The following is a 57671-nucleotide window of genomic DNA, read 5'->3' as shown; positions in this document are numbered from 1 at the left end:
CACCAGAAAATTCCGGCCGATGATCATCGGCTCGCTTTCGGGGTGATTGATGTTGGCCGGGATGATAGCGCGGCCGGCTGCGACCTCCTGGCGAACGAATTCAGGCGTGACGTGATCGGGAATATGCGCGCCGAAGCTCTCGCCGTCACGGACCAGCGCTTCGGTCTTGGCCTTGCGGCCGAGGTTCTCGCGGATGGCGATGAATTCCATTTCCGGGGTGATGATGCCGGCGCGCGCATAGGCGAGCTGAGTGACGGCCTTGGCATCCTTGGCGCGCAGCGGCTGGCGTTTGGCCGGAAATTCCGGTGTCAGCCGTTCGCCGGTGACGAAACCGTTGTCTTCGGGACGCACATGGCGGCCCTCATAGGCCTCGACATCGCCGCGGGCGAGCACCCAGTCGCGGCGCAACTGCGGAAGGCCCTCTTCGATGCGGATATCTGCACCTTCGACAGTATAGGGGCCGGACGAATCGTAGACGATAACTGGCGGCTCGCCCGATGTCGGATGGACGCTGATTTCGCGCATCGGCACGCGGATATCGGCATGGATATCCCCGGTGATATGGATTTTCCGAGAGGCCGGCAGCGGGCCGGTGGTGACGGTCGGAGTGAGGTTTTTTGCGGCAATGTTCATGGTGTGAGGCTCCAAGTTGCAGTTGGAGACCCAGTCAATCAGCCGGAATGATGAAAAGACGCCGGCATGGAATCCAGGCGGGAATCCGAAGCCTCGAGCGCTTGCACCGTCCCTACGCCAGTATGAACTGGATCAGGTTCAACGGGTCACTGCGCCCACAACCGGCAGAGCCGTATTGTTCAGCAGTATCTCAGCCCCTTGCCGGGACCCCCCTGGTGAATGTCAAAAGGCTATGCCTTACTCTTGTCCTCTGTCAACCCCGCAGCGGCGGTCGCATTTTTCGGGAGATTGACCATTGCCGCGCCCATCGAACTGCAACTTTATCGCGCAGATCATCGTGCGGACTTGTCGCTCCTTAGTAACGTGGTGTGGTATTGCCGACGAAGCGATGGGGGCCGGTATGGGACAGCTTGCTCGCGGTATCGAGCCAGATCTTGCCGCCGAGTGCGCGCCAGCGGTGACAGAAGGCGAAGTCCTCGCTGAGATAGATCCCCGTTCCCTCCTCGACCATGCATTCAAACAGGGCGTATTGGGTGCTGGGCGAGCGTTTGGTGCTGGGATAGGCGTGGATTGCGTTGTAGCGCAGCTCCGGATAGGCCGCGATCATTCTTTCTATGACGTTGCGCTTGATCAAAAGCATGCCCGTACCTGCATAGATGGCGCTGACGAAATCGCCATCACGCTCTGCAACCTGGCCGATAAGTGGTGTACCGACATAGTGAAGTGCGGCCGCCGCAAGTGTTTCGCCGTCTGCTGAATTGATGCGGGCCGCCGTCTGCCAATCATAATCCTTGATCGGATACATGGCGGCGACCACATCCTTATCGGCTTCCAGAAGTCTCATGACCTGATCGGGCTCGAAGCTGATGTCGGCGTCGATGAAGAGCATATGGGTCGCCGTTGTATCGTTCAAGAAGGACGAGACAAGCGTGTTTCGGCTGCGGGTAATCAGGGCGTCATTGCCGAGCAGAGCCAGCGTCAGCTGTATGCCCGCGTGCGCTCCCGTCTGCATCAGTGAGAAAATGGACTGCATGTAGTCCTTGGTAACGAGGCCGCCGAAGCAGGGGGTCGCTATGAAGATCAGCCGGTTCTCATTCATTCGCGATTTTCCCTCTCCGATGGCGCGAGTCGCCGGAATCTAGGAAAATTCAATATTTCTGTGTGTAGCGAATTATTGAATTTCATTGCTGATCTTTGCTCAAACCGACCGGTCATTGTGCCGTGGAATTCCCGATGGCCATATCATGACCAGATCGGGCAGCCACGGTCGTCATCGACCGCCGACATCGCGGTGGCCTTAAATGCGGTGACGGCCCTGACTGGCAGGCGTTCTCGTGAACAGGGACATCTTTGCGATCTCTGCCGGTGCCGCCATGACCTGCGGTCGCCAGTTGCATTTAAGCAACAGAGGCCAAGACTAACGTCCCAGCGCCCTTCATATAATTGACAAACATACGGGCTGTTTGTAAATCCAATACAGGACATAAGTTGTCTTACGGTCGAGCAATCGGCCGGATCGGTAGAGGCATTTCAAAACCTTTTACCGCGGGGGTAATCATGAAGGTTCGAGGGGACTCAAGCCAACATCAGGTGCGTATTTGCCGGGCTGCCCGGTCGTGTTTAGACCAAACCGATCCCCAGGGCAGTGTTCCAGTTCTACGCTCGCGGTAAAATAGAAGTGCATAATACAACCAGGAGTTTAAAATGAACATCAAGAGCCTTCTTCTCGGCTCCGCTGCTGCTCTGGCAGCAGTATCCGGTGCCCACGCAGCAGACGCGATCGTCGCCGCTGAGCCGGAGCCGCTGGAATACGTTCGCATCTGCGACGCATACGGTGCTGGCTACTTCTTCATTCCGGGCACGGAAACCTGCCTCAAGATCGGCGGCCGCGTCCGTACCGAAGGCGAATGGTACGATGCCTACAACCCGAACAGCAAGAACGGTACGCTTTGGCATACCCGCGCCGAGCTGAGCCTCGACACCGCGACCGACACCGAGTACGGCCCGCTGAAGACCAACACGGTCATCCGTTGGGACTGGAACGACGGCAACTCGACCTCAACCAAGCTGCTGTTCGCCAACATCAGCCTCGGCGGTTTCCTGGTCGGTAAGGCCGATTCGCAGTATAACTACTACATCGGCTACGCCGGCGACGTCATCAACGACGACGTGATCTATGACGGTCCGTACGAACTCAACCAGTTGACCTACACCTACGATGCCGGCAACGGCTTCACGGCTGTCGTCTCGGTTGAAGACTCGAACTCCAGCGGCTCCGGCGCCTCCTACGGCTCAAGCTGGTGGTCTGACGACAAGGGCAACCACTACGCTCCTGACGTCGTTGCCGGTGCTGGCTTCAAGTCCGGCGCATGGGGCTTCAAGGTCGTCGGCGGTTATGACTCCATCGTCGAAGAAGGCGCCATCAAGGCTCGTGTCGATGCCGACTTCGGTACCTTCTCGGCCTTCTTGATGGGCGGCTGGAACACGGACGGCGACAAGCTGAACAAGTACGCCGGCACCAACCTCGATCGTTCGGCTTGCCCGGCTAACGATGCATCGAAGTGCGGCTGGGGTGACTGGGCTGTTTGGGGCGGCGTTGGCGTTCCGATCAACGAAAAGCTGAAGTGGAACCTCCAGCTCGCCTACACCGACTCGAAGATCTTCGCCGCGACCACGAACGTCAAGTGGAACCCGGTCAAGAACCTGCTCATCGAGCCGGAAGTCTCCTACACCAACTTCGATTCTGTGAACCAGGATCAGTGGGCTGGTATCCTGCGCTTCGAGCGTAGCTTCTAATATTGAATTACCCGGCTTAGCGCTGGGTATGAGAAGCCTGACGTTCCAATCCGTCAGGCTTCTTCCATCGATCGGTTGACCTCCGATCAAAGCAAAGGATCTGGCTTTCCCTCCGGATCCTTTTTTATTTCCAGCTTTTGGCAACCGATTTAGCGCCCAGCAGAAGCTTAAGGCCGTTATCGTTGGTTCTCTTCACTTCAGAAGGGAAAACCGCTGTCTGCTTTTTCCGATATCGTCACATCGCGGTAATTGCCAGTTCCTGCGTCTGTGCCAGCGGGAACCAGGTCTTCAGCACCATCCTTATGAACATCTGTCCACACGGGACCAGTTCGAAACTGCCCCGGTCGAGCGTCCATTCGGTGATCAGGCCGCCGATGACCGCTGTCAGAGCGGAAGCAGCCGTATCCGGCGTCCACGGAGCCGGAAGCTTCGTCTTTTCATCCATCAGGGTGAAAATGCGTTCGAAATTTTCATGCATGTCATGCCGGAACGAGCTCGCCCGGCTTGTCGTCCCGTCGCAAAATGCCATGTCGAGATGCATCATCACCTTCAACATGCTGCGCTTGCGCGGATCACCGTGAACGTCGTCGAATATCGCAGCTATCGTATCGGCAATGAGGTCGAGTGGATTGGGCGGCAGCTCCTTGGACATTCGCTCCGCCAATTCCTGAAACGGTTGCTGGGCCTCGTCGCGAATCGCGAACATCAACCCCTGCTTGTTCTTGAAATGCCAGTGTACTGCCCCCCGCGTGACCCCAGCGGCTGCGGCTATCTCTTCCAGGCTGACATTCTCGTAGCCTTTGTCGAGGAACAAAGCCTTTGCAGACTGCAAAATCTCGCTCCTCGTTTCCGCCGCCTCCTCCTTAGTTCGCCTCATTCACCTCTCCACAGAAACCGATGTTCAAGCTGTGCCCCTCTTCTTGATATTCTTTATCCATCAATGCCGCTCAGTGCTGGAGCCCATATACCAGCAATGCGCAACAGAGTGGCGGAATTTATATATTCCCTAAAAATCGAGGAAGGAAATCGCAACAGGATGTTTTCGTCAAGCGTCTATAAGCCACGCGCAAGTTTCCTTGTGCAATTTCCCCGCGTTGGGAAGTGAAAATCGAAATGTGCAGATGCCGATATAGCCATGATGGCGACATACATATTGCTGGGGTGATCCCGGGTACGCCTGCTCTGGAAAAGATGCATCGGTCAAGTTGGAGCGCTAGATGCGTTTGATCGGCGGCGTTCGCAAGTCCATCCGCACATATCGATTGTGTTCAAGTCGCGTATGCATAAGCCATCTGAGTTCCTCTCAACGCTCGTATCTGGAGGCCCCCAATGACGAGCATCTACTCGATCTCATCGAGCAATTATTATCAATACCAGACCTCGCGCTCGACAGCGTCGACGGCTGACGATTCTATCGCATCCCTGCTGTCCGACAGCTCCTCCGGTAATTCGTCGGGCAGTTCTTCCGGCACGAATTCCTCTTCGTCTTCGGACGATCAGTCTCAGATCGCTTCGGCAGAACAGCTCGTCGCGCAGCTGATGAACATGATTCTCAATCTGCAGGCCGGCATCGGCAGCGATAGTTCGACATCGGATTCCGACAGCAACTCCACCAGTTCGACGTCAAGTACTCAGCAGACTTCCGCAACCGGCAGCCAGGATGGCAGCCAAAGCGACATGATCAGCGCTATGGACACCAATGGCGACGGCAATATCAGCGAAGCGGAATTCGTGGCCGCACGCCCGTCGGACGTCAGCGAAACCCAGGCGCAACAATTGTTCCAGAGCTTCGACACCGACAATACAGGTTCTCTCACCGAGGCGCAGCTCGCAAAAGCCATGCAGGCAGGCCATCACGGCCGTCCCGCACCGGGCGGCGGGCAGATGAGCGAGGACGATCTCTCCGCCGCATTTTCCTCCATGGACACGGACGGCGACGGCAGCGTCAGCGAATCCGAATTCGTGGCCGCCCGTCCTTCCGATGTAAGCGAAGACCAGGCAACATCGCTGTTCAAGAGCCTCGACACGTCGGGCTCCGAATCCTTGACGCAGAGCCAGCTCGAGCAGGCCATGAAGGCGCAGCAACCGCAGATGCCGGATTTCGGAAGCTTCTACGCGAACAGTGAACAGGATCTGACGACGAGCGACTTATTGACGCTCTGATCGAGCCTGAACTTTCGCATTTCATCATGCGAAGTGCCGGCAAGCCCGGGCAGGGAAGGTTGAAACTCCCGCCTCCGGGTGAGCCGGCTCTTTGTTTTTGCCTGATATTTTACCCGATAGATGCCTTTGGGGCTCGAAAAGAAAATTCGAAAACCTTCGACATGAAAGCGACGGAATTCGGCAAGTGCGGCGTTCAATCCTTGTGAGCCTGTGTTTGATGTCGAAGGATGATACGCTGACCGAGATGCTGCGATCTAAGTGGCGCCGCTTGCCGAAGTTGACGGCGAGGCGGGATTTGCCGGCCGAGAGTCCCGAGGCCCCGGTGTCATGGCGGTATCGCAGGAAACTGGAGCGGTAGCGATTGTCGATGAAGTGGGATCGCGCGCCCAAGAGTGGCGACCCTGATGAGGACCTGCTCGGTCGCATCGCTGCGGGCGATGTTCCGGCGATGCGCATGATGATAACACGGCAGTTGCCGCGCATCGTTGCTGTGGCAACCCGCATGCTTGGTGATGCGACCGAGGCCGAGGATGTGGCGCAGGAAACATTCCTGCGCGTCTGGCGCAATGCCGGCGGCTGGCGCCAGGGCAATGCCCGCTTCAGCACCTGGGTGCACCGCGTAGCGACCAACCTTTGTTATGATCGCCTGCGGCGTCGCAAGGACGTTCTTGCCGAGCATCCACCCGATGTCGAGTATGAAGGGCCGACGCCGGATGCGGGCTTGATGAGCGAGGACGATCCGTCCAGGCGCGTGGAACGGGCCATGCAGATGATCGCGCCCAGGCAGCGCGAAGCGATCATTCTGGTTTACTATCAGGCGCTGTCGAATGCCGAGGCAGCTGAGATCATGGACGTCAGCGTCGACGCACTGGAAAGCCTGCTTGCGCGTGGACGGCGCTCCTTGCAGGCGCTTTTGTTGAAGGATGAGGGCGATGGTTGAGAATATCGCGGGTCCGATGAATGCCGATCGCTTTGAAGCGCTGACCGCGGCCTATGGCGGCGATATCGGCCGATGGCCGCAGGCTGAGCGGGCGGCCGCTCGGGATTTTGCCAAGAGCTCCACCGCCGCCGAAACGCTTGCGCGCGGGGCCGATCTGGATGCGTTGCTCGATACCTACGTCGTCAAGCCTCGCCACGCCGGCCTTGAAGAGCGAATTCTCGCAAAGCTCGTTCGCCGCCTGACGATAAGAAACTGGTTCCGCTTCGGCTCGGCCGGCATCGGCCTCGTGGGTGTCGGCATAGCCGGCGCGCTTGCCGGCAGCATCGCCATCGCCGTCCTGGCCCCGAGCTTGACGTCCGATACCTCAGTCGTCTCCGACGGAACCGCAACCATGTTCGGCGATATAGGGCCGGACGCGGGTGCAGCACAGCAGGACAGCCAATGACGGAACGCAGCTTTCGAATAGTGGTCATTTTTCTTTTGGTGCTGAATACGTTCCTGGTCGGAGCGTTGGCCGGTGGCGGGCTGACATGGATCCGCAAGACGCAGGCGCGGGCCGGAATGATGCCGCTCGCCGGCGAGCAATTGCCTTCGGCGCAGAAGAAGGCTCTGCGGGCTGCGCTCAACGAAGCCCGCAAGGACGAACGTCAGATCATTCTCGAGGCACAGCAGGCCAAGGTCGACGCCGCCTCCATTCTTGGGCAGCCGACGTTGGATAAAGAGGCGCTCTCGGCCGCGTTGGCGAGGGCGCGCGATGCCGATATCGCCTTGAGGGCGAAGCTGGAGCAGCGTGCCGTCGATTTTGCGGCAGGGCTTTCCTACGACGAGCGTCGGGCGCTGGCGGAAAGCCTGGTCCGCCGCAGCATGCCTAAAGCCGCTGCCACAAAATGATCATACTTGCCGAGCGACGGATCGAAACCAGGCCTGCGTTAAAGGAGCATGTTTGATGCAGGAGTTGGCAAGGCCATGGCCCAGCAGTCCAATGATGTTTATGCCGCGCTCGCTCTTTCCCGTTTTGGGTTAGGGGCGGACCACAACGGCACCGCTTCGATCGCATCGGATCCGCGCGGCGCGTTGCTGGAAGAAGTCACCGAGCGCTTCGTCCCGGTTCCGGTCGGGCCGCAGCTGCAATCGACGGCCGATCTTCTCGTTTCTCTCTACGCATTCCAGGAACAGCGCAAGGAGGCCAGACAGCAGGCCGCAGCCGCTGTCGCCGCCGTGCCGCAGGACAAGCAGATACAAGGCCCGCAGCCGCCGCAGAAGCCGCAGCTACAGCCTTCCGGCGCCACGGCAGGGCAGCCGAACAATCAGGTCCAGCCGAGTAACCAGGCCATGGCGGCTGTCATCGGCAAGGCAGTCGAGAAGTTGGAAAAGCCCGCAATGCCCTACCTTCCGCAGCAGGTCCTGCTGGCCGAAGTGGATGCCCGCTTCAACGGCACGATCCGGCAGCCATTGATCGGCTTTGGCGAGCGGCTTGCCATGTTCTGGGCAAACCATTTCGCTGTCGCCGTGTCGAAGAGCGAGGAGGTGCATATGATTGCCGGCGCCTTCGAGCGCGAGGCGATCCGACCGCATGTCTTCGGGCGCTTCGCCGACATGCTGGTCGCTGTCGAGACCCATCCGGCTATGCTCGGTTATCTCGACAACCAGCAATCGATCGGGCCGAATTCCAAGGCCAATGCCAACAAGAAACGTGGTCTCAATGAAAACCTTGCCCGGGAAACGCTGGAGCTCCACACGCTTGGTGTCAACGGCGGCTACACGCAGGCCGACGTGACGACGCTCGCCAAGATCATCACAGGCTGGACGGTGGCGCGCGCCGAGGGCAAGCTCGGGACACCCGGCACCTTCGTCTTCAATGCCGGTGCCCACGAGCCCGGCGATCAGACGCTGCTCGGTCTCACCTATGCCGACAATGGCGTGGGGCAGGGGCGGGAAGCGCTGCGCGATCTCGCCCGCCATCCGGCAACAGCGCAGCATATCGCCACCAAGCTTGTCCGGCATTTCGTCGCCGATACGCCGCCACCAGGACTTGTGCAAACCGTTGCGGCGACCTTCAGCAAGACGGATGGCGATCTTTCCGCCGTCTATCGGGCGCTCGTCGGCTCCGAGGATGCATGGAACCCGACCCTGTCGAAAGTTCGCTCGCCAATCGAATTCATGACCGCGCTCTTGCGGGCAAGCGGCGAGACGCCGAAGCCGAATGTCATCCTCGGCGCCTTGACCGCGATGGGGCAGCCCTTCTGGGCGCCGGCCGGCCCCAACGGTTTTGCCGATACCGTCGATGTCTGGGCCTCCAGCGAGAGCCTCAGCATGCGCATGGATGTCGCCAATATGATCGCGAATGCGGTGCCGCCTCAGGTCGATCCTCGCAGTTTCGTGTCCGACAGCCTGGGGCCGCTTCTTTCGAATGAAACGCTGCAGGCGGTATCGCGCGCGGAAACCCGCAAGCAGGGCCTGATGATCGCTTATCTTTCCCCCGAATTTCAAAGGCGCTGACCATGACCTGCGAACTCATGACCCCCACCCGTCGTGCCGTGCTTGGCGCCTCCGGCGCCTTGTTTGCCTGGGCCTTCATCCCGCGCTTCGCTCACGCCGCCGGCGGACGGGACCCGCGCTTCATCACCATCATCCTGCGCGGTGCGCTTGACGGTCTGACGGCTGTCCCACCCGTTGGCGATCCCGATTATCAGGCCCTGCGGCAGTCGATCGCCATGACGACGAGCGGCCCTGAGGCGGCTCTTCCGCTCGACAGCTTCTTTGCGCTGCATCCGTCGATGCCGAATTTCAATCGGCTCTATCGCGCGGGGCAGGCGGCCGTCGTGCATGCCAGTGCGACGCCCTATCGCGACCGGTCGCATTTCGATGGTCAGGACGTGCTGGAGTCCGGTTACGAAATGCCCGGCCGCGTCGAATCCGGATGGCTGAACCGGATGCTCGAAGGACTGCCGAAGGGTGACAAGGTTTCACCGGGAGTTTCGGAGATCCGAGGTCTCTCGGTCGGAGCCAATGCGCCACTCGTCATTCGCGGCAAGGCGCCAGTACTCGGCTGGTCGCCATCAACCCTCCAGCCGGTGAGCGACGACCTGCCGCCGCGGCTGATGGATCTCTACAACCACACCGACCCGCTCTTTGCGAAAATCCTTGCTGAAGGCATTTCAACCGGCAAGATCGCCGCCGGCCTTGATGTCAAGGCGAAGGGAGGTCCCGGCGATCCTACCGGCATGGAACAGATGGCGAGAGGGGCCGCGCGCCTGCTGGCTCAAGACGATGGCCCGCGCGTTGCAGCACTGGCTTTCGAAGGATGGGATACTCATGCCGGAGAGGTCGATCGGCTGAACAAGCTGCTCGTCGGGCTCGATAATTCGTTTGCCGCCTTCCAGCAGGAGCTTGGTCCGGCCTGGAAAGATACGGCCATTCTTGTCGCAACCGAATTCGGCCGCACTGCGCAGGTCAATGGTACCCAGGGCACCGACCACGGCACCGGAACGGCGGCCTTTCTCGCCGGCGGCGCGATCACGGGCGGCCGCGTGATCGCCGACTGGCCCGGTCTTAAACAGGCGCAACTGCGCGACGGCCGTGACCTTGCCGCAACGACGGATCTGCGTGCTGTGGTCAAGGGGATCGCGGTCGATCTGCTTGGGGCGTCACCGACCCTGTTGACGCGCGATGTCTTTCCGGGCTCCGATCATGTCCTGCCCATGAAAGGGCTGATTGCCTGATTTGCGCGCTGGCGGCCTGGGTTAAGGGCCGCCGTCTTCCAATAGAAATTACGTGAGGGCCGCATTGGGAGGAACGGCGCCGCTGCGCCTTTCGCGCGCTGCGGAGAGGATGGCAACCACGCAGGCCAAGGCAAGCGTGATCGCGCCAAGCACTGGCAAGCTGCGATAGCCATAGCCGCTCTCGAGCAGCGCCGCACCGACACTGGCTGCGATCGCAATGCCGATATTGAACCCTGACGGAATGAGCGAGGAGGCAAGGCCCGGCGCATCGGCGGTCCACATCAGGATGCGAGCCTGGATAGGGGTGCCGATTGCAAAATTGAGCGCGCCCCAAACGAAGATCGCCACGCTCATCGGTATGGGGTAGGGGCTGACCAGGTAGAGAATGACGAGTATCGCGGACTGGATGGCAAGCATCGCGATAAGTGAGGGCATCAGCTTCCAGTCCGACAGCCTGCCACCGATCACAACACCCAATGTCGCTCCGACGCCATTGAGCAGAAGAACCCAGGGAATAAGCATGGCGTCAAGGCCTGTCACCTCCCGCAAAAGCGGCGTTATGTAGGTGAACGGCACCATTTGTCCGATCATCAATGCGAGCATCATGATGAGGGACGTCCAGACCTGCTGGCGGCCGAGCACGCGGACTTCGCCGCTCAAATGACCAGATTGCTGGGATTCCGCCTTCGTCTGCGGGATCAAGACCCATATTGCGACCAATGCGAGGACACCGACCAAGGTCATTGCCCAAAACGTCATTCGCCATCCCCACAATCCACCGATTGCCGCGCCCAGAGGAACGCCGACAATATTGGAGACCGTCAGGCCTGCGAGGATCACGGAGACTGCACGCCCTCGAAACGCTTGCGGAACGAGGCCGACGGCAACCACCATGGCAATGCCGAAATAGGCGCCGTGGGCGACGGCAGTCGCAACACGGAAGAGGAGCATGGCGGCGAAGTCAGGTGCAAGCGCGCAGGCGATCTGACCCAGGCAAAAGGCGATCGTCAGAGCGATCAGAATGGTTCGGCGCGAAATCTGTCGTGTCGCCATGGTCAGGAGCGGCCCGCCGAGTGCAATCCCCAGCGCATAGCCGGAAACCAGATAGCCGGCAAAGGGAATCGAGATATCCAGACCCTGAGCTACGTCCGGAAGGATGCCGGCGATGACAAACTCGGTCGTGCCGAAAGCAAACGCAGCCAGAAACAAGGCGAAGAGGGGTAAGGGCACGTCCAGCTCCGATATAAAGGAATAAGGATTTCTTTATATTGCCATGAAGGAGACATCAAGCACGAGTTATCGTCGGTGACATTCTCCACATAATGCCAGTCCTTTCGGCGGGCTTTCAGCCGGAGAGACATGCACCAATTCGGGGTGCGATCGCTTGACAAGCGAAGAATGTTTGTGAAGTTTGACTGTTATGAGTGAGGTGGCTGATTGGTTATCTTATACAAGTCCGATCAGTCGGAAAAACGCTGCCGAGGCAGTGTTTGAGGATATTCGTTCGGCAATAACATCGGGACGGTTGGCGGTCGGGACACGGCTGCCCGCCGAGTCGCAGCTTGCGACGCGTTATGGTGTCAGCCGTCCGATCATCCGCGAAGCGCTCCGCTCGCTTCAGACGCTCGGCCTCACCCAGACGCGCACCGGAAGTGGTACCTACGTTCTGACCTCCACTCCCGGTCCGGAGCTCCGTTATGGCGGTTATTCCGCTCGCGACCTGATCGAGGCGCGTCCGTTCATCGAGGTCCCGGCCGCAGGCTGGGCGGCGCTACGGCGTACGGAACAGCAGCTGGCGCGCCTGCTTGAACTTTGTGATGAGATGGATCGAGAAGAAGACCCATTGAAGTGGGTAACTCTGGACTCGGAATTCCATTCCATGATTGCCGAATCCTCTGGAAATGCCGTCTTTGCCAAAATCGTTTCCGACGCCCGCGACGCGCTGATGCGCCAATCGGAGCTGGTCAACATGATGGCGCAGCGCCGCGTGGCCTCGAATGTCGAGCACCGCCGCATCGTCGAGGCGATTGCGGCGGCGTCGGAGGAGGAGGCCATCGCGGCGATGGAGGCCCATCTCGGTCAGGTCAAGCGCGTGGTGACCACGATCATTGGCGAGGGGCAACAGCCTCATTAAGAGCAACAGGCAGGTTGGCGAGCCGTTCCGGCCGTAGCGCCTCGAAAAGCTCTTCCGCGGTCAGATATCCATGATCCAGCACGATTTCCGGCACTGTGCGTCCTGTTGCCAGCGCCTCGCGAGCGACTTTGGTCGCCGCCTGGTAGCCGATCAAAGGATTGAGCGCTGTCGCAAGGCCGATCGATTCCTGCAGGCGTTGTGCCATCAGAGCCGGATTGGCCGTGATGCCGTCAACGCAGCGTTCGGCTAGGATATGGCAGGCGGCGGTCAGATGCATGATGCTCTCCGACAGCGAGCGCACGATGATCGGCTCGAAGGCATTGAGCTGCAGTTGGCCTGCTTCCGCCGCCATGGTCACGGTGATGTCGTTGCCGATGACGGAGAACGCCACCTGGTTGACCATTTCCGGGATCACCGGATTGACCTTGCCGGGCATGATGCTCGAACCCGCCTGCATGGCCGGCAGCGTGATCTCGCCGATGCCGGCGCGAGGGCCGGATGATAGAAGGCGCAGGTCGTTGCAGGTCTTGGATAGCTTGACTGCGACGCGCTTGAGTACACCGGAGAGATGGACGAAGGCGCCAGGGTCCTGCGTTGCTTCGATGAGGTCGCTTGCGGTGACCAGCGGGCGGCCCGTCAGTCGGGCGAGGTGGGAACAGGCAAGGGCGGCATAGCCGACTGGCGCATTGAGCCCGGTGCCGATGGCGGTGGCGCCGAGATTGACCTCATGCAGAAGGGCTGCCGATTCGATCAAGCGGGATCGATCTTCCCCAAGCATGACGGCAAAGGTCCTGAATTCCTGGCCGAGCGTCATCGGCACGGCATCCTGTAGCTGCGTGCGGCCGATCTTCAGAATGCCATCGAATTCCTTGGCCTTGCGTTCGAAGGCTTGCTGCAGCGTCTCCATTGCCGCCGCCAGATTGTCGATCGCTTCGATCAGCGCGACATTGACGGCTGTCGGATAAGCATCGTTGGTGGACTGGCTGAGATTGACGTGGTCGTTCGGATGAAGGTGGGCATAGTCACCCTTGGCATGGCCGAGCAGTTCGAGCGCGCGGTTGGCGATGACCTCATTGGCGTTCATATTGGTGGAAGTGCCGGCGCCGCCTTGAATCACATCGACGACGAACTGGTCGTGAAGCTCGCCGGCGCGGATTTCGCGGCAGGCGCGCACGATGGCGTCGAGCCTTTCCTTGCTGAGCAAGCCAAGTTCGTGATTGGCAAGAGCCGCTGCTTCCTTGACGAAGGCTAGGCCTCGAATGAGATGTGCATAGCGGCCGATCGGCGTTCCCGTGACCTGGAAATTCTCGACGGCTCTTGCCGTATGTACCCCCCAATAAACCTCAGCCGGAATATCCTTTTCGCCCAGCAGGTCATACTCGCTTCGCGTCTTGACCACATTATCCTCCTATGGTCGAAATCAAGCTATATCTGTCAAGCTGTATGACAGATTTTGAAATCTGTTATCCGTTCGCTCCTGCCGCGTCAATAAGTGCTGCCCGGCTTGACCTGCGGACTTTTCTATGTCTAAGAGAAAATCTGTCATACAGCATTACAGCATGACCGGCGATCACTAGACTTGATCGGCGACCAGATTAAGGCAGCGGCATCCGGTCGGGTGCGAAATCAGCACCCCGGATCCGCCCATGGACAAACGGCTCGAGGGAGGAGCAATGTCAGTCGAACCTATTCAGAATATTCCGGCGGATCGCCGGCCGCCGGTCAATGAGGATCTTGGCTACCACAAGGCGTTGAAGCCACGGCAGATCCAGATGATCGCGATCGGTGGCGCAATCGGCACCGGTCTCTTCCTCGGTGCGGGCGGACGCCTTGCCACAGCCGGGCCAGCGCTCATCTTCGTCTACGCGCTCTGCGGCTTCTTTGCCTTTTTGGTGCTGCGCGCGCTCGGCGAACTTATTATGCACCGCCCGAGCTCCGGCTCTTTCGTTTCTTATGCCCGCGAGTTCTATGGTGAGAAGATGGCCTTTGCCGTCGGCTGGATGTACTGGCTGAACTGGGCCATGACCTCGGTTGCCGATGTGACGGCTGTCGCCCTCTACATGAATTTCTTCAAGCATTACGTGCCCTGGCTTGCGGGCATCGATCAATGGGTCTTCGCGCTGATCGCGCTGATGGTCGTGCTGGCCATGAACCTCCTGTCGGTGAAGGTCTTCGGCGAACTCGAATTCTGGTTCAGTCTGGTGAAGGTTCTGGCGCTGGTCAGCTTCCTCGTCATCGGCATCTATTTCGTCGTTTCCGGCACGCCGATTGCCGGTCATTCGGCGGGCTTCAGTATCATCAGCGATAGCGGCGGTTTCTTCCCCAATGGCATCTTGCCCGCCTTCGTCATCATACAAGGCGTGGTCTTTGCCTATGCGTCGATCGAGCTGATCGGCACGACTGCGGGTGAAACAGAAGATCCGCGCAAGGTCATGCCTGGCGCGATCCGCACGGTGGTCGCCCGCCTGTTGGTCTTCTATGTCGGCTCGGTCCTGCTTCTGTCGCTGCTTCTGCCCTATACGGCCTACAAGGCAGGCGAGAGCCCGTTCGTCACCTTCTTCGGGACGATCGGTATTCAAGGCGCCGATATCATCATGAACCTCGTCGTGCTGACGGCCGTGCTGTCCTCACTCAATGCCGGCCTCTACTCCACCGGCCGCATCCTGCATTCGATGGCGGTTTCGGGCTCGGCACCGGCCGCGCTGGCCAAGATGAACAAGGCAGGCGTCCCCTATGGCGGCATTGCGGTGACGGCCGTCGTGACCGTCATCGGCGTGGCGCTGAACGCCGTCGTTCCGTCGGCCGCTTTCGAGATTGCCCTCAATATCTCGGCACTCGGCATCATCTCGGCCTGGGGCGTGATTGTATTGTGCCAGCTGAAGCTCTGGAAGTTGTCGCAACGGGGCGAGATGGCCCGGCCGGATTTCCGCATGTTCGGTGCGCCCTATACCGGCATCCTGACGCTCGTCTTCCTGTTTGCGGTGCTGGTGCTGATGGCGCTCGATTATCCGGTGGGCACGTGGACGATCGCCTCACTGATCCTGATCGCGCCGGCTCTTGTGATCGGCTGGTACCTGTTGCGGGATCGAATCTATCGGCTGGCAGCCGAGCGGGGCCAATCGTGACGGCTGGGCAAGTCAATCCGCTGGTGGCAGTCATTGCCACCGGCGGCACCATTGCGAGCGAGCGCACCGATAGCGGCGCCAGCATACCGTCGCGGACGGGAGAGAGCCTGTTGGCACTGCTCCCGGACATGCCTGTCGATCTCAGGCCCGTCGAGCTGATGGCAAAGGATTCGGCGAGCCTGACGCTCGCCGATATGCAGGGGATCAGCGACAAGGTCGGCGAATTGCTTGCCGATGACGCCATCAACGGCATCGTCATCCTGCATGGCACGGACGCTATGGAAGAGACGGCGTTGCTCGTCCATCTGCAGCACTGCCTGAGCAAGCCCGTCGTATTTACCGGCGCGCAATTTACCGCAGATCACCCCATGGCCGACGGGCCGGCCAACCTTGCTGCTGCCGTTGCCGCAGCCGTCGATCCTGCAAACGCGAGGCGTGGCGTGCTCGTCTGTTTCGGCGGCCGCCTGCTGCCGGCTTGGGGCCTCTATAAGCATTCTTCGGATAGTGCTGATGCGTTCCGTCAATCGCGGCCGCTCGAAAATCCGCCAAGTCCGCGGCTTGCGGCGGCGCTCGATAACGTGAGGATTGATGTCGTCGCAATCTACCCTGGCTGTGACTCGGTGCATGTGGATGCAAGCCTGAGGGCAGACGCCCATGGCATCGTTCTGGCTGCCCTCGGTTCCGGCAATGCCAATCCGCGTCTGGTCGAGGCTGTCAGGCGCTGTGCCGATGTCGGCGTACCCGTCGTGGTTTCCAGCCGCGTACCGGAAGGCTTGCTCGTTTCCAGCTATGGCGGTGGCGGTGGCGGCCATGATCTTGCGGCGGCCGGTGCAATACACTCCTCCACACTGCGACCGGGGCAGGCGAGAGTTGTGCTGGCAGCCCTGGTTGCCTCTGGAGCCACTGCGGACGTCGTCAAGCAGGTATTCTCTGATTTCGCAGACGTGAAGTCCTGAGCAAGGGCTTTCGTGGAAAAGTAATCTTGTGTCGTTGGGTCCAGCGGGCTTGAAATCAGGTCTGTTATCTTGCATATACATATGGATATGCAAGGAGGGAGGTTAGCATGCGCCATCTCCGACATAACGAACCTAGTCCGCCACGAGAAGCCAAGCTGTTTCGCAACAACAAGAGCCAGGCTGTACGTATCCCAGCTGACTTCGAACTTCCTGGCGATCGGGTGATGATCCACCGGGAAGGAGACCGGCTTATTATCGAGCCGGTGCGCCGCAAGAGCTTGCTTGACGTTTTGGCAAGTTTGGAGCCACTCGAGCCAGAGGATCAGTTTCCCGATATCGACGATACTTTGCTGCCAGCGAGGGAAATCGAGCTTTGAGCAGGCTCTATATGCTGGATACGAATATCGTATCCGAACTTGCGCGAAACCCACAGGGCGCCGTTGCCAGGCGCATCGCCGATGTCGGGCCGGATGCAATTTGCGTCAGCATCGTTACAGCCGCAGAGTTGCGCTACGGCTGCGCTAAAAAGGGATCGCCGAAATTGCTGGCACAGATCGAGGCCATCCTGGGAAGCATACCGGTGCTCGCGCTCGATGTCCCTGCCGATGCCGAATACGGAGCCATTAGGGCTGAGCTGGAAGTTGCTGGCAAATCCATCGGCCCAAACGACCTGCTGATTGCTGCCCATGCTCGTGCGCTGGAGGCGGTCCTGGTAACAGCTAATATCGGCGAGTTTAAGCGCGTCCGCGATCTCCGTGTCGAAAACTGGCTGGATTGAGCGTCGGGCCGGCCGTTAATGACGGCGCGGCCCGAACATCGTTGTATCTATCTTCGTCAAGCCTGATGCGCAGCCTTGGCGACGACGACGGGGATCAAGAGGTCGCCCCAATTGCCGTTACCGCCATGGTGGCGGGCCGAGCGGACGAGCTCGACGGAAACGCCGGCTTCGACCGCATTCATGACCGCCTGGTTGAGGCGATGCAGCTCATTGGCCAGCATGCGGATGACCGCCTGCTGATCGGCATTCATGGTGAGAGATTGCTCCTCAGCTCTCTCGCGAACGCGTGCTATCGATGCCATGTCATTCTCCTCCTAAGATCCTGATATCACTCTGCTGCCGGTTTGAACTGGGCATGCTCCGTCGATCCGTGCATGGCGGTGGTGGACGACTGGCCGCCGGTGATCGCCAGCGAAACGGCATCGAAATAGCCCGTGCCGACTTCACGCTGATGCTTGGTGGCGGTATAGCCATTGGCCTCGGCTGCAAATTCCGCCTGCTGCAGCTCCGAATAGGCGGCCATCTGGCGAGCCTTGTAGCCGCGGGCGAGCTCGAACATGCCGAAATTCAGCTGGTGGAAGCCGGCAAGCGTGATGAACTGGAACTTGTAGCCCATGGCGCCCAGTTCGCGCTGGAACTTGGCGATCGTCGCGTCATCCAGGTTCTTCTTCCAGTTGAAGGACGGCGAGCAATTGTAAGCGAGCAGCTTGCCGGGATGGGCCTGATGCACGCCCTCGGCAAATCTACGCGCCTGCTCCAGATCCGGCTTCGACGTCTCGCACCAGATGAGATCGCAATGCGGTGCATAGGCGACGGCGCGGGCAATACACGGCTCGATGCCGTTTCTGACCTGATAGAAGCCTTCGACCGTGCGGCCGGCGTCGTAGTCGACGAAAGGCTGGTCGCGCTCATCGATGTCCGAGGTCAGAAGCTTAGCGGCCTCGGCGTCGGTACGCGCAACCACGAGCGTCGGCACGCCCATGACGTCGGCCGCAAGCCGTGCCGCGTTGAGATTGCGGATATGAGCCGCCGTCGGGATGAGGACCTTGCCGCCGAGATGGCCGCATTTCTTCTCAGATGCCAGCTGATCCTCGAAGTGGACGCCCGCAGCCCCCGCCTCGATATAGGCCTTCATGATCTCGAAGGCATTGAGGGGACCGCCGAAGCCCGCTTCGGCATCGGCGACGATCGGAGCAAACCACGTGTCGACGGAAAGCCCTTTGCCTTCCGCGGTCTCGATCTGGTCGGCTCTTTGCAGCGTGCGGTTGATGCGCTTGGCCAATTCCGGACCCGCATTGGCAGGGTAGAGCGATTGGTCGGGGTACATGGCCGAAGCCGTATTGGCGTCAGCGGCAACCTGCCATCCCGAGAGATAGATCGCCTTCAGGCCGGCGCGGACCATCTGCATGGCCTGATTGCCCGAGAGCGCACCGAGCGCATTGACGAAATCCTCCTCGTGGATGAGCTGCCAGAGGCGGTTCGCGCCCATCTCGGCCAGTGAATGGCGGATGCTGACCGATCCGCGCAGCCGCTCCACATCCGCGGCCTTGTAGGGGCGCTCGATGCCATCGAAACGCCCAGTGGGTGCGCTGGGAACCAGTTTGTAAAAATCTGTCATGCTATTCTCCCGGTACTTCCTCTAGATCCTTCGATCGATCTCCGTTGCACGACTATTTTTACAATATCTGCGCTGGGGGCGCGAGAAAAACCGGAATACAGCGTTAGATAAAAGGGTTATGATGTGCTATTGTTAACTTTGGTTTTTGGTAAAATTGTAAATCTTGTAAAATTCTGTGAACCGAAGAATTGTAAAAGGTGTGACACATGGTTGAGCGCAAGATCTTTGCAGGCCCGAAGGTTCGGCGCATCCGCATGGGCCTCGGTCTGACACAGACGACGATGGCACAGGCGCTCGATATCTCGCCGTCTTATCTCAACCTCATCGAGCGCAACCAGCGGCCGCTGACCGTGCAACTGCTGTTGAAGCTGTCGGCGGTCTATAAGGTCGATCTTGATGAGCTTCAGAGCGGTGAGGCAGGTAGTGCAGGGCAATTGCGTGAAGTTTTTGCCGATCCACTGCTGTCAGGCGAGATCCCTGGGGATCAGGAGCTGATCGAGCTCGCCGAGGCCGCGCCGAATGCGGCAAACGGCATGATCCGGCTTTATCGCGCCTATCGCGAGCAGGCGGCAAGGTTGTCCGATCTCGCCGAGCTTCTGGGCCGCGAGGGCCAGGTTGCCGAGGTTGCCGGACCACGCCTGCCGCTCGATGAGGTTCACGATCGCTTGCAGTCGCGTCCGAATTTCTTTGCCCGCATCGAAGATGCTGCGGAGACCTTCCATGAACGCCTGTCGCCCGGGGACGACCTGGCGGGCGCATTGAAGGCATGGCTGAAGGCCGAGCATGGTATCGCGGTACGCCCTTTGCCGGTGCACGCTATGCCCGGCTTGCGTCGGCGTTATGACCGGCATTCGATGCGGCTTTTCCTGTCGGAGCGTCTTTCGCCCTTCGATCAGATCCGGGAGATTGCGACTGAAGTCTCTCTTTTGGCCCTGCGTCAAGAGATCGCCGCCGAACTCGATGCTCTCGCGCTTTCGACGCCTGAGGCCAATCGCATCGCCCGTTTCGAGCTGGCGCGCTACGCTTCTCATGCGCTTCTGATGCCGTATGGCGCCTATCTCTCGGCAGCACAGCGACTGCATTATGATATCGATGGTCTGAGTGCCCGTTTCGGCGTTTCTTACGAGCAGGCCGCCACGCGGCTGACCAGCCTGCAACGCCCCGGCGCATCCGGCATTCCGTTTTTCCTGACGGAGATCGATAATGCCGGCCATCGTCTGCGCAAGGCTGGCGCCCAAGGCTTTCCACAGGCCCGTTTCGGCGGCGCCTGTCCGAAGCTCAATATCCATGCCGCTTTCAGTGAGCCCGGACAGATATTGGTGGACGCTGCCCAAATGCCTGACGGGGCCGGCTTTCTGACCATATCGCGAACGATCGAGGGGCCGCGGGCCGAATTCGGCGAAAGGGTGCGCCGCACCGCACTTCTGATCGGCTGCGATATCTCCCATCGCGACGAGGTGGTCTATGGGAAGGCGCTGGGTAGCAATCAGGTCATGATTGGCCCTGCCTGCCGCCTATGCGAACGGCAGGGCTGTCTGGCGAGAGCCGAACCGCCGGTCACGCGCCCGCTTGGCCTCGATGAAATGGCGGCCGGTCTGAGTGTGTTCGATTTTCAGTAACGGCATTGATTATCGCTGGTTAGAAGAAGGCCGGGCCGCCGAGCCCGGCTCCTGTTTTTTTTGATGTTTCAGCCAAAATCAGGCATAAAGCCCGAACTGTGCATCATATAGCCGCGCATAAGCGCCGCGCCCGGCGAGCAGCTCGTCATGCGATCCCTCTTCGACAATGCCCTTGTCGCCCATAACGATGATGCGGTCGGCATTGCGGATGGTCGACAGTCGATGAGCGACGACCAGTGTCGTGCGTCCCTTCGCAAGCTCGAGCAGTGCCTGCTGGATGGCGTATTCGGTGGCCGTATCGAGCGCCGAGGTGGCCTCGTCAAGGATGAGGATCGGCGGGTCTTTCAAGAAGATGCGGGCGATCGCAAGGCGTTGTTTCTGTCCGCCCGAAAGCTTGACGCCGCGCTCGCCTGTCGGCGTATCGAGGCCGGCGGGCAGGGAGCGGACGAATTCGTCAAGCGAGGCGCGCCGCAGCGCCTTCATGATATCGTCGTCCGTCGCGCCGAGCTTTCCATAGGCGATGTTCTCGCGGATGGTCGAACCGAACAGGAAGACGTCCTGCTGCACGATGCCGATCTGGCTGCGTAGCGAGGTCTGCGTCATATCGCGAATGTCGGTGCCGTCGATGGTAATGCTGCCAGCCGTCACATCGTAGAAGCGCGGCAGCAACGAGCAGATCGTTGTCTTGCCGGTGCCGGAGGCGCCCACGAAGGCCACCGTCTCGCCCGATGCGATAGTCAGGTTCAGATCCTTGAAGATCGTCGCCTGATCGGAATAGCCGAAGGTAACGCCCTGGTAGGCGATATCGCCTTTCAGGTGATCGATCGCGACAGCATTCGGCCGATCGGCAAGATCCGGTTCCGTGTCGATCAATGATAGGAAGCGTTTGAAGCCGGCAATACCTTGGGATAGGTCTCGATGACCGATGTGATCTTGTCGATCGGCCGGAAGAAGACGTTGATGAGCAGCAGGAAGCTGATGAAGCCGCCATAGCTCAGCTCCCCCGATATGACGAACCAGGTACCCGCCATCATCACGATCAGCTGGACGAGGCGCGTGCTGAAATAGCTGAGTGCGATGCTTGCCGTCATATAGGCATAGCCGTCGAGCTTGGACGCCTTGTAATCCTCGTTGTCGCTGGCAAACAGCTGGCTTTCGTATCGTTCATTGGCAAAAGCCTTGACCACACGGATGCCGCCGACTGTTTCCTGCATGCGCGTGTTGAAGTTGCCGACCTTGCCGAACAGGCTGCGCGAATTCAGCGTCATTTTCGAGCCGTAGCGGCTGACGAGCCAGGTCATGAACGGCACGATGATCGTCGTCAGCAGCGCCAGCTTCCAATGGACGCTGAACATCAGCAGGAAGGCCCCGACGAAGGTCATGATCGCGATGAACAGGTCCTCGGGGCCATGGTGGGCGATCTCGCCCACTTCCTCGAGATCCTTGGTGACGTGGGTAATCAGATGGCCGGTGCGGTTGTTGTCGAAATAACGGAAGGAAAGCTTCTGGATATGATCGAAGGCCTGGCGGCGCATGTCGGATTCGATCGAGATACCAAGCGCATGGCCCCAATAGTTGACGATCGCCGAAAGGCCGGTCGCCACCGCGTAGACGACGAGGAGCAGCACCACCGTCGTAAAGATCAGGCTCCAGTCGCGGCTTGGAAGCAGTTCATCAACGAAAAGCTTGACTGCCAGAGGGAAGCCGAGTTCCAGCAGGCCGGCGAGCACGGCGCAGCCGAAATCCAGGAAAAACAGCGTCTTGTAACGCGCGTAATAAGAAACGAAACGACGAAGCATGAATGCCCTCCATGGGCACTGAAGAGGATATGGGAGACAAGAACGGACTGAGCGGCAGCCCGAATTCGGCATCGCCGTTCAGCGTTAATTGGTGCCGAAATTTCTCATCTGGCGATCCTCCTGCTTCGGTCGCGCGTTTGGTATAGCCGACGCATGCAGGCATGTCACCCCCATAAAGGAGGGGTGACGACCGTTGCAGATGGCCTGCCGTACCGATGTAGAAAACGCTCGCTTAGGACGAACAACGGCTGGAGGTAAATGCCTCCAGCGGGTCATGAATTCGCGACAGGTTTCGACGGCATCCTCATGCCGTCAGAGCCTATGAAGCAGCCCGGAACGTTTGATCACATCGACACGCCTCGGCGCACCGGTACGCCCTCCGAAGAATTCGCATTTGATCGCCGCGGCGATAGAGGAGAAGCGGATGGCATCTTCCGCCGCCATGCCCTCGGCAATCGCAAGAGCGAAGGCGCCGTGGAAGATGTCTCCGGCGGCAAGCGTATCGACGGTCTTGATGGATATGGTCGGGCAATGCTCGACCTTGCCGGTATCGTCATTGAACCAGTGACTGCCCGCTGCACCCGCCGTTACGCAGATGAAGGCATGGTCGAACCGTTGTTTCAGACGCCGCGCCATCTCGGGCACATCGCTTGTTCCCGCGATACGCTGTGCGGCTGGCTCCGAAAAGATGATATGGGTCGCTTCCGGCGCCAGCTCCTCGATGACGCCGTCAGGAGCCACGTCGCCGTCTAGAATGGCTGGCCTGCCCATGGCTCTTGCGGTCTTGAGAACTTGCAGCGCCAACGCCGGCCAGCGGACGTCGACGAGTACGGCATCGAAGGCGGCGATCTCGTCGGCCGAGAATGCCTTGACGGTGTGGTGCAGTTCCGGATCGTAGAAGGGAACGATCAGTCTTTCGCCGTCATCGTCCACCAGGATGGTCGAGACGGCAGAGCGTGCGCCCTCTATGCGCGACATGCCTCCGACGTCGATGCCGGCGGCGTCCAGATCGCGGATAATGCGCTCGCCGGTATCGTCGCGGCCAACGGCACCCCACAGGCTTGCCTTGCCGCCGAGCCGGATAATGGCATAGGCTGCGCTGGAGGCCATGCCTTCCGCGATCTGCAGCATGTCGTAAGGCAGAACCTTTCCCTGACCCTGCGGAAGGGTGCGGACGCGAAAAAGCGTATCGAGAACGGCAGCGCCGACACAAAGGACGTGCTTGGCCCTACCGGCCGGTGGATCGAAGATGGACAGAGCGCTCAAAGCCGCCTTCCGCTCGCCTTGTCGAAAAGATGGATGCTGGCCGGGTCGATGCCGATTTCGATCTTGTCGCCGAAGCGGATGTTGAGCCGCTCGCGGAACAGACAGGAGATGTCTTCTCCGCCGCAGTCGAGTTTGGCGTAGATCTCGGAACCTGTGCCTTCGACGATGCCGACCTTGGCCGACAGGCCGCTTGCCACAGCGCGGATGTGTTCGGGCCGGATGCCGTAGACGAGCGGACGTCCACCGTGCTCAACAATAGGAAAGCCTTCCGGTAAGGGCAGGATCAGACCTTTGTCGCTGCGGAAGACGCCCTCCTCAATCCTGCCGTCGATGAAGTTCATTGAGGGCGAGCCGATGAAACCGGCGACGAAGAGGTTGGCCGGACGATCGTAGAGATCGAGCGGCGCGCCAACCTGTTCGATGAGGCCGCCATGCAGCACGACGATCTTGTCGGCCATGGTCATCGCCTCGACCTGGTCATGCGTCACGTAGATCGTCGTCGTGCCAATGCGCTGATGCATGGATTTGATCTCGCCGCGCATCTGGACGCGCAGCTTTGCATCGAGATTGGAGAGCGGTTCGTCGAACAGGAAAACTTGAGGATCGCGGACCAGTGCGCGGCCCATGGCGACGCGCTGGCGCTGGCCGCCGGAAAGCTGACGAGGCAGGCGGTCCAGCAGATTTTCCAGGCCAAGGACGGCAGCCGCCTTCTGCACTTTAGCGGCGATTTCCGAAGCCTCTGCCTTTTTCAGCTTTAGCGCAAAGCCCATGTTTTCGGCGACCGTCATATGCGGATAGAGCGCGTAGTTCTGGAAGACCATCGCAATGTCGCGGTCGCGCGCCGGCAGATGGCTGACTTCGCGCCGACCGATATGGATCTCGCCGTCGCTCACCTCTTCAAGCCCGGCAATCATGCGCAGCAGCGTGGACTTGCCGCAGCCCGAAGGGCCGACGAGGACGACGAATTCGCCGTCGGCGATATCGACGCTGATATCGTGAATGACCTTTACCTGGCCGTAGCGCTTCTGGATGCTCTGTATATTGACGGGTGCCATGAATGTGATCCTGTCCAAAAGATAAAGGCTGCGTCACTTGACGGCGCCGGCTGTTAGACCGGCGATGATCTGTCGTTGTGCGAACATCGTCAGCACGAGCACCGGCAGCGTCACGATCAGGGCGGCAGCAGCAAGCGGTCCCCAGCTCACCTGCTCGAAGGAGAGCATGTTATAGACGGCCACCGGCAGCGTGCGGGTCTCGCGGCTCGCAAGCACAATGCCGAAGACGAAATTGTTCCACGAGAAGATCACCGACAAAATGAAGGCGACGACGATGCCGGGCCGGGCGATGGGCAGAGCGACGAGCCGGAAGACCTGCCACGGTGTGGCGCCGTCGATGCTTGCTGCCTCCTCCAATTCCATCGGGGTCGTCTCGAAATAGCCGATCATGATCCAGACGACGATCGGGACGGTGACGACGAGGTGGATAATGATCTGCGGCCAGAGCGTTCCCAGCAGATTGAGCCATTGGAACAGCAGGAATAGCGGGATGAGGAAGGAAAGACCGGGCGTCATGCGGGCAATCATGATGATGACGGCAGACTTCTCAGCCTTCAGCCGTGCAATGCCATAACCGGCCGGCACGCCGATGATGAGTGCGAGCAGGGTCGCTGCGCCCGTCACGAGAATGGAGTTCCAGAAATAGAGAAAGAAGTTGTTTTCCTGGAAGACATTGACGTAGTTCGTCCAGGCGAAACGATCCGGAATAAGGATCGGCGGATAGGCGCCGTTGTCGATCTCGTATTTCAGCGACAGCGAGATCATCCAGAGGAAAAACAGAATAACGGGCGAGACGATGACCAGGGCCACGAAGAATAGGCCGATACGGTTGAGTGTCGAACGCTTCATCTCAATGTCCCTCCGCGTCGGTCCATTTCGTCCGCTGCCGCATCATCAGGAGGATGAAGGAAAGCGCGACGATGATGATGAAGAACACCACTGCCATGGCCGAGCCATAACCGATGTCGTAATAGGAAAAGGCGGTGTTGTAGAGATAGATGTTGATCGTTTCAGATGCCGTTCCCGGGCCGCCCTGCGTCATCGCATAGATGATGTCGAAGCTCTTGATCGCGTCGATACCGCGGATGATGACGGCGATCATCAGGAAAGGCGAGATCATCGGCAGCGTCAGATAGCGGAACTTCTGCCAGGCATTCGCACCGTCGATTTCGGCGCTTTCATAGGGTTCGCGCGGCACGGAGGCGAGACCGCCGAGCACGATCAGCATGACCAGCGGCGTCCATTGCCACACCTCGACGAGGACAAGCGAGGGGATGACGCTCGCTTGATTGTAGATCCACTCCTGCGGTCCGATACCCACAAGCGAGAGCAGGTAATTGAGCACGCCAAGCTGCGGGTGGAACATCATGGTCCAAACGAGCGCCACCGCGACGGGAGTTGCCATCATCGGCATGACGAAGATGCCGCGCAGGAATCCGCGTAGAGGAAAGTTTGCATCGAAGATCAGTGCCGCCAGCGTTCCGAAGATCAAGGGGCCGACGACGGAGAGCACGGTATAGAGAACCGTGTGCCAAAGGGATTCCCAAAATCGTACGTCGGTCGCCAGCCGGACATAATTGTCCCAGCCGACGAAACTCTGCGATTGACCGAGCGTCCACTTGTTCACGCTCATCCAGAGGGTGAAGACCCAGGGGAAGACGATGACAGCGGCAATGACGATCAATGCAGGAATGACAAAGGGCCAGTAGTTGGTAGCAAGCCGTTGCGGCTTGCTCCTTCCTTTGGTTGCCTTCGCGGCGGTATCTTCAATGCTCACGGAAGCCATCACCCCTCGCTTCGTGCCAGAACAGGCTCGAACTGGGCGGTTGCTGTCTTCAGTTCGGCTGCGGGATCGGCGCCGCCGATCATGTTTGTCAACGCGACACCATAGATGTCGCGGAACTCGGTGACCGGGATAATAACGGGTAGCGCCAGCTGGGAGACCTTCGCGGAGCCGGCGACGGCATCGAGCCAGGCGCCTGGCATCTTCACGCCCTCGCGGACCTTCTGGTCCTCCAGGATGGACTGGCGGAAGGGAACACCGGCGCCGGCCTGCAGAAGACGCGCGCCCATGTCATGCGAGATAGCCCATTGGCAGAAGAGATAGGCGGCTTCCTTTTTCTGGCTGGCAGCAGTCACGCCGAGGCCGTCGCCGGTCGTCGCAGCTGCCTGCGCGTTCGGCCCCTTCGGCATGACGCCGTAGCCGACCTGGCCGACGACGCGGGATTTTTCCGGGTTTTCGATCGGCGGCGCAAAGCCGACGCCATCCACCCACATGCCGATCTTGCCCTGCAGGAAGGCCGATTGCGCTTCCGCCCAGTTGAAGCCGGAAACACCGGGAGGTGCCGATTTCGTCATCAGGCGCTGATAGAGCTTGGCGGCGTCGACGGCGCCCTGCGATTCCGTCTGCAGCTTGCCGTCGGCCGAAAGCGGTGTCGTACCGTAGCCGAGCATGAAGGTCGTCCAAACCGGCGCGTTGGCATTCTTCAGGCCGCGGGCGACAAAGCCGTAAGTGTTGGTCGATTTGTCCGTCAGCGCCTCGGCGGCTTTCGCCATATCTTCGAAGGTTTCGGGATAGGCCAGGCCCTTCTTCTCAAACAGGGCCTTGTTCCAGTAGACGATCCAGTAGTCCACCGAGAAGGGCAGGGAGCGCATGACGCCTGCGGAATCCTTGGCGAACTTCAGCCCGGCCTCGGCGAAATCGCTTTCCGTCAGCGAGGGATCGGTGAGCGACGGGTCCTTCATGAAGCCGCTGATATCGGCGAGCCAGCCACCCTTTTCGAACTGGCGCTTCTGAACGTGGTAACTCAGGTGCACGACGTCGAAGCTCGGCTTGCCGGAACTGAGCTCGATCGTGGTTTTCTGGCGCTGCTGCTGCTCGGGGGTCGCCTCGGCATTGACCTTGATGCCGGTCAGAGCCTCGAATTCGCTTAAGTATTTGAGGATCGTTTCGCTGCGCGGGCTCTTGACCAGATTGACTTCGAGCGTCGTGCCGGCAAAGCGCTTCCAGTCGACGGCTGCCGAAGCGGTGCGGACACCGAGAAGGCTTGCTGCGCCGAGTGCAGCCGTGCCGGCCATGAAGCCGCGACGTGTCGGATTGAAAAGTGACGATGACATCGGTTCCTCCTCCTTTTGGCCGAAAATCTCCTCATTCGCGGCCTGTTATCCAAAGCTATTTACATCTTTAATGCGCGATCCCGGGCTCCGCCGATGTGGGCGACCAGCGCGGTAACCGCCTCTTCGGCGGATCGTCGCTCGATGGCCTCAAGCACTTTCAAATGCTCGTCCATGACCGGCCCGACATGGCCGTTGATGCGGAACCTGTCCTGACTGATCAGTCGCATCTTGATCGAATTGACCCGATAGGCGTTCGAGATGATCGTATTGCCAAGCGCATCGATGAAGGCATCATGCATGCCCCAGTCCACCGATTGCGCGTGAAGCTCCAGCTCCGGGGAATTGTCGCCGGAGCGGATGGCATCGGCGATATCGCGATGATCCTTCAGAAGCTTGGCGATCGTCTCGTCCGATGCTGAATGGGTAAACAGCGCAACGGCTTCCTTCTCCAGAAAAAGACGAAGCTGGAACGCTTCGCGGATCAGGTCCAGATCGATATGGGCGATCTGCAATCCACGCTGCGGAACCGTCTTGATCAGACCTTCCGCTTCCAGACGCGGGATCAATTCGCGGATCGCGCCGAGCGTCAGTCCCGTCAGCTCGACCAGCCGCCGCTGCGAGATGAATTGCCCGGGACGAACGTCGCGCGCCAAGAGATGGCGTGTGAAGCTCTCATAGGCTTTCTCTCTCAACGTTGTCTGTTCGCCTGGTCCGTCCATCGGCAGCTCCGGGCTGTTCGGTTAGGCTGCTTTGGCGCGAAACAGTGCGCCGAAAGCAGCAAAGAGCGTGTCGGAATCTTGGCTGTTCAATGCCACGAGCGGCGGGCGCACGGCAAGCCAGCTATCGTCTTCCGTCAACCGGGCGAGAATAGCCTTGATCGAAGGAATGACCGGATAGTTCAGCAGCTGTTCGACGAAACGCTCGACATTGGCGTCGTCGATGCCTTTTTCCGCCATGGCCTGCACTTCGCGAGGAAGAAGATTTGCCATGCCGGAGATTGCTCCCTGTCCGCCGAGCCGAACGCCGCGGGCAAGATGCCGCTCATCGCCGATCAGAATGATGAGATCGCCATGCGTCTTCAGCAGTTCCTCGGTATAGGGCCAGTCACCGGAGGAGTCCTTGACGCCGACAACGACATCCGGAAATGCGGCGCGCAGGCGGCCAACGAGGGAAATGGAGAGCGGCACCATCGTCACCGACGGAATATTATAGACGATCACGTCGCGGGCGTGCGTGCCGAGCATAGTGAAAACGGCCGCGAACCATTTGAAGAGGCCATCGTCGCTGACGTTCTTGAAGTAGGAGGGCGGGGCAAGGAGAATGTTGCGGACACCCTGCGCCAGCGCTTGTCCAGCCTGCGCTGCCGCATCTTCTGCGGCATCGACGAGCACGCCCATGACGATCTGCTTCGGCGCAATGCCGGCGGCGAGCATGGCGGCCAGAACCTGCTGGCGCTCCTGCATGCCGATCGAAGCGCCTTCGCCCGTGGTGCCGAACAGGGTGACGCTCTTGCAGCCATTGGCAAGGCAATGCTTTGCCTGCTCGATCACACCCGGGATTGCAATCTCGCCATCAGCGTCGAAAGGTGTTGCTAGCGCGGCCGACAGGCCAAAATTCTCGTTCATCCGATCCTCCCGATCTTGTGAGATCAGTGCGTAGCATGCTGACATGTTAGTTGTAAAGCGAAGTTTACATCAGTCGCCTATATGTGATTACACGGACGTCGAATTGGCGGCGGTAGCAGTTGATGGTTGGGAATTTTATGGAGCCTCGGCCCCGGCCTCTGTTAGCCCCTTGCAGGCACGTAGTCGAGCCCGCCATCGATTTGTGAAGGCCGGCCATCGAGGAAGAGTTCGCCGATGCGCGGCGCGGAGCGGGCAATGACCTTGCCGCGCTTGATGACCGCGAGACGATTGGGCTTCAGCCGTAGCGCTTCCAGCGTGTCGACGGCCTGCAGCACGACAAAATCGGCATTACAGCCCTTTTCCAGGCCGTAGCCTTCCAGGCCGAGCGTCTTGGCGGAGTTGATGGTGAGCGCATCGAAAATCTTCTTCTTGTCTTCGATGCCGGCCATTTGTGCGACGTGGATAGCCATGTGGCCAACTTCGAGCATGTCACCCGAGCCCATCGAATACCAGGGGTCCATCACGCAATCATGGCCGAAGGAGACGTTGAGCCCGGCATCCATAAGTTCGCGCACGCGCGTCATGCCGCGCCGCTTGGGATAGGTGTCGTGCCGGCCTTGCAGCATGATGTTGATGAGCGGGTTAGGGATCACATTGATCTTCGCCTCTGCCATCAGCGGGATGAGCTTGGAGACGTAGTAATTGTCCATCGAATGCATCGAGGTCAGGTGCGAGCCGGCAACGCGGCCCTCCAGCCCGAAGCGGACCGTCTCTGCCGCCAGCGTTTCGATGTGACGCGACATCGGGTCGTCGGTTTCATCACAATGCATGTCAACGGGAAGACCGCGATCAGCTGCGATCCTGCAGAGCGCCTCGACCGAGGCTCTGCCCTCATCCATCGTGCGCTCGAAATGCGGAATGCCGCCAACGATATCGACGCCCATGTCGAGCGCGCGTGCGAGCGAAGCCACGCCGTCCTTGGCCCGATAGTATCCATCCTGTGGGAAAGCGACGAGCTGCAGATCGATATAGGGCTTGACCCTGTCCTTCACCTCCAGAAGCGCCTCGGCCGTCACCAGCTTCGGATCGGAAGTGTCGACATGGCTGCGGATGAACAGCAGTCCTTGCGTGACGGCGAGATCGCAGTATCGTAGCGCGCGCTCGACAAGCTCCTCCTTCGTCACGATGGGGCGCAATTCTCCCCAGAGGGCGATGCCTTCCAGAAGCGTGCCGGATATATTCATGCGCGGCAGGCCGAGCGAAAGCGTGGCATCCATATGGAAATGCGGGTCGACGAAGGGCGGGCTCACCAGCCGATCGGTCGCATCTATTTCTTCCTTGCTCTCGGCGATAATCGAGGCTTCGATTGCTGCGATCCTGCCATCCTTGGCCGCGATATCGATGCGCTTGCGGCCATCGGGCAGATTGGCATTGCGAATGATCAGATCGAACATGAACGGCTCCTCGGATTATCTTTCGCCACGGCGATAGGGTTGCATCAGCGCCTGCGGCACGCGGGCGCGCCTGCTCATGACGGCAAGGGCAACGATGGACAGGATATAGGGCGTCATCAGGAAGAGCTGATAGGGGACACCCTGGACTGCGGTCTGCAGGCGCAATTGGAACGCGTCGAAGAAGGCGAAGAGCAGCGCACCGAACAGCGCCCGGCCCGGCCGCCAGGACGAAAAGACGACGAGCGCGATGCAGATCCAGCCGCGTCCCTGCACCATCGTCGGAAAGAAGCTGTTGAAGGCGGAAAGTGTCAGGAAGGCGCCGCCCATGCCCATCAATGCGCTGCCGGCGATGATGGCGCCATAGCGGATCCTCATGGGGTTGAGGCCTTGTGCCTCGGCTGCATGCGGATTTTCGCCCGTCATGCGGATCGCAAGCCCGACCGGCGTGCGGAAGATGAGGTACGCCATGACCAGCGCCACCAGGATCGCGAGATAGGTCGGGGCGGTCTGCGTGAAGAGAGCGGGGCCGATGAAGGGCAGGGTCGACAGCCCGGGAATGGCGATCGGCTGAAACGGTGTGATGGTCGGCGGCGTCCCGGCGACGGGAACGATCAACCGGAAGACGTAGTAACTGAAGCTGGACGCAAAAAGCGTCACGCCGAGGCCGGAAACATGCTGCGACAGGCCAAGCGTCACTGTCAGGGCCGAATGCAAAAGCCCGAAAATGCCGCCGGCAATCGCCGCGATGAGAAGGCCGGTCCACAGATCGGCACCGTGATAGACGGAGAGCCAACCGATCATCGCGCCAAAGGTCATGATGCCCTCGATGCCGAGATTGAGAACGCCGGCTCGCTCGCAAAGAAGCGCGCCGAGCGTGCCGAAGATCAAGGGTGTCGCAATCCGCAACACGGCAGCCCAAAGCCCGGCCGAAGCAATGATGTCGATCAACGTGCTCATCGGCGGATCCTGTATTGCGTGAAGAACAAGGCGATCAGCATGGTCAGCAGCGACAGGGCGACCGTGACGTCGGCGATGTAAGTTGGGATGCCAAGACTGCGGCTCATGCCGTCAGCGCCGACAAACATCGTGGCCGTAAAGATCGCCGCAAGAACGACGCCAAGCGGGTTGAGGTTTGCAAGCATGGCGACGACGATGCCCGCATAGCCGAAGCCCGGGGACAGATCGGTCGTGACATAGCCTTTGACACCCATGACTTCGATGGCGCCTGCAAGGCCGGCAAGTCCGCCCGAAAGACAGGCAACTTTGACGAGGGTCGAGCCGAGACGAACGCCTGCAAAAACGGCGCCCGAAGGATTGAGGCCGGCTGCCCGCGACTGCATGCCGAAGACGGTGCGCGACTGGACGAAATAGACGATCGCCGCGATGACGATCGCAATTGCAAAACCGATATGAAGACGCGATCGCGCAATCAGCTTCGGCAGCATGGCATGATCGCCAAGCGCCTGGGATTGTGGCCAGCCGAATGCCGTCGGGTCCTTCAGCACGCCGTCGATCAGCATGGAGACGAAGAGAACGGCGATGAAATTCAGGATAAGGCTGGTGACGACTTCATCGACGGAAAAGCGCAACCGCAGCCATAGTGGCACGAGGATCAGGACCATGCCGGCAATGGCACCGATCACCATCAAGAGCGGAATAAGGATCGGGCCGGGCAGGCCGGCGAGCATTTTTGACCCGAAGGCCGCAACGGCAATGGCGCCGAAATAAAATTGTCCCTCGGCGCCGATATTCCACAGACGGGCGCGAAAGGCGACCGCGGCGGCGAGACCTGTTAGTATCAACGGTGTGGCGCGCGTCAACGTCTCCGTAGCTGAAAGCCGAGAGCCGAAGGCGCCAAGCAGAATCCGCCGATAGGCTTCCAGGACGGGTGCGCCGGCAATCGCGATCAGTATGCCGGCGAGCGCAAGGGCCGCGACGACCGAAAGCACGGGAGCGAGGATCATCATAGACAGTGGACGGTGTTCGCGCCGTTCAAATCGCATGATTGGCCCCACTCTTTTCTTTCCATTCTCCCGCCATCATCAGTCCCAGCAGACGCGCATCGACCTTATCGGCATCGATGGGCGCTGAAAGGCGTCCGCCGACGATTGCCTGGATGCGATCGGCCAATGCAATGACCTCGTCCAGATCCTCCGAGATCAAGAGAACGGCAGTGCCCTGCCGGCGCGCTTCCAGAATGCGTCCGTGAACGGCGGCCACTGCACCTTCGTCCAGCCCGCGCGCTGGCTGGGCGGCGATCAGGATTCGTGGTCGCTCATGGAGATTGCGACCGAGGATCAGCTTCTGCATATTGCCGCCCGATAATAGCCGGGTGCGTGTCGCAGCATTGCCGCCGCGCACGTCGAATGCCTCGATGATCTCCTGCGCAAAGGCCATGCCGGCACCTTTGTCGACCAGACCATGCTTCGAATAGGAAGGCAGGCGCTCGAGCACGGCATTCTCCCAGATCGCCATTTCGCCGATGGCACCATCACGGTTTCGGTCTTCCGGAATGCGCCCGATGCCAGCCTCGATAATCGCGGCAACGTCGAGATCGCCGACGGGCTTGCCGAACAGAAGAAGCTCGCCGGATGAGCGGTTCGACGTGCCGGACAGGATTTGCCCCAAGGTCGCCTGACCGTTGCCCGATACGCCGATGATCCCCAGAACCTCGCCGGCCCGGACATGGAAGCTGATCTTTTTCAACCGTTCGACGCCACCGGTCTTGACGATGATATCGCGAGCTTCGAGCACGATGTCGCCCGGCGTCGACGCTTCGCGGGTCGGGCGTGTGACGCGATGTCCGACCATCAGCTCCGCAAGCTCGGCCTTGCTGGTCTGAGATGCCTGTCTTTCGGCCGCGACCTTGCCGCCGCGCAGGACGACGATACGATCTGCCGTCGCCATGACTTCATCGAGCTTGTGCGAGATGAAGATCAAGGACAGGCCTTGTGCGGCCATCTGCTTCAACGTCGAAAAGAGCTTTTCTGCCTCGATCTGGGTGAGAACGGCGGTCGGTTCGTCGAGGATCAAGATGCGTGCATCATTGTAGAGTGCCTTCAGGATTTCCACCCGCTGCTGCTCGCCAACGGAGAGATCGCCCAGGCGCGCATCCGGATCGACTTTCAAACCGAAGCGTTCGGCAATCGCCAGAAGCTTGTTGCGGGCCGCTGCCGTTTGGGACTTGAGCGACCAAAGTCCCTCCGTGCCCGTCATGATGTTTTCCAGCACAGTCAGGTTCGGCGCGAGCGAGAAATGCTGATGCACCATGCCGACGCCAGCCCGGATCGCCGCGCGCGGCTTGCCCTGCGGCAATTCCACGTTGTCGATCAGGATGCGACCGGCATCGGGCACATAGTGCCCGAAGAGGATGCTCATCAGCGTCGTCTTGCCGGCACCGTTCTCGCCGAGCAGGGCAACGATCTCACCCTTTGCTAGAGACAGCGAAATATTGTCATTGGCAATCGTGCTGCCGAAGCGTTTGCTGACACCTTCGATGGAAAGGACGGGGACGGTCATGCCGGAAAGCCTGCAATCGGGAAGCGGTGTTGCCAACGTTGCTCAGCCTCGAGCGCGGATGCAAGCTGCAGCAACAGCTTATCCTCACCCATTGGTGCCATCAGCTGGACCGGCAGCGGCAATCCTTCCGCATCCTCGCCGAAGGGAAGTGTGATGGCCGGAAAACCGGAAATATTGGCGAGCGCGGCAAGAGGGGCAAAGGACGTCATGCGCTCGAGGTGCAATTGAGTGTCCGAATGATCCGCCGGAAAGGACCCGATGGGTGGCGGTGCCGAGGCGAGCATCGGCATGACGATGACGTCGACCCTGTCGAAGATCTCCCACAGAATGCGGCTAGCCTTCACGGCGCCATTGAGGGAGCTCCAAAGGACTGTTGCCGGCATGGCGCGTCCGCGCATGATGAAGGCTTGCGTCATCGTCTCGGCGAGACGCGTGTCCAGTTCGAGATCGTCAATCAGGTGGGCGATATTGACGGAAATGATATCGCCAAACGCGCGGCTGCTGGCCTGAGCGGCGCTTTCCATCTCATCCCAACGGATGGATATCAGCTCGTTTCCCCGGCCTTCGAGGAAACTGGCCGCTGCTTCCACCGCTTGGGCCCGATCCTGTTCGATTGCGTAACGCTGGCCAGTGTCTGCCAGAAGTCCAATGCGAAGCTTACCCGTCTTGGGCGGGAGTTGAGCGATATCCGCGTATGGCCCTCTTGTCTTTCCCCGGACAACATCGAAGATTTGCGCGGTGTCGCGAACGGAGCGGGTGACCGCAAGTTCGCTGGCGATGCCGCCGAGATGATTGCCGAAGGAGGGGCCGCCGGGCACGGCGCCGCGTGTCGGCTTCAGTCCGACAAGGCCGCAGCAGGCAGCCGGCACGCGGATCGAGCCGCCCGCGTCCGTCGCATGCGCGATCGCAACGATACCGGCGGCGACTGCGGCCGCGGCTCCACCCGACGAGCCGCCGGCAGTTCTGACAGGATTCAACGGGTTTCGGCAGATCGGACCGATTGCCGGTTCGGATGCGAGTGAGAAGCCGAATTCCGGACTGGTGGTCAAGCCGAAGGCGCAGAGACCGGCATCGCGAAAACGCTCTGCCAAATCGCTGTCCGCGCCTTTGCCCGTGCGGGCGAACAGGCGAGAGCCAGCGGTCACCGGCAGCCCCGGGAAGGGACCGCCGAGATCTTTGGCGACCGTCGGTACGCCGGCAAAGGCGCGCTGCGCAAAGCGCTCGGGATACGCCGATGCCTCCTGATCCAGGGCATGTGCTGCCGCGAGCCCGGCTTCAGGATTGACATAGGTAATGGCGCCAAGCTCATCTTTCATGGCGCAGGCGGCAAGTGCCGCCTGCATGGCATCCACACAGGTAAGCTTGCCGGACTTGATCGCGCCGGCCAGCTCCGTGGCGTCAGTGAATGACGGTCTGGTCATGATCGAGCCGAAGGATTACTTCGGCTGATCCGCTATCTTCGGCACTTCGAAGCTGCCGGCTTTGATGTCGGCGCGGACCTTCTCCATTGCAGCTTCGGCCTCTGCTGGTGCTGTGCCCTTCACATAGACGATGTCGCTGCCGCCTTCCTTCATCAGGCCATAGGCCGTGTAGTTGCGGCCAACCGGTTTGCCGGCAGCGACGTCGGCGATCGCCGCATTGAGAATGGGGCGGAAGTACCACATGGCATTGGCGAAAACGGTGTCGGGATAGCGCGGCGTGTAATCGATCAGCGATCCCACCGATTTGATATGCCGCTCCTTGGCGGCATCAGCCGTGCCGATGCGCTCACCGAAGAGCACGTCGGCACCGGCGTCGATCTGCGCGAGACCGGCTTCACGCGCCTTCGGCGGGTCGAAGAAGGTGCCGATGAAGGAGACGAGGTGCTTGCAATCGGGGTTGACCGCTTTGACGCCCGCGGCAAAGGCATTGATCAGCATGTTGACTTCGGGAATCGGGATGGCGCCGACGGAGCCGACGACATTCGACTTGGTCATCTTGCCCGCCAGCATACCGGCGAGATAGGCGCCGTCATAGTTCCAGGTGCCGAAGACGCCGAAATTGCTCCCGGCAGCCTCGCCGCTGGAGCCGAGAACGAAGGCGGTATCGGGATAATCGGCGGCGACCTGGCGCGCTTCCTTCTCTACAGCATAGGCCTCGCCGATGATCAGCTTGTTGCCCTGTTCGGCATATTCGCGCATGGCACGCGGATAGTCCGTGCCCGAGACGCCTTCGGAAAAGACATATTCGATAACGCCTTCCTTGGCGGCATCCTGGAGCGCCTTGTGAAGACAGGAATTCCACGCGTTTTCGACCGGCGAGGCATGAATGCCTGCGACCTTGAGCGGCGCTGCGGCGCGGGCGGCTGGCGCAAGAGCGCTGACGCCGAGCGCGATGCCGGATGCGATGACAGCGCGGCGTGACAGTATGATTTCATTGGTCATTTTTCAGTTCCCCTGGTTTTTGATCGTTTGGTAAAAATCATAGGAGGGGGCTAAAAAAGTGTCAAGCAATTGGCGTGCTTAAATAATATGCGAGAGCGCTCGAAATCTACTCGTCGCTTACAGCATTAGATAGCCGAGCGGGTATTCAATTGTTTTTTCGGGCGACCACCGTTTGTGGTCTGGCGAGCAAGCATGATGTCAAGCTGCAATACGGTCGATCATATGTGCAATGGCTGCGCGATAGCGATCCGCATCACCCCCCGCATCGATGGCGAGGGCGGCGCGATCGAAGGCCGCTGAGAGAATGTCGGCGAGGGCCTCAACGGCGATATCCGACCCCTGCCCACGACTGAGCGCTGCTTCCAGACCATGTTTCAGTGTAAGGGTAGTGGTTTCCTCATCCAGTTGCTTCATATCGACAAAACCAAGTACAGTCGGTCCTTCAATCAGCAGAAGTCGCGTGCGGCCGACAACCCGCATTGCATCGAGATAGGCATTGCTGCCGGCGATCAGGGCGGCGCGGGGCGCAAGATGATCAGGGGTTGCCTTCTCTATGGCGCGGGTCACCGCCAGAGCTTCCTCTGTGACAACTGCGCGAAACAGCGCACGCTTGTCCTCGAAATGATGATAGAGCGCGCCGCGCGTGATGCCGGCGGCGGCCACGATCTCCGGCGTCGAGGTCTCGGCATAGCCCTTTTCCACGAACAGGGCGCGGGCAGCCGCGATGAGTGCAGCCTTGGTTTTTTCGGTTCTCTCACGGTTGGAGCGCGGATCTTGCATGCATGCAGCCTGTATGTTATTCGAAATAATACAGACAGATTGTATGTCTTTTGAGGGAGGAAGTGAAGCATGAAGGTAACGAGCTATTATCCGGTGATCATGACTGAGCGCGTCGAGGAGACCGCTGCCTTTTACGTGAAGCATTTCGGCTTCCAGGAGAGTTTCACCAGTGATTGGTACGTCCATCTGCAGTCGGCTGAGGACAGCGCTGTCAATCTCGCTATTCTGAATGGGCAGCATGAGACGATTCCGCTGCAGGGGCGCGGTAAGGTCGCAGGCCTATTGCTCAACTTTGAAGTGGATGATGTCGATGCCGTTCATGGGCGCTTGCGGGCGGCCGGCTTGCCGATTCTGCTTGCCATCTGCAATGAGGATTTCGGTCAGCGTCATTTCATCACGTCCGATCCGAACGGCGTCTTGATCGACATCATCAAGCCGATACCGCCAAGTGCGGAGTTCGCATCTCTCTAGGCCGAGCATGCACTTCCGCACGATCGTTAAGGTGCTGGGCGCAATCGATAAAATCGAGCGATACAACTCTATCTTTGATTAACTAGGTCGCTTCACCCAATATTTCGGTTTTCATGCGACAAAGCGGGCCAGAGGTAAGGTGACCCATGCAAGAGCTCCCGGTTTCGTCAAAAATCATCAAATCAGTCTATTTCCGCCCGGATGATGGACGGCTTTACATCCGCTTCAAGAACGGTGAAGAACGTCAATTCACCGGCGTTCCGCAGAAGGCGGCGATCGCCATGGTGAAAGCGCCGTCGCCCGGCCAACACTATATCGAGCATATCCGCACCCAGTTCGAACGCGTCGCTTGAAGAGCAAGCCGCCGGCTGATCGGTGTCTTCGCTTTGAAGAAGCCAGCTCGTTCGTTTTCCATCACGAAGTCGAACGAGCTTTATGTCTCGGTGCATTGATAAACACTAAGTTGCGCTATCTATATCACTCATAACCACCTTTCAGGGAGGAAGATGCGTGATTGATGAAAAGCAGCTTATTTCCAAGATCACCTGGAGGCTTATGCCCTTTTTGGGCATCCTCTATCTGATCGCCTATATCGATCGCCAGAATGTCAGTTACGCCAAGCTTGAGATGGTCGATGCGCTCGGCATGAGCGAATATGCCTATGGTCTTGGGGCTTCGCTGTTCTTCATCGGCTATTTCATCTTCGAGGTGCCGAGCAACCTGCTTCTGGACAGGTTCGGAGCCAGCAGGTGGTTTGCACGCATTCTGATCTCCTGGGGTGCGGTCACGGTCGCGCTTGCCTATACGCAAAATGCGACCATGTTCTATATTCTTCGCTTCCTGCTGGGCGCTTGCGAGGCCGGGTTCTTTCCAGGCGTACTCTATCTGCTGACCCTTTGGTATCCTTCGGCCTATCGCGGCACGATGGTCGGGCTTTTCATGATTTTCAGCGCCTTCGCCAATGCGATCGGCGCGCCGCTTGGTGGCGTGCTGCTGGACTTGAACGGCCTTTATGGTATTGCCGGCTGGCAATGGGTCTTCCTGGTGACCGGTATCCCAGCCATTATTGCCGGCTTCATAACGCTGTTTTACCTGCCGGATCTGCCATCCAAAGCGACGTTCCTCGACGATACGGAAAAGAACTGGCTGAAGGACCGGCTCGCGGTGGAAAATTCCGGCATGGAGCAGAACGCCGCCGATGGCTTCAAGGCGCTCGTCAATCCGCGCGTGCTGCTGATGGCGCTTTGCTATATCGGTTTCCCGCTCGCCGCCTATGGCCTCAGCTACTGGTTGCCGACGATCGTCAAGAATTTCGGCGTCAGTAACACGACGAACGGCTTCCTGAACATCATCCCGTGGATTCTCGTCGCCATCGCTCTGTATGCCGTGCCGCGTGCAGCGGACAAGGCCGAGTCCAAGACGCCCTATATCGTCATTCCCGCGCTGGTCGGCGCCGTAAGCCTGGTGTTATCTGCCGTTATTCCCGACCATACGCTGCAGTTTGTTTTCCTCTCCATTGCGGCGGCCGGCATCTTCGCGGGTCAGCCGGTGTTCTGGAGCCTGCCGTCGCGCTTCCTACAGGGAGCGGGTGCGGCAGCGGGCCTTGCTGCCATCAATTCAGTCGGAAATCTCGGCGGCTTCATCGCTCAGAACGTCGTGCCCTGGATCAAGGATTCCACGGGAAGCACGATCGCGCCGATGTTCTTCTTGGCCGCCTGCCTTCTGATTGCGGTGCTGTTGGTCCTTGTGATCGGACGCATGATACCGCGCACACCCCGGCCGGAAGATCTTGGCAATCCGAACGCAGCCCGTGTGAAATGATTGCGCTCATGCTTGCAAAGGCATCGGCCAAATGAGAGGGGCGGCCTGATGGCCGCCCCAATTTTTTCAGGTGCTGATACCAAGCTCACGCAAAGGCGTAGGAACCATCCGGACGCTTGGGCACGCGCCGCTGCCAATGGATATAACCTTCCTCTTCCATGGCCTTTTCGTCCATCTCGACGCCCCAGCCGGGCCGATCGGGTCTAAGCTCGAGATAACCGTCCTTCGGCAGATAGGGGTCGACGACATAGCGGGTTTCGCCTTGTCGCTGTTCGACTTCGTTGCCGCCATAGACGTAGGCCTGACCCTTCGGCAGCCGGTATTCGAGTATCCGAAAGTTCTGTGCGGCGGCCGAGAAATGCACGTTGACGGCGGTCGCGAGCGGCCCCATCGGGTTGTGCGGAGCAACGCCGACAAAATGCGCCTCGGCGATCGTCGCGATGCGCCGCATCTCGCTGATGCCGCCGACGACGCAGATGTCGGGCTGGATCAGGTCGGCGCCCTTGACCTGCAGCAGGCGCAGGAACTCGTTGCGATTATAGAGGGACTCGCCGGTCGCGAGCACGCAATTGAGGCCCTGTTTCAGCTCGCCCCACATCTCGATGTTTTCGGGCCGGAGCGGCTCTTCATAGAAAAGCGGATCATAAGGAGCCAGCGCATTGCCGAGCTGGCGAGCGGCGACCGGCTCGAAGATTTTCGCATGGGCGTCGAAGGCGATCTCATAGTCGTCGCGCACGGTCTCGCGCAGCGAACGGAAATAGTCGGCCGATGCCTTGACGACATTGCCCCAGCGATGGGCGTGCATGTCGATGCGCCATGGGCTGAGCTTGAAGGCGGTAAAGCCCCATTCGGCGTTCAGACGGTCGAGCTCATCGCGCGCAGCCGGCGCATCCGGAGCGGTATAGACGCCGGCATAGACCTTGATGCGATCGCGCACCGCGCCGCCGAGCAGCTTGTAGACCGGAACGTTGAGGGCCTTGGCCGAGAGATCCCAGAGGCAGTGATCGAGCGCGGAAATCGCCGAAAGGCCAAGCGCGCCCGGCGGGAAGCGGCTCTGCTGGATCAGCAGGTTGACGAGATAGTCGATCCGGCTTGGATCCTTGCCGGCGAGGAAACCGTAGAGATAGTCGAGAATCGGCGGCAGTGCCAAATCGGGGCCGTGATTGTAGCACTCGCCCCAGCCCGTCAGTCCATCGTCCGTATCCAGCGCCACGATGACGCGCGGACGATCCTTGTCGCGGGTCACGAATACCCGCATGCGGTCGATCTTCATCTTGTCTTCCTTCTATCGATTGACATGAATGCGGCATGGGAGCTGCCGCAGGTGGGGAAATCATTGCGCGCATCGCGGGGAAGCCTGGCTCGTGGAAAATGGGCGTTGCGGCGTTGTCGAGGGAAGGCATCACGCCGCGCTCCCGTTCTTCACGGTTTCGGGCTCGACATAGCGGAACCGCCGCGAGTGATCCCTGTCGCGAGGGTCAGGGCGAGGGATCGCCGAAATCAGCGCCTGCGTATAGGCATGTTCGGGTGCATTGCAGACCTTGTCGGCATCGCCGACCTCGACGAGGCGCCCTTTGTACATGACGCCGACGCGGTCGCACATGTAGCGGATGACGCCGATATCATGACTGATGAAGATATAAGCGAGGCCAAGTTCGTCCTGCAGCCGCATAAGGAGATCGAGCACCTGCGAGCGGACGGAAACATCGAGAGCCGAGGTTGCCTCGTCCGCGACGATCACGCGAGGATTGAGGGTAATGGCGCGGGCAATGCCGATGCGCTGACGCTGACCGCCTGAGAAGGCATGCGGATAGCGCTCGCGCGCCCTCGGATCGAGACCGACTTGCTCCATCAGATGGCAGACGCGCTCGTCGAGCGCCCGGCCCCTGGCGATGCCGTTGACAAGCAATGGCTCACCAATGATCTGCGAGACCGTCATGCGCGGATTGAGCGAGCCGAATGGGTCCTGGAACACCATGCGCAGCTCGCGGCGCGCTGCCGCAAGGGCCGCCCCCTTGGCGCTTGCCAAGTCGGTGACGTCGCCATCGGCGCGGCGATAGAGGATCTCGCCTGCGCTCGGATCGATAAGGCGCATGATCGAGCGGCCCATCGTCGTCTTGCCCGATCCGCTCTCGCCGACGATCCCAAGCGTTTCGCGCGGCAGAAGCGAGATCGAGACGTCGTTGAGAGCACGAACCTCGCCGAAGGCCATCGACACGTTGCGCAGTTCAAGGATCGGGGCAGCGGTCTTGTCGAGCGGCGGTCGCGCCAGCCGGATTTCGGCTTTCCTCTCGAGCTTCAGCACCGAGCCGATCAGCATGCGGGTATAATCGTCCTTCGGCGCATGGAAGATCTGCTCGACCGGACCGTATTCCCTAACGACGCCATTGTGCATGACGAGCACGTCATCGGCGATCTGCGCGACCACGCCCATGTCGTGGGTGATAAACAGCACCGCCATGCCATTGGCCTTCTGCAGCCGGGCAATGAGGTCGAGGATTTCGGCCTGCGTCGTGACATCAAGTGCCGTCGTCGGCTCGTCGGCGATCAGAAGCTGCGGCTTGCAGGCAAGCGCCATGGCGATCATGGCACGCTGACGCATGCCGCCCGAATATTGAAAAGCGTAGCGGTCGATCGCCTTTTCGGGTGAGGGGATTTCCACCTGTTTCAAAAGCGAGATCGCCTCGGCTCGCGCCTCGGCCTTGCTCATCCTCGTATGAAGGCGCAGCGCCTCCATGATCTGGTCGCCGACGGTGTGGACGGGCGAGAGTGACGCCATCGGCTCCTGAAAGATCATGGCAATGTCGCGCCCGCGGATCGACCTGATCTGCCGCCCGCGCGGATTGAGCCTGACGAGATCGACCGAACTGCCGCCAGCACCGTTCAGAATGATCGAGCCGCCGGTGATGCGGCCGGGGGCATCGACGATCTGCAGGATCGAGCGTGCAGTAACGGATTTGCCCGAGCCGCTCTCGCCGACGACGCAAAGCGTCTTTCCAGGCTCGATGGCAAAGGAGAGATTGTCGACCGCGCGGAAAATACCTTTTCTCAAGGGGAAGTCGACGGTGAGATTCTTGACCTGCAGCAAAGGGCGGGAGGTGTTCATGGAAACGATATCGGTCATACCCGCCTCATTTGTTGTAGGGATCGGCCGCATCGCGCAGGCCATCGCCGAGAAGGTTCAGGGCCATGACGGCAATGACGACGGCGACACCTGGCAGGAAGAGCCATGGTGCGGTTGCGATCGAGCGAATGTTCTGCGCCTCGCGCAGCAACACGCCCCAGGAAATGGTCGGCGGCTGCAGGCCGAGCCCCAAGAAGGAGAGGGATGTCTCGGCTAGGATCATCGCCGGCACGGCAAGCGTGATCGAGGCTATGATGTGGCTGGCGAAGCTCGGCAGCATATGGCGGAAGATGATGCGCCCTTCGCTGGCGCCGTCGAGTCTGGCTGCGGCGACAAACTCTTCCGTTCGCAGCGACAGAAAGCGGCCGCGCACGACGCGGGCAAGCTGCGCCCAGCCGGTCAAGGACAGGATGATCGTGATCATCATATATTGCAGTGCCGCCGGCCAGCCCTGCGGCAGGGCCGCCGCCATGGCAAGCCAGATCGGAATGGTCGGCAGGGAGAGCACGAAATCGATCAGGCGCTGGATGAAGAAGTCGAGCTTTCCGCCGTAATAGCCTGAAACTCCTCCAAGAACGATACCGAGTAGAAGCGAAAAGAACACACCGACGAGGCCGATCGATAGCGAAATCTGCGCACCTTGGACGGTGCGGCTGAAGACGTCGCGGCCGAGCCGATCTGCGCCGAACAGCAAAAGCGGTGTCGTCTTGTCCGTGGAGGCCAGCAGGTGAATGTTGCTCGTGAAGAGCCCGAGTACGGAATATTCGTAGCCGCGACCGAACAGGCTGATTGAGACGCGCTTGGTCGTGTCTTCCTTGAAGATCGGCGCAAGCGTTTCCGGATCGCGTGTGAGCTTTAGCGGATAGTAGTGCAGCCCGAAGGAAAAGCCGTTGTCCGTATCGAAGAAGTGGACCTTCTGCGGCGGGTGAAAGGTTGCGCGTGCATTCTGCTGATTGGGGTCATTGATGGCAAAGAAGCCGGGCGCGACCGCGACGATATACATCAATATGGTGACGACGAGGGCGACCATGGCAAGCTTGTGGCGGCGGAAAGCCCACCAGATCAGCTGCCATTGCGAGGCGACGGCGTTTCGGTCAGGGCGCAGGTTCGGGACGGCGATATCGGCCATGGGCTGCTCCTATTCCAACCGGATACGGGGATCGACAAGGGCAAGCAGAATGTCACTGATGAGTGACCCGATCAGCGTCAGCGCGCAGATCAGCAGCACGAAGGCACCGGCCAGGTACATGTCTTGCGCCATCAGCGCCTGCAGCAGCAATGGCGCCGCCGTTGGCAGGTTGAGAACGATCGCGACGACGACTGAGCCCGAAATGAGATTGGGCAGCAGCCATGCGATGGTGGAGATGAACGGATTGAGCGCTATGCGCAGCGGATATTTGACCAGCAGCCGGAACTCGGAGAGGCCTTTCGCGCGCGCCGTCGTCACATAGGGTTTCGGCAACTCATCGAGCATATTGGCGCGCATGACGCGGATGAGGCTTGCGGTAGAAGAAACGGCAAGAATGACGACCGGCAGCCACAAATGCGAGAGCAGATCCACCATCTTGGCGATGCTCCAGGGTGCCGTCTCGAATTCGGTGGAGAACAGACCGCCGACATCCTGGCCGAACTCGACGGCTGCGACATACATCAGCACCAGCGCCAGTAGGAAGGAGGGGATGGCAAGCCCGAGAAAGGTGAAGGCGGTAAAGAAATAATCGCCGATCGAATATTTCTTGACGGCGGAATAGACGCCGATCGGCAGCGCGATCGCCCAGGTCGCGATCAGCGCTGCAAGCGCCAGAATGAGCGTCAGCGCCATGCGCTCCCAAATCAGGCCCGAGACCGGTTGCTGCCATTCGAACGAAATACCGAAATCGCCGCGCGAAAGAATGCCCCACATCCATTTCAGATATTGGATGAGCATCGGCTGATCGAGGCCGAAGCGTTCGCGCAATTGCGCAGCTGTGTTCTGATCGACCACTTCATTCGAAGAGGCGAGCGTGGCGATGTAGGTCGTCACATAGTCGCCGGGAGGCAGCTGGATCAGCACGAAGGCCAGGAAGCTGATGGCGAAAAGGGATGGGATCATCCACAAGAGGCGTTTACCGATGAAGACCAGCATGGCTGTTTCTCGCAGTGAGTGCTGCCACGGGCAGCTCCGCATCAAGGAAAGCGCCGCCCGTGCAAGGCGGCGCTTGATCGGCGCAATCAACTGGTGAAGAAGAATTGCTGCGGCATGGCCGGTCCCGGATTGGGCCAGGACCAGCTGTCCGGCTGCTTTTCCGGAACATTGTGCAGGTTATTGCGGATGATGCCGAAACCGCCGACGGCAAGGCAAAGCCCAACAGTTTCAAATTCTTCGGCGGCGATGTCGAAGATCTGCTTCATGACGGCGCCGCGCTTGTCGAGATCGGCCGTCGAGCGTGCCTCGTCGAAAAGCTTCATGCGCTTTTTTTGGCTCTCCGGCGGCTCCTCGCCCTGTTTGCCATTCGAGGTGTACCAGACCGACCATGGAATGGCGTAGCGCGAACCCTGCGGGTGGAAAGCGAAGAAATCGCGCGGATCGAGCATCGGATCGAGGCCGCCAGGCCCCGGCCAGACCTGAGCATCATGGGCATTGTCGTCGCCTCGAGTGTAGTAGAGCGCACGCTCGATCGTATTGACCTTCATGTCGACGCCGATCTGGGCCCAATGCGCCTTCACCAGTTCGAGGGCGTCGACCAGATCGGGATAGAGGGTCGGTATGACGTCGACGGCGAAGAAGACTTTCTGGCCGTCCGGCCTCAGGCGGAAGCCGTTTGCATCCTTCTTGCCGTAGCCGGCCTCATCGAGCATGGCTCCGGCCTTGTCCGGATCGTAGTTGGTGAATTGGCGGGCATATTTTTCATTGTACCAGGGATGCTCCGGTCGCGGCCCGGCCTGGTATCCCTCGCTCTGGCCGAAATAGACGATGTCGATGATTTCCTGTCGATTGATCCCGAGCGAGAGCGCCTGCCGGACCGACTTGTCGGCAAACATCTTGCGCATGGCCGGATCTTTATGGGTGATGTTGAAGTAGATCTGGCATTGCTGCGAGGTGGAAGGGACAAGGGTTAAAAGGCGATAATCGCCTTTCTTCATGTTCTGCGAGAGCGTCGGCTTGTTGGCCAGCACGCTGATATGGCGCTCCTGAATATCGATCTTGCCGGAAATGACGTTCAGCATCAGCGATTCCACATCCTGCGAGATGCCGAAATTGATCTCGTCGACATACGGAAGCTGGTTGCCTGAGGTATCGACCTGCCAGAAGTATGGGTTGCGGGTCATGACGACACGGGTTGCTCCGCCGGTATAGGGTTCCTTGACGACCCAGGGATCGAGCGTCGGCTTGTCCGGATTGCCCCAGCGTGAGGGGATTTCGATGTCGCCGCAGCGTGCGCGGAAGAGTTCGGGCCAACTGCTGACGCCGGCCTTCTTCGCATCCTCCGCGACGTTCGGATTGTATTTCGGCAAGAACTGGCTGCAATAGTGCTTCGGAAACAGCGTTGGATGCTGGCCGAGCGGGGTGGCGAGATTTTCCAGATAAAGCGCGTTCGGAGCGGCAAAGGTGAATTTCACCGTATAGTCGTCAATCTTCGTGACATCGACTGCCTTGCCGGCAACGGAGAGCTGAGCCGGCGTTGCGCTATAGAGATCGGTATTCTTGACGCAGTCCTCGATGGCGAAAACGACGTCATCCGCCGTGAATGGCTGACCGTCGGACCAGCGTGCGCCTTGAATGAGATAGAAGGTGAACTGCGAGGCGTCGGCATTGACGTCCCAACGTTCGGCGAGGTTCGGCAGAACCTGCGTGAATTCGAGATTCCAGCGCACCAGACTCTGGTTGCCCACCATGCGCAGGATACCGTTGTGGTCGGACGAGCCTCGCAGGCCGCGCCGTAAGGTGCCGCCATAGGTGCCGACTTTTTCATAAGGGGTGACGACCATCGGCTTTTTCGGCAGTCGGTCGGCCAGCGGCGGCAGCTTGCCATCCTTGACGAGCGCAGCCAGGGCGGGTGCCTCACCGCCTGCATCGGCAGCGTTGACACGACCGGCCAGAGACAGGGCTGCCATGCCCGCCATACCGCCGAGGACGGCACGCCTGCTCACGCCGCGGGACAATATTTCATCGCGCATCGAATCCCTCCCGTTTTGATTTCGGCCGGGCTTTGCCTCGACCGAGGCGACAGGCTCCCGTCCCGTCGCCATGCACCCCTCTGGCGCAGCGTCGAGACCATATTACGTTCTCAGATAATTACAAGAGTTGACAGATTTTTACAGATTTAGTAGTCCTGTCGCGCAGGAAATGCGCTATGGCTGTCGCCGGCCAGCATTCATGAAGGACGATGATGAAACTCTCTGTCGCCAACGATTCCGGTGCGGGCGCGACGCGCTTCGGCGACATCATCTATGAGAGGATCGTCGCCATGATTGCGGATGGAACCTTTCCGGTGAATGAGCGGCTGCCGGCGGAAGCCAAGCTCGCGGACATGTTCGGCGCGTCACGACCCGTCGTGCGCGACGCCCTGGAGAGACTGCGTGCCGACAGCCTGATCGTGTCGCGCAAGGGGTCGGGTTCCTATGTAAGGCAAAGGCCGGATTCCTCGGTCCTGAAAATGGTGCCCGTAGGGTCGCTTGCCGATGTCCAGCGCTTTTTCGAATTTCGCGCCGGGCTCGAGGCCGAGGCCGCCGAGCTTGCGGCGCGCAACTGGCAGGCTGACGATAAGGAACGGATCACCGCAGCGCTTCAAAAGATCGAACAATGTCTTCGCGAGGGCCGGCTTGGCGCGGAAGAGGATCAGGAGCTGCACGACGCCATTGCGATCGCGACTGGCAATCAGTTCCATATTACCGTCCGTGAATTGTTCCGGCCACATTTCGCTATCGGTCATTCCGTGACCCGCAGCCTCAGCCTCAAGCGGACGCCCGAGCAGATCCGCAGTGTTCAGGATGAGCATGCCGTCATCGTGCAGGCGATTTTCGCGCGGCAGGAGACTGAGGCTCACGATGCCATGAAGCGACATATCTTGAATGCACGCGCCCGCATGTTTCAGGGCGTATAGGGAATTGAATGGGGCGAAGGCGAGGGGATGACTTCTTTACGCCTCCTCGTTTGCGTCCCGATGGATGATAAAGGGTAAGGGTAGGAAGATGAGCATTGAAACCATGCGGCAGGTGCTGACCGGCGTCTCCGGTGTTCCGGTCACGGCCTATGATGGGAGGGGCGAAGTGGAACCGCGCGTGACCGCTCAAGTCTATCAGCGGGTAGCGGCTGCCGGGATTCATAACATCGTCGCAGCGGGCAATACGGGCGAATTCTATGCACTTACTCCGGGAGAGATCCGCCAAGTCCACGAAGCTGCGATCAAGGGTGTCGACGGCAAGGCGCCGGTGACGGCAGCGATCGGCCGCTCATTGCGCGAGGCGATCCAGATGGCGAAGGATGCTGCCTCAATCGGCGCCTCCGCCGTCATGTCGCATCAACCGGTGGATCCGTTCGCCGCACCCGGTTCGCAGATCGACTATTTTCGCGATCTGGCGGAGGCTTCGCCGCTCCCGCTCGTTGCCTATGTCCGTGCCGAAGGCTTCAGCGTTGACGACATGGTCCGTCTGGCCGGTCACGGCAACATTGCCGGCATCAAGTTCGCGACAACGGATCTGATGCTGCTTTCACGGGCGGTTGCAGCTTCCGATCCGAACGGCGCGCTGTTCGTCTGCGGTCTCGCTGAGAGCTGGGCCCCGACATTCGCCGCCGCCGGCGCAAGGGGCTTCACGTCGGGCCTCGTCAACGTTGCTCCGAAACTGTCGCTTGCTGTGCATGCGGCTTTGGAGAAGGGCGATTTTGCCGCTGCCCGCGCCATCGTCAACAAGCTCGAGCCCTTCGAACGCATGCGCACCAAGTTCCGCAACGGAACAAACGTCACCGTCGTCAAGGAGGCCGTCACCTTTTCCGGCCTGAAGGTCGGCCCTGTTCGCGTTCCCGGCGTGCCGCAGCTCGATGTGAAGGATCGCGAGGAGCTTTTTGCCTTGTTGCGCAATTGGCAGGAAGCAGGCGAACTTGCCATCGCCTGACCCGGCGGTATCCGGCGATCGCGACCTCTTCATGACCTGAACTTAGCGTTCTATGGGATATCGTCATAATATATGTCAGCGGCTTGGCGAATGGCGCTGTGTGAAATGATACTGGCCGACCCGTCAGCTTTTGCCGAGGTCGGCCGTTCGTTGGAGCGGACCAAGCCTTAGAGCCCGGTCTCTACTTTGCCTCCTTCGATCCCGCCAGATTTTCGACGGCAGTCAGGATCTTGTAGACCGACGAAACGCGTGCAGGGATCGGAAAATTCCTGTTTGCCAGCAGAACGATGCCGATCTGCCGGGCCGGTATGAAGGCTGCGTATGCGCCAAAGCCATTCGTTGAGCCTGTCTTATTGAGAAGGACATCCTTGCGTGGCTGTTGAGGTGGGTCGAGCCGGGTGATCTTGTGGGGCTCAAGCGCCATGTCGGAGGAATTGCCGGCAAGCAGCCGGGCAAGCGTCGTCGGATAGGCATAGATTTCCCAGCCGAGCGCCTGCGTCGTGTTGTCGACGCGGTAATAACCGACATGCGTCGCATCGATTGCACGCTGAAGTGTGCCGTCGAGCTTTGCTTCACCCATATTGGCCTCGAGAAAAGCAAGCATGTCGGAGCCTGTAGTCTTGATGCCATAGGCCTGCGTGTCGAAGACGCCGCCATTGACGCGGATTGGTTTGCCCTGCTTCGAATAGCCATAGGCATAGTTGCTCATCTCAGCCGGTGGAACGCGGATATAGGTGTGGTTGAGGTTGAGACCGGAAAGAATTTTGTCCTGCATCAGCCTGTCGAACGGTTCGCCCATGGCCTGCGCTGCCAGATAACCGAACAGGCCGATGCTGGGGTTGGAATATTGCCGATACGTGCCGGGCGCGAAGGAAGGATGCCAGTTGCGATAATAGGCAACCATCTTGTCCTGATCCGTTACCCCGTTGGGAAACTGCAGAGGCAGACCGCCGGCCGAATATGTGGCGAGATCGAGGAGGCTGATCTTGTCGAAACTGGTACCCGCAAGTTCCGGCATATATTTCGTTGCCTTGTCGGAGAAGGAGAGCTTTCCGCTGATCTGGGCGTAGGAGCCAAGGGCTGCCGTAAAGGTCTTGCTGATGGAGCCGAGCTCGAAGATCGTGTCGTTCGTTACCTTCTGGCCGCTCTCCTTCGAGGCGACGCCGTAATTGAAGATGTAGCGCTTGCCCTTGACGGTAATCGCAATCGCCATACCCGGTACGTCGTTATCCTTCATGAGCGGACGAATGATCTCGTTGACAGCTCGCTCCAGCTGCTCCCGATCATTGACTTCGGCGGCGTGGGCACTGACCCCATAGAAAAGGCAGCCTGCGACGATACCGAGCTTCTGCAAAGAATTGGCACGTATATTCAAGATGATATCCTCATTGTGATGATCGACCGTGAAAGATCGCACGGTCGAAAAGGAAGCGATGATTGGCGGCTGTTATCCGGCGCGATGAATTCAGATCGCTGCGGCGATGCGGCCGATTTCGGCAATGATGGCGTTGCGTTCGTCAGCTACAATGGTGGGGATCTCGCAATAGGCCGTTACGATGATAGGGGCGCGCTTCGATGGCCATAGCACCGCGATGTCGTTGGCATTGCCGTATTTGTCACCGTTTGTTCCGGTCTTGTCGCCCACCAGCCAATCCTTCGGAAGGCCGGCGCGCAGTCGGGTGTCTCCCGTCTTGTTGGTGATCAGCCAGGCGGCCAGTTGCGATCGCGAGGCGGCTGTCAGTATATCGGTGAACAGAAGCCGACGCAGGTTTTCCTGCATCGCCGAAGCTGTCGTCGTATCGCGTTGATCGTCCGGGGTGTCGTGGTAGTTCAATGTAGGTTCTGTGCGGTCAAGGCGCGTGAGATCGTCGCCGAGGCTACGGCAGAAAGCCGTCACCGCCTTTGGGCCGCCAAAGCTCGCGAGCAACAGATTGGCCGCGGTATTGTCGCTGAGCGTGACGGCGGCCGCACAAAGTTCGCCAACCGTCATGCCATTGTCTCCGGCGTTAGGTTTGGTCGCCGGAGAATAATCGACGAGATCGCTCTTCTTGTAATGAATGCGCCGGTCGAGCTTCTCATCGCCCTTGTCGACACGGGCAAGCACCAGAGCTGCGGCCAGTGCCTTGAAGGTGCTGCACATCAGGATGCGCTCGCCGGCGCGGTGCTCGATGCGCTTGCCGCTTGCCAAGTCGAGAATGCTGACGCAGATGCGGCCCGGATGCTTGCTTTCGAGTGCGGCAAGCTGCGCCTCGCCCGTATTATCGTCTGCAGTACGTCCAACCGCGCTTAACCCCGCCAGAACAGGCAGCGCAAGCAAGCTGCCGGCAAGGCTTTGCCGGCGCGACAATAAGATCGTCATCACGTTTCCACTTCGATTGATGTTGAGCAAAGAGGTGCGTCTCGGGTCTCGTGGACGTCATTGGGACCCTGCAAATCACCTTGCGAGGCAGACTATGGCTCTGCTTTCTGCCCTAGACAAACGATCAATTCTGAGCTTAGACATGAGAAAAACTTGGCCTTAGGACACAAATGGAGATCTCCCAGCTGCCATTGAACGCGCTGCGCGTGTTCGAAGCCTCGGCGCGGCACTGCAGCTTCACGCGGGCGGGCCTTGAACTCCGGGTCACGCAGACGGCGATCAGCCATCAGGTCAAGGCATTGGAGGACGTGCTGGGCGTGACCCTCTTCAAGCGCCTGCCGCGCGGCCTTGCCCTGACCGATGAGGGGCACGCACTGCTGCCAGTGCTGACGGACGCCTTCCGACGGATGAGCGCCACGCTCAGTCAACTGGAAGAGGGGAATTTTGCCGAAATCCTCACCGTCGGCGTCGTCGGGACTTTCGCGATCGGCTGGCTTTTGCCGCGCCTCGCGAGCTTCAAGGCGCAGCACCCGCATGTCGATCTGCGCCTGAAGACCAACAACAATCGCGCCGATATGGTGCTCGACGGACTGGATTTCTTCCTGCGCTTCGGTGACGGCGCTTGGCATGGAACGGAAGCAATCCATCTGCTGGATGCGCCGCTCTCCCCAGTCTGCACGCCCGATATCGGGGCGCGATTGCGCAAGCCCGCCGATCTTGCCGATGTCGAGCTGTTGCGATCCTATCGGGTAGATGAATGGTCGCTCTGGTTCAGGGTGGCGGGTCTGCCCCCGCCGCATCTTCGCGGCTGGATGTTCGATTCGTCGCTGACGCTCGTGGAGGCGGCTGCGCGAGGCGTTGGCGTTGCGCTCGTGCCCGTCGCGATGTTTTCGCATGACATCGAGGCCGGCAGGATCATGCAGCCGTTCCAGATCACGGCGATGACCGGCAGCTACTGGCTGACGCGACTGAAATCCCGGGCGGAAACGGCATCCATGAAGATGTTTCGCCAATGGCTGCTGGCGGAAATCGAGGAGATGCCGGGCTAAATGTGCGGCAAAACGGCCCCGAACCATTGTCCGAAGCCATCTCATTGAAAATGCTAACGATGTTGTCGGCCGTGTCAGCTCGCGATTTTCAGCCTAACGGCTCCGGTCCGGGTTCCCGAACGCACCGTTTTGAACCGTCCGACGAGACCGGCGAGTTCGTTGCTGATATCGGCGAGGTGCCGCGTCGAGGCATTCGTCTCTTCCATGAGCGCGACATTCTGCTGGGTCATCTGATCCATGTTGCGGACCGCGGAGTTGATCTCGCTGATGCCGACGGCCTGTTCCTGCGCCGAGCGGGCGATGGCGCCGACATTCCGGTCGATGGACGCGACCTGATTGCCGATCAAAGTCAATGCCTCACCGGTCCGGTTGACCAGCTCGACGCCACGCCGCACGTCATTTGACGATCTGTCGATCAGATCCTTGATTTCCTTTGCGGCGGTTGCCGAACGCTGCGCCAATTCGCGGACTTCCTGCGCGACGACGGCGAAGCCCTTGCCCTGTTCGCCCGCTCTGGCGGCCTCGACGCCGGCGTTCAACGCCAGAAGGTTCGTCTGGAAGGCAATGTCGTCGATGACGGAGATGATGTCGGTCATCTTGCGCGACGAGGTTTCGATATCACCCATGGCGGACACGGCTTGCTGCACGACCTCGCGCGACCGTTCCGCCTCCGAGGCGGATTCCTTGACGATTGCCTGTACCTCGCGCGTCCGCTCGGCGGTCTGTTCCGAAATCGTGGTGATCTGGTCGATAGCAGCGGCACTTTCTTCAAGCGCTGAGGCCTGCTGTTCCGTGCGCCTTGCCATGTTGTCAGCAGCAGACGAGATCGAACCGGCTTCATCGCGAACACGGGTTACCGAATCTTCGATGCGCTGCATTGCAGTGCCCAGGGATGCAAGCGACTCGTTGTAGTTCCTCTTCAGGACCTCGAATTCAGCCGAAAGGGCTTCTGTGATATCAGCCGTTAGGTCGCCGTTCGCAAGGCCGTTCAGCGCTATGCCGAGTGCATCAAGCGCGCGTTCCTGCTCGCGCTGTGCAGCAGCCCGCTCGGACTCCGCGCGGTCGCGCTCATCGGCGAGCACCTGCAGGTAAACCGAGATGCCGTAATCCATATCGAGCAGAGCGGCCTTGACGATCGCCGAGAGCCGCCGCGACAAGGCTTGTTCATGCTTGCGCTGCATGAAGCCATTGAGCTGTTGCGCAACGATCGATCGCACCATCCCTTCGAGGATCAAGGCGTAGCCGCCAATATACCAGCGCGGCTCGAGACCGAGGCGGGCATGCGTCCTGCCGACCGCCGAGACCGCTTCGACGTAATCGGGTCCGTATTTGCCTGACGCGATCGTCTTCCAATGGTCCTGCTGCTTGGATTTGGCGTGGTGCACATGCTGCTGCGACGAAAAGAATTTCGACATTGCCGGATGTTTGGTGATCTTCTCGTAAAAGCTGTCGAGAGCGTCTTTGACGGCCGATTCGATAGTCGGCTGCAACTCCGAAAGAGCCTGCCTGGCATCCTGTCCCAGTCCAACAAAGTCGAGCCGATCGTTCAACTCGTCCATTTTCGATGCGCGCACCATAATCTGCTCCAAGAAAGAAATTACAAGCAGTTAGGGCATAGTCATGGTTAAAAATTCATTAGATTTTCACCTCATTTTCGGTGCGCGGCTAGCCGCATTGCATGTGGTGGTTGCGACCATGCCCGTCCCAACATCATTGCCCGGTCCGATGTCATCTGCTATACGCTGTGGTCATCACGTATCTCGCCACGAGGCCATCGGCATGGGGAACTCCAAGTCAGCAGATAGATAAGCCGCAACAGCTTTTTGTTGTTGCGGCGTGCTGTCGAACTCATTCCCATTGATGCCAGTGGCAGGCGCCGCCCGATCTCTCTTTCGAGCGGAATTTTCTCATGTCTGACATACGCCCGTCCTGGGCTTATTCGCTGCCGGCGGCACTGCTGCTGATGGCGCCTTTTGATATCCTCGCTTCACTGGCCATGGACATCTACCTTCCTGTCGTGCCGTCGATGCCCGGTATTCTCAACACGACGCCTGCGGTGATCCAGCTGACGTTGAGCCTCTATATGATCATGCTGGGTCTCGGACAGGTCGTGTTCGGCCCTCTTTCGGATCGCATCGGCCGCCGCCCGGTCCTGCTTTCCGGTGCCGTTCTATTTGCCGTCGCCTCTCTCGGAGCAGCCCTTTCATGGGGTGCGCCTGTCTTCGTGCTATGCCGCCTGCTGCAGGCCATAGGCGCGTCGGCAGCCTTGGTCGCGACCTTCGCGACCGTGCGGGATGTCTACGGCAATCGTCCTGAACAGGCCATTATCTATGCCACATTCGGTTCGATCCTGTCCTTCGTGCCGGCCCTTGGACCGATAGCCGGTGCGATGATCGCCGACCGGTTCGGATGGCGTGCCATCTTCATGGTGCTCGCGATGCCGGCGCTTCTGGCAAGTATCCATGCTGTTGTGAAATGGCATGAAACGTGCCCCGAGGGCGCCCCCGGTCCACGCCGTTCCATATGGCCGATCTTTAAAAGCCGATCGTTCTGGACCTATACACTGGCCTTCAGCGCGGGCATGGGCACATTCTTCGTGTTCTTCTCGACCGCTCCGCGCGTGCTGATCGGCCGGGCCGGTTATTCCGAACTCGGTTTCAGCATCGCATTTGCGACGGTCGCCGTCGTGATGATTATCACGGCGCGCTTTGCCCGATTGTTTGTGGAAAGATGGGGCGTTGCGGGCTGTGCTGCACGGGGTATGGGACTGCTTCTGATCGGTGCGGCAGCTCTTGGTCTCGGTCAGCTCTATGGGATGCCGTCCTTCGCAAGCTTCGTGCTTCCGATGTGGATCATGGCTGTCGGCATCGTCTTTGCGGGATCTGTGACGGCGAACGGGGCGCTGGCGGAGTTCGGCGATATCGCCGGATCGGCCGTGGCATTCTATTTCTGCATTCAGAGTCTGATCGTAAGTCTCATCGGGACTCTGGCCGTCACAGCGCTGGATGGCGATAGTGCATGGCCTCTGGTCGGCTTTGCCACGCTGATGGCGTTGCTGGTGCTGGCAGCGCTTCATCTGTTGCGGCGTCACAATGCCCTGGCTTGATCTGCGGAGCCCTGCGCCGCTCATGATGTAAAATCTGAAACGACCGCCCGCGAAAGCTGGCTTTCGCGGGCGGTCAATTTCGTTTCTTCCATTTTCTGCCTCACGCAACCCCGCCGTCGGCAGACGTACCTTCGCCATCCGCAGCCGTCCTAGCGCCAACCTAATGCCGGCGCGACATGGGTCAGGATGGACTCGATGACATGGGCATTATAGTCGACCCCAAGCTGGTTCGGCACCGTCAGCAGCAGGGTGTCGGCCGCGGCGATGGCTTCGTCCTTTGCCAACTGTTCGATCAGCACATCCGGCTCTGCGGCATAGCTGCGGCCGAAGATGGCGCGCGTCTTCTCGTCGATGAAGCCGATCTTGTCTGCATCCTGGCCGCTCTGGCCGAAATAGGCTCGGTCGAGATCGTTGACCAGCGCGAAGATGCTGCGGCTGACCGAAACCCGCGGCTCGCGCTTGTGCCCGGCTTCTTTCCAGGCCTCGCGATAGAGCCGGATCTGATCTGCCTGCTGGACGTGGAAGGGCAGGCCGCTTTCGTCGTCCTTGAGCGTCGAGCTCTGCAGGTTCATGCCGAGCTTTGCCGCCCATACGGCCGTGGCGTTGGAGCCGGCACCCCACCAGATCCGCTCGCGCAAGCCCTCGGAGTAGGGTTCCAGGCGCAGCAGGCCGGGCGGGTTGGGGAACATTGGCCGAGGATTGGGCTGTGCGAAGCCCTCGCCGCGCAGCAGATCGAGCAGCACTTCCGTATGCCTGCGGCCCATGTCAGCGTCACTCTCGCCCTCCATCGGCGCATAACCGAAGTGGCGCCATCCATCGATCACCTGTTCGGGCGAGCCGCGGCTGATGCCCAGCTGCAGCCGGCCGCCGGCGATAAGATCGGCAGCGCCCGCATCCTCGGCCATGTAGAACGGGTTTTCATAGCGCATGTCGATGACGGCGGTGCCGGTTTCGATGCGGCTGGTCTTGGCGCCGACAGCTGCCAGCAGCGGGAAGGGCGATGCGAGCTGGCGAGCGAAATGATGCACGCGAAAATAAGCGCCGTCCGCGCCCAGCTGTTCCGCCGCGACGGCAAGGTCGATCGATTGCAGCAGCGTGTCGGCTGCCGAGCGCGTTTGCGACTGGGGCGAGGGCGTCCAGTGGCCGAATGAAAGGAAACCGATCTTCTTCATGGTACAATCCTATTATATCCGGTTAGCACGGCCTGCTTTTGCATAACGCATGTCCATGCAGAGACCGGCGCGTCAAAGGTGCCGCTTGCTTGCGTCTTCATGGCATGGCTTGCAAAAGCCGAAGGTTCAGGCGGCTATATGTGCATGGATGCAGCGGATGGAATAGCGCAAACTGTGAACTGATCGTCAATGCCGACGAGGTTGCGTTCTTCCCACATATGGTTTCTTACGCGCTTCCTAACATGAACAAATTTTAACGAAGACGTTAACAATCGGATAACGCACCGCACCGAAACTGCCGCGCGTGTGAGTGCATCTCTCGCTTTCAATGTCCTTGAAACAAGAAATGGCAGGAAACTATGTTTGCAAGAAATTTCGCCCCCGCTCTGGTCTTCGTCGCATTCAGCGCCGGTATCGCGCATGCGGAAGTGCCCGTCCGTATCGATCAATTCGATCATTGGGGCGCATATTCTTATAAGTCCGGCGACAGCGTCAGTTGCTATGTTTTATCGAGGCCGGTTGCGCAGCAGCCCGCCAGTGTCGACCACGGCGACAATTTCTTCATCGTCTCGCGCCTGTCTCCCGGTGACAAACTGGTGCCGGAGGCCGCGATGGGCTATGACCTGAAAGACGGCGCGCAGATGACGGCGACAGTTGGCGACAAGACATTCCCGATGTTTACGAAAGACCGGCACGGCTGGGTAAGGAACGAGGCGCAGGAGCCGACCATGGTCAACGCCATGAAAGGCGGCGCACAACTGCAGCTACAAGCGACATCCAAGCGTGGCACCGAGACGAGTTACTCCTACTCGCTGTCAGGCATTACCGCTGCCCTGAAGCGAATAGAGACTTGCAGGTAAAGCTGGAAGCCGAGCCGCGATCGGGGATTCGGTCCCGCCGAGTTGCATAGTTTGTGAATTGGCTGGCGTCTTCTCGTTGCGTGCAGGAGGCGCC

Annotated in this window: 51 protein-coding genes, 1 pseudogene and 1 riboswitch (1 of these 53 cut by a window edge); of the genes and pseudogenes, 21 read left to right on the top strand and 31 right to left on the bottom strand. The window is 59.8% G+C overall.

The genetic code is table 11. The features are described from left to right. Positions 1–633 carry the 5' portion of a phosphomethylpyrimidine synthase ThiC gene (gene thiC, locus AC13RC_RS15895; protein WP_488557730.1) on the bottom strand. The gene continues 1194 nt to the left of window position 1, outside the view, so 633 of the gene's 1827 nt are visible here — the first part of the coding sequence; its start codon is at positions 631–633; its stop codon lies off the left edge, out of view. A 91-nt stretch (positions 634–724) separates the two neighbouring features. Beyond that, a riboswitch (TPP riboswitch) is annotated at positions 725–857 on the bottom strand. A 131-nt stretch (positions 858–988) separates the two neighbouring features. After that, a complete protein-coding gene (locus AC13RC_RS15890; RefSeq protein ID WP_488557729.1) occupies positions 989–1732 on the bottom strand; it encodes a hypothetical protein in 744 nt (247 codons plus the stop codon). Positions 1733–2337: 605 nt separating this feature from the next. On the opposite strand from AC13RC_RS15890, the gene AC13RC_RS15885 reads away from it, so the two are divergent. Next, a complete protein-coding gene (locus AC13RC_RS15885; protein WP_488557728.1) occupies positions 2338–3429 on the top strand; it encodes a porin in 1092 nt (363 codons plus the stop codon). A 235-nt stretch (positions 3430–3664) separates the two neighbouring features. On the opposite strand, the gene AC13RC_RS15880 is transcribed toward AC13RC_RS15885, so the two are convergent. Next, positions 3665–4306, bottom strand: coding sequence for a TetR family transcriptional regulator (locus AC13RC_RS15880; protein ID WP_113333244.1), 642 nt, complete (start codon positions 4304–4306; stop codon positions 3665–3667). Positions 4307–4758: 452 nt separating this feature from the next. On the opposite strand from AC13RC_RS15880, the gene AC13RC_RS15875 reads away from it, so the two are divergent. From AC13RC_RS15875 to AC13RC_RS15850, 6 genes are all read left to right on the top strand, one after another. Next, positions 4759–5592: an EF-hand domain-containing protein gene (locus tag AC13RC_RS15875; RefSeq protein WP_488557727.1), complete on the top strand. Its 834-nt coding sequence runs from the start codon at positions 4759–4761 to the stop codon at positions 5590–5592. A gap of 367 nt (positions 5593–5959) precedes the next feature. Next, the gene (locus AC13RC_RS15870) at positions 5960–6532 is read left to right on the top strand and encodes an RNA polymerase sigma factor (RefSeq protein ID WP_145318220.1); all 573 of its coding nucleotides are present in this window, start codon (positions 5960–5962) and stop codon (positions 6530–6532) included. Beyond that, a complete protein-coding gene (locus tag AC13RC_RS15865) occupies positions 6525–6977 on the top strand; it encodes a hypothetical protein (RefSeq protein ID WP_488557726.1) in 453 nt (150 codons plus the stop codon). Before AC13RC_RS15870 ends, AC13RC_RS15865 begins: the two co-directional genes overlap by 8 nt. Further along, positions 6974–7423, top strand: a complete 450-nt coding sequence (locus tag AC13RC_RS15860) for a periplasmic heavy metal sensor (RefSeq protein ID WP_145318214.1) — start codon at positions 6974–6976, stop codon at positions 7421–7423. Before AC13RC_RS15865 ends, AC13RC_RS15860 begins: the two co-directional genes overlap by 4 nt. Before the next feature lie 75 nt (positions 7424–7498). After that, entirely contained in the window at positions 7499–9031 is a 1533-nt protein-coding gene (locus tag AC13RC_RS15855) for a DUF1800 domain-containing protein (protein ID WP_488557725.1), read from the top strand. Positions 9032–9033: 2 nt separating this feature from the next. Continuing rightward, a complete protein-coding gene (locus AC13RC_RS15850; RefSeq protein ID WP_488557724.1) occupies positions 9034–10254 on the top strand; it encodes a DUF1501 domain-containing protein in 1221 nt (406 codons plus the stop codon). 48 nt (positions 10255–10302) lie between these two features. Here AC13RC_RS15850 and AC13RC_RS15845 read toward each other — a convergent pair whose 3' ends face one another. Next, on the bottom strand, positions 10303–11484 hold the full coding sequence (locus tag AC13RC_RS15845; RefSeq protein WP_488557723.1) for an MFS transporter: 1182 nt from the start codon (positions 11482–11484) through the stop codon (positions 10303–10305). A 190-nt stretch (positions 11485–11674) separates the two neighbouring features. On the opposite strand from AC13RC_RS15845, the gene AC13RC_RS15840 reads away from it, so the two are divergent. Beyond that, on the top strand, positions 11675–12388 hold the full coding sequence (locus AC13RC_RS15840) for a FadR/GntR family transcriptional regulator (RefSeq protein ID WP_488557722.1): 714 nt from the start codon (positions 11675–11677) through the stop codon (positions 12386–12388). Here AC13RC_RS15840 and aspA read toward each other — a convergent pair. Next, positions 12360–13787 carry an aspartate ammonia-lyase gene (gene aspA / locus AC13RC_RS15835; RefSeq protein WP_488557721.1) on the bottom strand — a complete coding sequence of 476 codons (1428 nt, stop codon included), beginning with the start codon at positions 13785–13787 and terminating at the stop codon, positions 12360–12362. The genes AC13RC_RS15840 and aspA overlap by 29 nt on opposite strands. 274 nt (positions 13788–14061) lie before the next feature. Here aspA and AC13RC_RS15830 point away from each other — a divergent pair, with 274 nt between their 5' ends. The 4 genes from AC13RC_RS15830 (at position 14062) to AC13RC_RS15815 (ending at position 17247) form a co-directional block, all read left to right on the top strand. Next, positions 14062–15513, top strand: a complete 1452-nt coding sequence (locus tag AC13RC_RS15830; RefSeq protein ID WP_488557720.1) for an amino acid permease — start codon at positions 14062–14064, stop codon at positions 15511–15513. After that, a complete protein-coding gene (locus AC13RC_RS15825) occupies positions 15510–16469 on the top strand; it encodes an asparaginase domain-containing protein (RefSeq protein ID WP_488557719.1) in 960 nt (319 codons plus the stop codon). The genes AC13RC_RS15830 and AC13RC_RS15825 overlap by 4 nt, the downstream gene beginning before the upstream one ends. A gap of 107 nt (positions 16470–16576) precedes the next feature. Continuing rightward, on the top strand, positions 16577–16846 hold the full coding sequence (locus tag AC13RC_RS15820) for an antitoxin (RefSeq protein ID WP_488557718.1): 270 nt from the start codon (positions 16577–16579) through the stop codon (positions 16844–16846). Beyond that, positions 16843–17247: a PIN domain-containing protein gene (locus tag AC13RC_RS15815; protein ID WP_488557717.1), complete on the top strand. Its 405-nt coding sequence runs from the start codon at positions 16843–16845 to the stop codon at positions 17245–17247. Before AC13RC_RS15820 ends, AC13RC_RS15815 begins: the two co-directional genes overlap by 4 nt. A 56-nt stretch (positions 17248–17303) precedes the next feature. On the opposite strand, the gene AC13RC_RS15810 is transcribed toward AC13RC_RS15815, so the two are convergent. Then, positions 17304–17549: an SMc00767 family acetate metabolism repressor gene (locus AC13RC_RS15810; RefSeq protein WP_069614529.1), complete on the bottom strand. Its 246-nt coding sequence runs from the start codon at positions 17547–17549 to the stop codon at positions 17304–17306. A gap of 26 nt (positions 17550–17575) precedes the next feature. Further along, positions 17576–18865: an isocitrate lyase gene (aceA, locus tag AC13RC_RS15805; RefSeq protein WP_488557716.1), complete on the bottom strand. Its 1290-nt coding sequence runs from the start codon at positions 18863–18865 to the stop codon at positions 17576–17578. A gap of 206 nt (positions 18866–19071) precedes the next feature. Between aceA and AC13RC_RS15800 the strand changes: the two genes are divergently transcribed. Further along, positions 19072–20484, top strand: coding sequence for a helix-turn-helix domain-containing protein (locus tag AC13RC_RS15800; RefSeq protein ID WP_488557715.1), 1413 nt, complete (start codon positions 19072–19074; stop codon positions 20482–20484). 78 nt (positions 20485–20562) lie between these two features. On the opposite strand, the pseudogene AC13RC_RS15795 reads toward AC13RC_RS15800, so the two are convergent. The 15 genes and pseudogenes from AC13RC_RS15795 to AC13RC_RS15725 all read right to left on the bottom strand — a co-directional run bounded on the left by AC13RC_RS15795 (position 20563) and on the right by AC13RC_RS15725 (position 37522). Continuing rightward, a pseudogene (locus AC13RC_RS15795) lies at positions 20563–22283 on the bottom strand (ABC transporter ATP-binding protein). 312 nt (positions 22284–22595) lie between these two features. Continuing rightward, a complete protein-coding gene (locus AC13RC_RS15790) occupies positions 22596–23549 on the bottom strand; it encodes a sugar kinase (RefSeq protein ID WP_145318176.1) in 954 nt (317 codons plus the stop codon). After that, positions 23546–24604: an ABC transporter ATP-binding protein gene (locus tag AC13RC_RS15785; RefSeq protein ID WP_488557714.1), complete on the bottom strand. Its 1059-nt coding sequence runs from the start codon at positions 24602–24604 to the stop codon at positions 23546–23548. The genes AC13RC_RS15790 and AC13RC_RS15785 overlap by 4 nt, the downstream gene beginning before the upstream one ends. 33 nt (positions 24605–24637) lie before the next feature. Beyond that, complete coding sequence (locus tag AC13RC_RS15780) at positions 24638–25453, bottom strand: carbohydrate ABC transporter permease (RefSeq protein ID WP_488557713.1); 816 nt, start codon at positions 25451–25453, stop codon at positions 24638–24640. A 1-nt stretch (position 25454) separates the two neighbouring features. Next, positions 25455–26390 carry a carbohydrate ABC transporter permease gene (locus AC13RC_RS15775; RefSeq protein WP_488557712.1) on the bottom strand — a complete coding sequence of 312 codons (936 nt, stop codon included), beginning with the start codon at positions 26388–26390 and terminating at the stop codon, positions 25455–25457. After that, entirely contained in the window at positions 26390–27721 is a 1332-nt protein-coding gene (locus tag AC13RC_RS15770) for an ABC transporter substrate-binding protein (protein ID WP_488557711.1), read from the bottom strand. Before AC13RC_RS15770 ends, AC13RC_RS15775 begins: the two co-directional genes overlap by 1 nt. A gap of 59 nt (positions 27722–27780) precedes the next feature. Beyond that, on the bottom strand, positions 27781–28440 hold the full coding sequence (locus tag AC13RC_RS15765; protein ID WP_113333262.1) for a GntR family transcriptional regulator: 660 nt from the start codon (positions 28438–28440) through the stop codon (positions 27781–27783). Positions 28441–28461: 21 nt separating this feature from the next. Next, positions 28462–29346 carry a dihydrodipicolinate synthase family protein gene (locus AC13RC_RS15760; RefSeq protein WP_488557710.1) on the bottom strand — a complete coding sequence of 295 codons (885 nt, stop codon included), beginning with the start codon at positions 29344–29346 and terminating at the stop codon, positions 28462–28464. A 161-nt stretch (positions 29347–29507) separates the two neighbouring features. Further along, positions 29508–30800, bottom strand: coding sequence for an amidohydrolase family protein (locus AC13RC_RS15755; protein WP_488557709.1), 1293 nt, complete (start codon positions 30798–30800; stop codon positions 29508–29510). A gap of 15 nt (positions 30801–30815) precedes the next feature. Beyond that, positions 30816–31757 (bottom strand): ABC transporter permease, encoded by a 942-nt coding sequence (locus AC13RC_RS15750; RefSeq protein WP_488557708.1) that lies wholly within the window; start codon positions 31755–31757, stop codon positions 30816–30818. Next, complete coding sequence (locus AC13RC_RS15745) at positions 31754–32803, bottom strand: ABC transporter permease (protein WP_113353671.1); 1050 nt, start codon at positions 32801–32803, stop codon at positions 31754–31756. The genes AC13RC_RS15750 and AC13RC_RS15745 overlap by 4 nt, the downstream gene beginning before the upstream one ends. Further along, positions 32793–34319, bottom strand: coding sequence for an ABC transporter ATP-binding protein (locus AC13RC_RS15740; RefSeq protein ID WP_488557707.1), 1527 nt, complete (start codon positions 34317–34319; stop codon positions 32793–32795). Before AC13RC_RS15740 ends, AC13RC_RS15745 begins: the two co-directional genes overlap by 11 nt. Continuing rightward, positions 34316–35740: an amidase gene (locus AC13RC_RS15735; protein WP_488557706.1), complete on the bottom strand. Its 1425-nt coding sequence runs from the start codon at positions 35738–35740 to the stop codon at positions 34316–34318. The genes AC13RC_RS15740 and AC13RC_RS15735 overlap by 4 nt, the downstream gene beginning before the upstream one ends. Before the next feature lie 15 nt (positions 35741–35755). Further along, the gene (locus tag AC13RC_RS15730) at positions 35756–36742 is read right to left on the bottom strand and encodes a BMP family protein (RefSeq protein ID WP_488557705.1); all 987 of its coding nucleotides are present in this window, start codon (positions 36740–36742) and stop codon (positions 35756–35758) included. A 198-nt stretch (positions 36743–36940) separates the two neighbouring features. Next, the gene (locus AC13RC_RS15725; RefSeq protein ID WP_113333270.1) at positions 36941–37522 is read right to left on the bottom strand and encodes a TetR/AcrR family transcriptional regulator; all 582 of its coding nucleotides are present in this window, start codon (positions 37520–37522) and stop codon (positions 36941–36943) included. Between the two features lie 69 nt (positions 37523–37591). Between AC13RC_RS15725 and AC13RC_RS15720 the strand changes: the two genes are divergently transcribed. The 3 genes from AC13RC_RS15720 to AC13RC_RS15710 all read left to right on the top strand — a co-directional run bounded on the left by AC13RC_RS15720 (position 37592) and on the right by AC13RC_RS15710 (position 39814). Then, positions 37592–37993: a VOC family protein gene (locus AC13RC_RS15720; RefSeq protein ID WP_488557704.1), complete on the top strand. Its 402-nt coding sequence runs from the start codon at positions 37592–37594 to the stop codon at positions 37991–37993. A 146-nt stretch (positions 37994–38139) separates the two neighbouring features. After that, on the top strand, positions 38140–38346 hold the full coding sequence (locus tag AC13RC_RS15715) for a KTSC domain-containing protein (protein WP_092706279.1): 207 nt from the start codon (positions 38140–38142) through the stop codon (positions 38344–38346). 157 nt (positions 38347–38503) lie between these two features. After that, positions 38504–39814 carry an MFS transporter gene (locus AC13RC_RS15710; RefSeq protein ID WP_488557703.1) on the top strand — a complete coding sequence of 437 codons (1311 nt, stop codon included), beginning with the start codon at positions 38504–38506 and terminating at the stop codon, positions 39812–39814. Between the two features lie 85 nt (positions 39815–39899). Here the strand turns inward: AC13RC_RS15710 and AC13RC_RS15705 are convergent, their stop codons facing one another. From AC13RC_RS15705 to AC13RC_RS15685, 5 genes are all read right to left on the bottom strand, one after another. Then, positions 39900–41087, bottom strand: a complete 1188-nt coding sequence (locus AC13RC_RS15705; protein ID WP_488557702.1) for a galactarate dehydratase — start codon at positions 41085–41087, stop codon at positions 39900–39902. Between the two features lie 129 nt (positions 41088–41216). Beyond that, positions 41217–42938: an ABC transporter ATP-binding protein gene (locus tag AC13RC_RS15700; protein WP_488557701.1), complete on the bottom strand. Its 1722-nt coding sequence runs from the start codon at positions 42936–42938 to the stop codon at positions 41217–41219. A 7-nt stretch (positions 42939–42945) separates the two neighbouring features. Next, positions 42946–44067, bottom strand: a complete 1122-nt coding sequence (locus AC13RC_RS15695; RefSeq protein WP_488557700.1) for an ABC transporter permease — start codon at positions 44065–44067, stop codon at positions 42946–42948. Positions 44068–44076: 9 nt separating this feature from the next. Next, positions 44077–45063: an ABC transporter permease gene (locus tag AC13RC_RS15690; RefSeq protein WP_152095474.1), complete on the bottom strand. Its 987-nt coding sequence runs from the start codon at positions 45061–45063 to the stop codon at positions 44077–44079. 86 nt (positions 45064–45149) lie between these two features. Next, positions 45150–47096, bottom strand: coding sequence for an ABC transporter substrate-binding protein (locus tag AC13RC_RS15685; protein WP_112722391.1), 1947 nt, complete (start codon positions 47094–47096; stop codon positions 45150–45152). Between the two features lie 212 nt (positions 47097–47308). On the opposite strand from AC13RC_RS15685, the gene AC13RC_RS15680 reads away from it, so the two are divergent. Both AC13RC_RS15680 and AC13RC_RS15675 read left to right on the top strand, forming a co-directional pair. After that, a complete protein-coding gene (locus AC13RC_RS15680) occupies positions 47309–48022 on the top strand; it encodes a FadR/GntR family transcriptional regulator (RefSeq protein WP_069614737.1) in 714 nt (237 codons plus the stop codon). Positions 48023–48110: 88 nt separating this feature from the next. Further along, a complete protein-coding gene (locus AC13RC_RS15675) occupies positions 48111–49031 on the top strand; it encodes a dihydrodipicolinate synthase family protein (RefSeq protein ID WP_488557699.1) in 921 nt (306 codons plus the stop codon). Positions 49032–49212: 181 nt separating this feature from the next. Here the strand turns inward: AC13RC_RS15675 and ampC are convergent, their stop codons facing one another. Both ampC and bla read right to left on the bottom strand, forming a co-directional pair. Further along, positions 49213–50385, bottom strand: coding sequence for a class C beta-lactamase (gene ampC, locus AC13RC_RS15670; RefSeq protein WP_488557776.1), 1173 nt, complete (start codon positions 50383–50385; stop codon positions 49213–49215). 111 nt (positions 50386–50496) lie between these two features. After that, a complete protein-coding gene (gene bla / locus AC13RC_RS15665; protein WP_488557698.1) occupies positions 50497–51390 on the bottom strand; it encodes a class A beta-lactamase in 894 nt (297 codons plus the stop codon). 170 nt (positions 51391–51560) lie between these two features. Here bla and AC13RC_RS15660 point away from each other — a divergent pair, with 170 nt between their 5' ends. Next, positions 51561–52439, top strand: a complete 879-nt coding sequence (locus tag AC13RC_RS15660) for a LysR family transcriptional regulator (RefSeq protein WP_488557697.1) — start codon at positions 51561–51563, stop codon at positions 52437–52439. Between the two features lie 74 nt (positions 52440–52513). On the opposite strand, the gene AC13RC_RS15655 is transcribed toward AC13RC_RS15660, so the two are convergent. After that, positions 52514–54016, bottom strand: coding sequence for a methyl-accepting chemotaxis protein (locus AC13RC_RS15655; RefSeq protein WP_488557696.1), 1503 nt, complete (start codon positions 54014–54016; stop codon positions 52514–52516). A gap of 332 nt (positions 54017–54348) precedes the next feature. Here AC13RC_RS15655 and cml point away from each other — a divergent pair, with 332 nt between their 5' ends. Further along, complete coding sequence (cml, locus tag AC13RC_RS15650; RefSeq protein ID WP_488557695.1) at positions 54349–55545, top strand: CmlA/FloR family chloramphenicol efflux MFS transporter; 1197 nt, start codon at positions 54349–54351, stop codon at positions 55543–55545. 149 nt (positions 55546–55694) lie between these two features. Here cml and AC13RC_RS15645 read toward each other — a convergent pair whose 3' ends face one another. Next, positions 55695–56717, bottom strand: coding sequence for an LLM class flavin-dependent oxidoreductase (locus AC13RC_RS15645; protein ID WP_113333283.1), 1023 nt, complete (start codon positions 56715–56717; stop codon positions 55695–55697). Positions 56718–57076: 359 nt separating this feature from the next. Here AC13RC_RS15645 and AC13RC_RS15640 point away from each other — a divergent pair, with 359 nt between their 5' ends. Beyond that, positions 57077–57577: an invasion associated locus B family protein gene (locus AC13RC_RS15640; protein ID WP_015342896.1), complete on the top strand. Its 501-nt coding sequence runs from the start codon at positions 57077–57079 to the stop codon at positions 57575–57577. The last annotated feature ends 94 nt before the right edge of the window (positions 57578–57671 follow it).

The sequence above is a fragment of the Martinezella sp. CNPSo 3890 genome (assembly GCF_057784455.1).
This window is presented reverse-complemented; position numbering and strand designations above follow the sequence as displayed.

Excerpts from the sequence above, each read along its gene's own strand:
- AC13RC_RS15890 (WP_488557729.1), bottom strand. The coding sequence starts at position 1,732 with ATGAATGAGAACCGGCTGATCTTCATAGCGACCCCCTGCTTCGGCGGC.
- AC13RC_RS15885 (WP_488557728.1), top strand. The coding sequence starts at position 2,338 with ATGAACATCAAGAGCCTTCTTCTCGGCTCCGCTGCTGCTCTGGCAGCA.
- AC13RC_RS15880 (WP_113333244.1), bottom strand. The coding sequence starts at position 4,306 with ATGAGGCGAACTAAGGAGGAGGCGGCGGAAACGAGGAGCGAGATTTTG.
- AC13RC_RS15875 (WP_488557727.1), top strand. The coding sequence starts at position 4,759 with ATGACGAGCATCTACTCGATCTCATCGAGCAATTATTATCAATACCAG.
- AC13RC_RS15870 (WP_145318220.1), top strand. The coding sequence starts at position 5,960 with ATGAAGTGGGATCGCGCGCCCAAGAGTGGCGACCCTGATGAGGACCTG.
- AC13RC_RS15865 (WP_488557726.1), top strand. The coding sequence starts at position 6,525 with ATGGTTGAGAATATCGCGGGTCCGATGAATGCCGATCGCTTTGAAGCG.
- AC13RC_RS15860 (WP_145318214.1), top strand. The coding sequence starts at position 6,974 with ATGACGGAACGCAGCTTTCGAATAGTGGTCATTTTTCTTTTGGTGCTG.
- AC13RC_RS15855 (WP_488557725.1), top strand. The coding sequence starts at position 7,499 with ATGGCCCAGCAGTCCAATGATGTTTATGCCGCGCTCGCTCTTTCCCGT.
- AC13RC_RS15850 (WP_488557724.1), top strand. The coding sequence starts at position 9,034 with ATGACCTGCGAACTCATGACCCCCACCCGTCGTGCCGTGCTTGGCGCC.
- AC13RC_RS15840 (WP_488557722.1), top strand. The coding sequence starts at position 11,675 with ATGAGTGAGGTGGCTGATTGGTTATCTTATACAAGTCCGATCAGTCGG.
- AC13RC_RS15830 (WP_488557720.1), top strand. The coding sequence starts at position 14,062 with ATGTCAGTCGAACCTATTCAGAATATTCCGGCGGATCGCCGGCCGCCG.
- AC13RC_RS15820 (WP_488557718.1), top strand. The coding sequence starts at position 16,577 with ATGCGCCATCTCCGACATAACGAACCTAGTCCGCCACGAGAAGCCAAG.
- AC13RC_RS15810 (WP_069614529.1), bottom strand. The coding sequence starts at position 17,549 with ATGGCATCGATAGCACGCGTTCGCGAGAGAGCTGAGGAGCAATCTCTC.
- aceA (WP_488557716.1), bottom strand. The coding sequence starts at position 18,865 with ATGACAGATTTTTACAAACTGGTTCCCAGCGCACCCACTGGGCGTTTC.
- AC13RC_RS15800 (WP_488557715.1), top strand. The coding sequence starts at position 19,072 with ATGGTTGAGCGCAAGATCTTTGCAGGCCCGAAGGTTCGGCGCATCCGC.
- AC13RC_RS15785 (WP_488557714.1), bottom strand. The coding sequence starts at position 24,604 with ATGGCACCCGTCAATATACAGAGCATCCAGAAGCGCTACGGCCAGGTA.
- AC13RC_RS15780 (WP_488557713.1), bottom strand. The coding sequence starts at position 25,453 with ATGAAGCGTTCGACACTCAACCGTATCGGCCTATTCTTCGTGGCCCTG.
- AC13RC_RS15775 (WP_488557712.1), bottom strand. The coding sequence starts at position 26,390 with ATGGCTTCCGTGAGCATTGAAGATACCGCCGCGAAGGCAACCAAAGGA.
- AC13RC_RS15770 (WP_488557711.1), bottom strand. The coding sequence starts at position 27,721 with ATGTCATCGTCACTTTTCAATCCGACACGTCGCGGCTTCATGGCCGGC.
- AC13RC_RS15765 (WP_113333262.1), bottom strand. The coding sequence starts at position 28,440 with ATGGACGGACCAGGCGAACAGACAACGTTGAGAGAGAAAGCCTATGAG.
- AC13RC_RS15760 (WP_488557710.1), bottom strand. The coding sequence starts at position 29,346 with ATGAACGAGAATTTTGGCCTGTCGGCCGCGCTAGCAACACCTTTCGAC.
- AC13RC_RS15755 (WP_488557709.1), bottom strand. The coding sequence starts at position 30,800 with ATGTTCGATCTGATCATTCGCAATGCCAATCTGCCCGATGGCCGCAAG.
- AC13RC_RS15750 (WP_488557708.1), bottom strand. The coding sequence starts at position 31,757 with ATGAGCACGTTGATCGACATCATTGCTTCGGCCGGGCTTTGGGCTGCC.
- AC13RC_RS15745 (WP_113353671.1), bottom strand. The coding sequence starts at position 32,803 with ATGCGATTTGAACGGCGCGAACACCGTCCACTGTCTATGATGATCCTC.
- AC13RC_RS15740 (WP_488557707.1), bottom strand. The coding sequence starts at position 34,319 with ATGACCGTCCCCGTCCTTTCCATCGAAGGTGTCAGCAAACGCTTCGGC.
- AC13RC_RS15735 (WP_488557706.1), bottom strand. The coding sequence starts at position 35,740 with ATGACCAGACCGTCATTCACTGACGCCACGGAGCTGGCCGGCGCGATC.
- AC13RC_RS15730 (WP_488557705.1), bottom strand. The coding sequence starts at position 36,742 with ATGACCAATGAAATCATACTGTCACGCCGCGCTGTCATCGCATCCGGC.
- AC13RC_RS15725 (WP_113333270.1), bottom strand. The coding sequence starts at position 37,522 with ATGCAAGATCCGCGCTCCAACCGTGAGAGAACCGAAAAAACCAAGGCT.
- AC13RC_RS15720 (WP_488557704.1), top strand. The coding sequence starts at position 37,592 with ATGAAGGTAACGAGCTATTATCCGGTGATCATGACTGAGCGCGTCGAG.
- AC13RC_RS15715 (WP_092706279.1), top strand. The coding sequence starts at position 38,140 with ATGCAAGAGCTCCCGGTTTCGTCAAAAATCATCAAATCAGTCTATTTC.
- AC13RC_RS15705 (WP_488557702.1), bottom strand. The coding sequence starts at position 41,087 with ATGAAGATCGACCGCATGCGGGTATTCGTGACCCGCGACAAGGATCGT.
- AC13RC_RS15700 (WP_488557701.1), bottom strand. The coding sequence starts at position 42,938 with ATGACCGATATCGTTTCCATGAACACCTCCCGCCCTTTGCTGCAGGTC.
- AC13RC_RS15695 (WP_488557700.1), bottom strand. The coding sequence starts at position 44,067 with ATGGCCGATATCGCCGTCCCGAACCTGCGCCCTGACCGAAACGCCGTC.
- AC13RC_RS15690 (WP_152095474.1), bottom strand. The coding sequence starts at position 45,063 with ATGCTGGTCTTCATCGGTAAACGCCTCTTGTGGATGATCCCATCCCTT.
- AC13RC_RS15685 (WP_112722391.1), bottom strand. The coding sequence starts at position 47,096 with ATGCGCGATGAAATATTGTCCCGCGGCGTGAGCAGGCGTGCCGTCCTC.
- AC13RC_RS15680 (WP_069614737.1), top strand. The coding sequence starts at position 47,309 with ATGAAACTCTCTGTCGCCAACGATTCCGGTGCGGGCGCGACGCGCTTC.
- AC13RC_RS15675 (WP_488557699.1), top strand. The coding sequence starts at position 48,111 with ATGAGCATTGAAACCATGCGGCAGGTGCTGACCGGCGTCTCCGGTGTT.
- bla (WP_488557698.1), bottom strand. The coding sequence starts at position 51,390 with ATGACGATCTTATTGTCGCGCCGGCAAAGCCTTGCCGGCAGCTTGCTT.
- AC13RC_RS15660 (WP_488557697.1), top strand. The coding sequence starts at position 51,561 with ATGGAGATCTCCCAGCTGCCATTGAACGCGCTGCGCGTGTTCGAAGCC.
- AC13RC_RS15655 (WP_488557696.1), bottom strand. The coding sequence starts at position 54,016 with ATGGTGCGCGCATCGAAAATGGACGAGTTGAACGATCGGCTCGACTTT.
- cml (WP_488557695.1), top strand. The coding sequence starts at position 54,349 with ATGTCTGACATACGCCCGTCCTGGGCTTATTCGCTGCCGGCGGCACTG.
- AC13RC_RS15645 (WP_113333283.1), bottom strand. The coding sequence starts at position 56,717 with ATGAAGAAGATCGGTTTCCTTTCATTCGGCCACTGGACGCCCTCGCCC.
- AC13RC_RS15640 (WP_015342896.1), top strand. The coding sequence starts at position 57,077 with ATGTTTGCAAGAAATTTCGCCCCCGCTCTGGTCTTCGTCGCATTCAGC.